This window comes from Pauljensenia sp. 20925_1_34 (assembly GCF_041432775.1).
In the GTDB taxonomy this organism is placed as follows: domain Bacteria; phylum Actinomycetota; class Actinomycetes; order Actinomycetales; family Actinomycetaceae; genus Pauljensenia.
This window is the reverse complement of the sequence record NZ_JAPWAG010000001.1, coordinates 173,015-223,693: the sequence shown is the minus strand read 5'-3', so window position 1 is coordinate 223,693 and position 50,679 is coordinate 173,015. Positions and strand designations below refer to the sequence as shown.

General features: G+C 67.1%; 44 protein-coding genes (1 of these 44 running past the window's edge). 40 read left to right on the top strand and 4 right to left on the bottom strand.

Features of this window, described 5'->3' with window-relative positions:
• The 3 genes from O3669_RS00990 to O3669_RS00980 all read left to right on the top strand — a co-directional run.
• Positions 1–1,627: PrsW family intramembrane metalloprotease (locus O3669_RS00990; protein ID WP_371523285.1), on the top strand; the 1,627-nt coding region annotated here is incomplete at its 5' end.
• An 88-nt stretch (positions 1,628–1,715) separates the two neighbouring features.
• The gene (locus tag O3669_RS00985) at positions 1,716–2,561 is read left to right on the top strand and encodes a PrsW family intramembrane metalloprotease (protein ID WP_371523284.1); all 846 of its coding nucleotides are present in this window, start codon (positions 1,716–1,718) and stop codon (positions 2,559–2,561) included.
• A complete protein-coding gene (locus tag O3669_RS00980; protein WP_295920552.1) occupies positions 2,558–3,085 on the top strand; it encodes an NUDIX hydrolase in 528 nt (175 codons plus the stop codon). Before O3669_RS00985 ends, O3669_RS00980 begins: the two co-directional genes overlap by 4 nt.
• Here the strand turns inward: O3669_RS00980 and serB are convergent.
• Both serB and O3669_RS00970 read right to left on the bottom strand, forming a co-directional pair.
• On the bottom strand, positions 3,082–3,789 hold the full coding sequence (gene serB / locus O3669_RS00975; protein WP_295920551.1) for a phosphoserine phosphatase SerB: 708 nt from the start codon (positions 3,787–3,789) through the stop codon (positions 3,082–3,084). The two genes, O3669_RS00980 and serB, sit on opposite strands and share 4 nt — an antisense overlap.
• On the bottom strand, positions 3,786–5,021 hold the full coding sequence (locus O3669_RS00970) for a glucose-1-phosphate adenylyltransferase (RefSeq protein WP_295967026.1): 1,236 nt from the start codon (positions 5,019–5,021) through the stop codon (positions 3,786–3,788). Before O3669_RS00970 ends, serB begins: the two co-directional genes overlap by 4 nt.
• Positions 5,022–5,192: 171 nt before the next feature.
• Here O3669_RS00970 and glgA point away from each other — a divergent pair, with 171 nt between their 5' ends.
• From glgA to O3669_RS00935, 7 genes are all read left to right on the top strand, one after another.
• The gene (glgA, locus tag O3669_RS00965; protein ID WP_295920547.1) at positions 5,193–6,416 is read left to right on the top strand and encodes a glycogen synthase; all 1,224 of its coding nucleotides are present in this window, start codon (positions 5,193–5,195) and stop codon (positions 6,414–6,416) included.
• A 36-nt stretch (positions 6,417–6,452) separates the two neighbouring features.
• Positions 6,453–7,241: an ATP-binding cassette domain-containing protein gene (locus tag O3669_RS00960; RefSeq protein ID WP_314769989.1), complete on the top strand. Its 789-nt coding sequence runs from the start codon at positions 6,453–6,455 to the stop codon at positions 7,239–7,241.
• A gap of 9 nt (positions 7,242–7,250) precedes the next feature.
• Complete coding sequence (locus O3669_RS00955; RefSeq protein ID WP_371523282.1) at positions 7,251–7,724, top strand: NfeD family protein; 474 nt, start codon at positions 7,251–7,253, stop codon at positions 7,722–7,724.
• Between the two features lie 42 nt (positions 7,725–7,766).
• Positions 7,767–8,726, top strand: a complete 960-nt coding sequence (locus O3669_RS00950; RefSeq protein WP_315281386.1) for an SPFH domain-containing protein — start codon at positions 7,767–7,769, stop codon at positions 8,724–8,726.
• Between the two features lie 69 nt (positions 8,727–8,795).
• Positions 8,796–10,136 carry a glutamine synthetase family protein gene (locus tag O3669_RS00945; protein ID WP_371523280.1) on the top strand — a complete coding sequence of 447 codons (1,341 nt, stop codon included), beginning with the start codon at positions 8,796–8,798 and terminating at the stop codon, positions 10,134–10,136.
• A complete protein-coding gene (locus tag O3669_RS00940) occupies positions 10,133–13,066 on the top strand; it encodes a bifunctional [glutamine synthetase] adenylyltransferase/[glutamine synthetase]-adenylyl-L-tyrosine phosphorylase (protein ID WP_371523279.1) in 2,934 nt (977 codons plus the stop codon). The genes O3669_RS00945 and O3669_RS00940 overlap by 4 nt, the downstream gene beginning before the upstream one ends.
• A complete protein-coding gene (locus tag O3669_RS00935; protein WP_371523276.1) occupies positions 13,063–13,734 on the top strand; it encodes a histidine phosphatase family protein in 672 nt (223 codons plus the stop codon). Before O3669_RS00940 ends, O3669_RS00935 begins: the two co-directional genes overlap by 4 nt.
• Here the strand turns inward: O3669_RS00935 and O3669_RS00930 are convergent.
• Entirely contained in the window at positions 13,722–13,979 is a 258-nt protein-coding gene (locus O3669_RS00930; protein WP_371523274.1) for a hypothetical protein, read from the bottom strand. The genes O3669_RS00935 and O3669_RS00930 overlap by 13 nt on opposite strands.
• 32 nt (positions 13,980–14,011) lie before the next feature.
• Between O3669_RS00930 and O3669_RS00925 the strand changes: the two genes are divergently transcribed.
• The 18 genes from O3669_RS00925 (at position 14,012) to O3669_RS00840 (ending at position 35,089) form a co-directional block, all read left to right on the top strand.
• Positions 14,012–14,494 (top strand): histidine phosphatase family protein, encoded by a 483-nt coding sequence (locus O3669_RS00925; protein WP_371523272.1) that lies wholly within the window; start codon positions 14,012–14,014, stop codon positions 14,492–14,494.
• Between the two features lie 148 nt (positions 14,495–14,642).
• Entirely contained in the window at positions 14,643–15,404 is a 762-nt protein-coding gene (locus O3669_RS00920) for a YebC/PmpR family DNA-binding transcriptional regulator (RefSeq protein ID WP_021611027.1), read from the top strand.
• A 2-nt stretch (positions 15,405–15,406) separates the two neighbouring features.
• Positions 15,407–16,309 carry a pyridoxal 5'-phosphate synthase lyase subunit PdxS gene (pdxS, locus tag O3669_RS00915; RefSeq protein ID WP_295917896.1) on the top strand — a complete coding sequence of 301 codons (903 nt, stop codon included), beginning with the start codon at positions 15,407–15,409 and terminating at the stop codon, positions 16,307–16,309.
• Positions 16,303–16,896 carry a pyridoxal 5'-phosphate synthase glutaminase subunit PdxT gene (pdxT, locus tag O3669_RS00910; RefSeq protein WP_371523270.1) on the top strand — a complete coding sequence of 198 codons (594 nt, stop codon included), beginning with the start codon at positions 16,303–16,305 and terminating at the stop codon, positions 16,894–16,896. The genes pdxS and pdxT overlap by 7 nt, the downstream gene beginning before the upstream one ends.
• On the top strand, positions 16,896–17,525 hold the full coding sequence (ruvC, locus tag O3669_RS00905; protein ID WP_371523268.1) for a crossover junction endodeoxyribonuclease RuvC: 630 nt from the start codon (positions 16,896–16,898) through the stop codon (positions 17,523–17,525). The genes pdxT and ruvC overlap by 1 nt, the downstream gene beginning before the upstream one ends.
• A 57-nt stretch (positions 17,526–17,582) precedes the next feature.
• Positions 17,583–18,188, top strand: coding sequence for a Holliday junction branch migration protein RuvA (ruvA, locus tag O3669_RS00900; protein WP_371523266.1), 606 nt, complete (start codon positions 17,583–17,585; stop codon positions 18,186–18,188).
• A gap of 19 nt (positions 18,189–18,207) precedes the next feature.
• Positions 18,208–19,221 (top strand): Holliday junction branch migration DNA helicase RuvB, encoded by a 1,014-nt coding sequence (gene ruvB / locus O3669_RS00895; RefSeq protein ID WP_295917913.1) that lies wholly within the window; start codon positions 18,208–18,210, stop codon positions 19,219–19,221.
• 177 nt (positions 19,222–19,398) lie between these two features.
• Entirely contained in the window at positions 19,399–19,803 is a 405-nt protein-coding gene (gene yajC, locus O3669_RS00890; protein WP_295917910.1) for a preprotein translocase subunit YajC, read from the top strand.
• Positions 19,804–19,832: 29 nt separating this feature from the next.
• Entirely contained in the window at positions 19,833–21,818 is a 1,986-nt protein-coding gene (gene secD / locus O3669_RS00885) for a protein translocase subunit SecD (RefSeq protein WP_371523265.1), read from the top strand.
• 1 nt (position 21,819) lies between these two features.
• On the top strand, positions 21,820–22,908 hold the full coding sequence (gene secF / locus O3669_RS00880) for a protein translocase subunit SecF (RefSeq protein WP_371523263.1): 1,089 nt from the start codon (positions 21,820–21,822) through the stop codon (positions 22,906–22,908).
• The gene (locus tag O3669_RS00875) at positions 22,905–23,444 is read left to right on the top strand and encodes an adenine phosphoribosyltransferase (RefSeq protein WP_295917880.1); all 540 of its coding nucleotides are present in this window, start codon (positions 22,905–22,907) and stop codon (positions 23,442–23,444) included. Before secF ends, O3669_RS00875 begins: the two co-directional genes overlap by 4 nt.
• A gap of 79 nt (positions 23,445–23,523) precedes the next feature.
• Positions 23,524–25,824, top strand: coding sequence for a bifunctional (p)ppGpp synthetase/guanosine-3',5'-bis(diphosphate) 3'-pyrophosphohydrolase (locus O3669_RS00870; RefSeq protein WP_371523261.1), 2,301 nt, complete (start codon positions 23,524–23,526; stop codon positions 25,822–25,824).
• Between the two features lie 166 nt (positions 25,825–25,990).
• Positions 25,991–27,322 carry a DUF349 domain-containing protein gene (locus tag O3669_RS00865; protein WP_371523258.1) on the top strand — a complete coding sequence of 444 codons (1,332 nt, stop codon included), beginning with the start codon at positions 25,991–25,993 and terminating at the stop codon, positions 27,320–27,322.
• Between the two features lies 1 nt (position 27,323).
• On the top strand, positions 27,324–28,043 hold the full coding sequence (locus O3669_RS00860) for an MBL fold metallo-hydrolase (protein WP_295966459.1): 720 nt from the start codon (positions 27,324–27,326) through the stop codon (positions 28,041–28,043).
• A gap of 33 nt (positions 28,044–28,076) precedes the next feature.
• Complete coding sequence (hisS, locus tag O3669_RS00855; protein ID WP_295917870.1) at positions 28,077–29,429, top strand: histidine--tRNA ligase; 1,353 nt, start codon at positions 28,077–28,079, stop codon at positions 29,427–29,429.
• Complete coding sequence (locus O3669_RS00850; protein ID WP_371523257.1) at positions 29,430–31,082, top strand: GTPase domain-containing protein; 1,653 nt, start codon at positions 29,430–29,432, stop codon at positions 31,080–31,082.
• A complete protein-coding gene (locus O3669_RS00845; RefSeq protein ID WP_371523256.1) occupies positions 31,079–32,680 on the top strand; it encodes a GTPase in 1,602 nt (533 codons plus the stop codon). Before O3669_RS00850 ends, O3669_RS00845 begins: the two co-directional genes overlap by 4 nt.
• A 222-nt stretch (positions 32,681–32,902) precedes the next feature.
• Positions 32,903–35,089 (top strand): DEAD/DEAH box helicase, encoded by a 2,187-nt coding sequence (locus O3669_RS00840; protein WP_371523255.1) that lies wholly within the window; start codon positions 32,903–32,905, stop codon positions 35,087–35,089.
• Here O3669_RS00840 and O3669_RS00835 read toward each other — a convergent pair.
• Positions 35,077–36,492 (bottom strand): MFS transporter, encoded by a 1,416-nt coding sequence (locus O3669_RS00835; RefSeq protein WP_371523253.1) that lies wholly within the window; start codon positions 36,490–36,492, stop codon positions 35,077–35,079. The two genes, O3669_RS00840 and O3669_RS00835, sit on opposite strands and share 13 nt — an antisense overlap.
• A gap of 102 nt (positions 36,493–36,594) precedes the next feature.
• Between O3669_RS00835 and aspS the strand changes: the two genes are divergently transcribed.
• From aspS to alaS, 12 genes are all read left to right on the top strand, one after another.
• On the top strand, positions 36,595–38,400 hold the full coding sequence (gene aspS, locus O3669_RS00830) for an aspartate--tRNA ligase (protein ID WP_371523252.1): 1,806 nt from the start codon (positions 36,595–36,597) through the stop codon (positions 38,398–38,400).
• A gap of 76 nt (positions 38,401–38,476) precedes the next feature.
• The gene (locus O3669_RS00825) at positions 38,477–39,094 is read left to right on the top strand and encodes an L-threonylcarbamoyladenylate synthase (RefSeq protein WP_295917851.1); all 618 of its coding nucleotides are present in this window, start codon (positions 38,477–38,479) and stop codon (positions 39,092–39,094) included.
• 3 nt (positions 39,095–39,097) lie between these two features.
• Positions 39,098–40,264: an enterochelin esterase domain-containing protein gene (locus O3669_RS00820; protein WP_371523250.1), complete on the top strand. Its 1,167-nt coding sequence runs from the start codon at positions 39,098–39,100 to the stop codon at positions 40,262–40,264.
• Positions 40,265–40,358: 94 nt separating this feature from the next.
• A complete protein-coding gene (locus tag O3669_RS00815) occupies positions 40,359–41,387 on the top strand; it encodes an iron-siderophore ABC transporter substrate-binding protein (protein ID WP_295917845.1) in 1,029 nt (342 codons plus the stop codon).
• 39 nt (positions 41,388–41,426) lie between these two features.
• Positions 41,427–42,425: a FecCD family ABC transporter permease gene (locus O3669_RS00810; RefSeq protein WP_371523249.1), complete on the top strand. Its 999-nt coding sequence runs from the start codon at positions 41,427–41,429 to the stop codon at positions 42,423–42,425.
• The gene (locus O3669_RS00805; RefSeq protein WP_371523247.1) at positions 42,422–43,468 is read left to right on the top strand and encodes a FecCD family ABC transporter permease; all 1,047 of its coding nucleotides are present in this window, start codon (positions 42,422–42,424) and stop codon (positions 43,466–43,468) included. Before O3669_RS00810 ends, O3669_RS00805 begins: the two co-directional genes overlap by 4 nt.
• Positions 43,469–43,472: 4 nt before the next feature.
• Positions 43,473–44,267 (top strand): ABC transporter ATP-binding protein, encoded by a 795-nt coding sequence (locus O3669_RS00800; protein WP_371523246.1) that lies wholly within the window; start codon positions 43,473–43,475, stop codon positions 44,265–44,267.
• 291 nt (positions 44,268–44,558) lie between these two features.
• On the top strand, positions 44,559–45,608 hold the full coding sequence (locus tag O3669_RS00795; protein ID WP_371523244.1) for a hypothetical protein: 1,050 nt from the start codon (positions 44,559–44,561) through the stop codon (positions 45,606–45,608).
• Between the two features lie 216 nt (positions 45,609–45,824).
• Complete coding sequence (locus O3669_RS00790) at positions 45,825–47,267, top strand: type IV secretion protein Rhs (protein WP_371523291.1); 1,443 nt, start codon at positions 45,825–45,827, stop codon at positions 47,265–47,267.
• A 10-nt stretch (positions 47,268–47,277) separates the two neighbouring features.
• Positions 47,278–48,621: a replication-associated recombination protein A gene (locus tag O3669_RS00785; protein ID WP_371523242.1), complete on the top strand. Its 1,344-nt coding sequence runs from the start codon at positions 47,278–47,280 to the stop codon at positions 48,619–48,621.
• A gap of 125 nt (positions 48,622–48,746) precedes the next feature.
• A complete protein-coding gene (gene rpsD / locus O3669_RS00780; protein ID WP_009056277.1) occupies positions 48,747–49,370 on the top strand; it encodes a 30S ribosomal protein S4 in 624 nt (207 codons plus the stop codon).
• 119 nt (positions 49,371–49,489) lie between these two features.
• On the top strand, positions 49,490–50,679 hold the beginning of the coding sequence (alaS, locus tag O3669_RS00775) for an alanine--tRNA ligase (protein ID WP_371523240.1). The gene runs 1,519 nt beyond the window's last position; the window shows 1,190 of its 2,709 coding nt (coding positions 1–1,190); it begins with the start codon at positions 49,490–49,492; its stop codon lies off the right edge, out of view.

Below are 50,679 nucleotides of genomic sequence, written 5' to 3'. Positions count from 1 at the left end.
GACGGCGGCTCCGGTCGCTTCCGCGCCAGCGCCCGCGGCGTCTGTTCCCGCTCCTTCCTCGGTGCCCGCTCAGACGGCGGCTCCGGTCGCTTCCGCGCCTGCGCCCGAGGTGGCCGTCCCCGCGTCTCCTGCGCCAGAGGCGGCCTCGGCTCCTGCTCCCTCCTCGGTGCCCGCTCCGGCGGCTGCTGTTGAGCCGACTGCGGCGGCTCCGGCTGCTTCCGCGCCTGCGCCCGAGGTGGCCGTCCCCGCGTCTGCTGCGCCTGAGCCGGCGGCGTCGGCTCCCGCGGCCTCCTCGGCCTCTACACCCCAGGGCCCGGTGACCAGCCCATCGACCGCGTCGCCCGCGCAACCAGCGCAGGGGCAGACGGCCTCGAACTCGGGGGGAGTCGGCCAATTCACGCCTCAGTTCGAGTCCTTTGTGCGCAGCGGCCCCACGATGCCGGGCCCCCTCACGGCGCAGTACCCGACGCTGGCTCCGCGCACGGCCCAGGTCTGGTCCGTGCCCAAGCCGAAGAAGAAGCCTCTTCCCATCTTCGAGTCGGTCGTTGCTGGTGCGGGAGCAGCGCTGATGATCGTCGGCGTGCTGGGTTTCCTCCAGGCAAGTGGCCCGGTTTTGACGGTCTTCCTGGCCATCTTGTGCATCGTGCCTCTCGCCATCGTCGTCTCGCTGCTTCTCTTCATCGACCGCTTTGAACCCGAACCCTTGGGGATGAAGCTTGCCGCGCTAGCGTGGGGCGGCGGTGTGTCAGTCTTCTTCGCGATCATGGGAAATGAATATGTTCAGTACTCCGTCACTGAACAAACGGGCGACGAAGTCCAAGGAATAGTATTCTCCGTCGTTGTCGGTGCACCGGTGGTCGAAGAACTGTTGAAGGGCCTTGGCGTTCTCGTTATCGTGTGGGCTCGCCGTACCCACATTTCATCTGCCATCGACGGACTTATCTACGCCGGCTTCGCAGCCTGCGGATTCCTAGTCGTCGAGGATTTCACCTACTTTGTGAGAGCAGTTTTGACGGACGGTGACCTCGGGCAGTTGTTCTTCCAACGTGTCGTCATGGGTGTCTTCGGTCACGTGATGTACACGAGCTGCATGGGCTGGGCGACAGGGTGGGCAGTCACCCGTGCCCGCTCGGCAGCCGCCGGATGCGGAGCTGTGGCCCTCGGCTGGTTCACGGGTATGCTCCTGCACGCCACGTGGAACGGCACTGCTGTCCTGTCTGGGGGCGACGAAGAACTGTTCTACACCTTCTACATGTTCATCCACATCCCGCTGTTCCTCTTGTGGTTCTTGTTCATCGCGCTGGCGATGAAGCGCGAACGACGCGACGCTGCCGCAGGCCTCATGCCCTACGTGGCGCAGGGGTGGATTATCCCCGCCGAGATTCAGATGGTGTGCGATCCTCGCTCACGCCGTGCCGCCCTGGCCTGGGCGTCCAACGGTGGGCCGTTGGCGAAGAAGGCAATGAAGCAGTTCATGTACGCGCTCGCCACACTCGGCCTGCACCAGGTTGTCATGAAGAATCGTGGTCCCGAGAAGGCGCGCATCACAGAATCGAGAGAGCTCGCGAAAGAAGCAACCTCACAACGCAAGATCTTCATGAAGCTCACACGTATGCGACGATTCTGACGTGTCGCTTCATGGCCGTTTCACCGGCTCCTCACAGGAACCGCACAGTATGAACGGCCATGATTGCGCCGACAGAAAGGAAACATACGTGACTAAAACTCTTTCGGCTCGCTCCTCGCGGGCTCTGACCGTGTGCTCGCTGCTGGTGATCATTGCGAGTATTCCCGCGCTGGGCTTCGAACTATATGACGCTCTGAGCGGTGTGCCAGCCGCCACGGCGGGAATCGCCGTGGGCGCGTCGTGCCTGAGCGCGCTTGTGGGGCTGGTGTTCCTGGCGGTTGTCGCCCGAGGTGGGCCTTCGTTCCTATCCTGGATCGCCGCCTTCGCATGGGGGACCGGCGGGGCACTAATCATGGCCGGCTTCGGCAACGACTACGTGGACGGCGTAGTCGAGGCCAGCGCTCTGAGAAGTGAGACCGTCTACTTCGTGACGTCGGTCGTGACGGGTCCCGTCGTCGAAGAGAGTGTGAAGGGCATCGGTGTGCTCATCCTGGTCCTGGCTGCGCGCGCGGTCTTGGAGCGCCCGTCTCAGGGCGCGGTCCTGGGTGCTCTCGTGGGCCTCGGGTTTGCCTGGGGTGAGGACATCGGCTACTACGTGGCGGCACTCAAGGACGGCATGAGCGGCCTGTGGGAGTCCTTCCTGGCCCGCGCCCTCCTCGGTGCCTTCGGGCACGCTATCTTCACGGGCGTCTTCGGATTCGCGCTGTGCTGGGCGATCCTGCGCGCGAAGAATGTCTTCGTCGGGATCGCCGCGGGCCTCGGCGGTTTCGCGGGAGCCGTGCTCCTGCACGCGCAGGCCAACGGAGTTGGCTTCCTTGCGCCGGAGGACTCGTGGAACCTGACCTACGGGTCGATTGAAATCCCGGTGTTCATCGTCAGTGTCGCCCTGCTCGTGTGGGGGCTGCGTCGTCGGCGGGCTACCCTGGAGGCATGAGCGCACTCGACTGGCCATTGGACGCGGACGGCTATCCCCACCGGGAGGCCGCCCGCGTCCTCCTTTTCGACGACGCGGGCAGAGTTCTGCTGGCGATGGGACACGACGAGGATCAGCCCGATCGCGCCTGGTGGTTCACGATCGGTGGCGGCATCGAGGAGGGGGAGGACCCCCGCGCCGCCGCCGTGCGCGAGGTATTCGAGGAGACCGGGCTGCGCCTCGACGCGCACGAGCTGGTCGGGCCCGTCCTGTATCGGACCGCCGAGTTCGACTTCCTGGCGGTCACCGCGCGCCAGGACGAGTGGTTCTTTATCGCCCGCGCCCCGTCAACTGACTTGAGCCGAGACGGATGGACGGACCTGGAGCGCTCCGTCATCGACGCGCAGCGCTGGTGGGACATCGACGAGGCCGCGGCCAGCATCGACGGCGAGATCTACCCCGCGCAGATCCTTGAGTTTGCGCGCGCATGGAAGGACGGCTGGGACGGTCACCTCATTGAGCTGACCGACACCCGCGAACCCTAGAGTGCTCCCTGAGCGGGGGCCAGGCCCAGGGGAGCGATCGCCAGCGACAGGTCGGCAACGTTGAGCTGGACCGACACCTGCTCGCGCACCGCCGGCTTTGCGCAAAACGCGATGCCAACCCCGGCCTCGTGCATCATCGGGATGTCGTTCGCGCCGTCGCCGATCGCGACCGTGCGCTCCATGGGCACACCCAGGGACGAGGCCCACTCACGCAGGCACTCCACCTTGACCTGGGAGGTCACGATCCTGCCCAGCACGCGGCCCGTCAGATAGCCGTCCACAACCTCCAGGCGGTTGGCCGCGTAGAAGTCGATGCCGAGGGAGGCCGCCAAGGGAGCGACCACCTCCTCGAAGCCACCCGACACGACGCCGAAGTGCCCGCCCGCGGCATGGACGGCGTCGATCAGCTCGCGGGCGCCCTTCGTCGGAGTGATGCGAGCCAGGACGTCGGCGAAGACGCTGTGCGGAACGCCCCTCAACGTCGCAACCCGCTCGCGCAACGACTCCGCGAAATCCAGCTCGCCGTTCATCGCGCGTGCGGTCACCGCGGCGACCTGCTCGCGAGTGCCAGCGGCCTCGGCCAGCTCCTCGATGACCTCTTGAGTGATCAGCGTCGAATCAACGTCGGTGACGACGAGGCCGGGTGCCCCGCTAGCAAACAGCAGCGGTGCACCCGGCTCATCGAGATGGTGAGGGGAACTCACTTGGTGACGACCGTGCCCTTGGGAACGACCGTGATGCCCGACTCGGTAACCGTGAAGCCGCGCTCGATATCGTACTCGTGATTGACGCCGACCTCGGCGCCTTCCTCAACGACGACGTTCTTATCCAGAATCGTCTTCACGACCCGCGCATGGCGACCGATGCGGCAGCCGTGCATAACGACCGAATCCTCGATCTTCGCCCACGAATGGACGTAGGTATTCGGGGACAGGACCGAGCGCACGACCTCACCGCCGGAGACAATCACGCCGGGCGACACGAAGGAGTCCACCGCGTGGCCCAGGCGATCCTGGTCGCCGTAGACGAACTTCGCGGGCGGCAGCGATCCGTCGATCATCGTCATCGTCGGCCACTCGCGGTTGTACAGGTTGAACACCGGGTGCACCGAGATGAGGTCCATGTTCGCCTCGTAGTAGGCGTCCAGCGTACCAACGTCGCGCCAGTAATCGCGGTCGCGGTCGGTCGAACCCGGCACGTCGTTGTCCTGGAAGTCGTAGACGCCGCACTCGCCGCGCTCGACGAACCACGGGATGATGTTGCCACCCATGTCGTGCTTCGAATCGGGGTTAGCAGCGTCCTCACGCAGAGCGTTGACCAGGTCCTTCGTGGTGAAGACGTAGTTGCCCATCGACGCCAGGACCTTGGTGGGATCGTCCGGCAGGCCCTCGGCGTGCTGAGGCTTCTCCAGGAAGTTCTTCACGACGCCGTCCTCACCGTCGATGACACCCAGGGCGGGAGCGAGCTCGATCGGCTGACGGATACCGGCGACCGTGGCCGGCAGGCCCGACTTGATGTGGTGGTCGACCATCTGCGAGAAGTCCATGCGGTAGATGTTGTCCGCACCGATGATGACGATGTACTCGGGCGCCTCGTCGTCGACGATGTTCAGCGACTGGTAGATGGCGTCCGCGCTGCCCAGGTACCAGTGGGGCCCGCGACGCTGCTGAGCCGGAACAGGCGCAATGAAGTTGCCGAGCAGGGGGGAGGTGTACCAGGTCTTCGTGACGTGGCGGTCAAGGGAGTGCGACTTGTACTGAGTCAGCACGACGATCTTGAGGTATCCGGAGTTCACGATATTCGACAGAGCGAAATCGATCAGACGGAAATGACCTCCAAACGGAACGGCAGGCTTCGCGCGATCCGCCGTCAGCGGCATCAGACGCTTACCTTCACCGCCCGCAAGAACAATCGCTAGAACGTGGTTCTTTGCCATACGGCACCTCTTCGTTGGTCGTTTTGGGCGCGCACCGGTGCAGGCCCGTGGGTGTAGTCACACTGTATTACAAATGTCCATCGATTGCTGCACCGTCTCGTTTCGGTTTCGATGCCCGTGATTTCGGATACTATGTGTTACACGCGTCGCCACTGTCGGAAGGACCACATCATGCGCGTTGATCTGCTCACCCGCGAATACCCGCCCCACGTCTACGGCGGAGCCGGTGTCCATGTTCTCGAGTTGGCCAAGGTGCTGCGCGGCCTCGTCGATGACCTGCGAGTGCAGGCCTTCGATGGCCCCCGCGAGCCCGGAACTGATGGAGCCGATCCGGGGGTGACCGGTCACTCGGACCTGCCCCAGCTTGAGGGAGCTAACGCAGCGCTGCGTACCCTCGGTGTCGACCTCGAGATTGCCGCCGCGTGTGAGGGCTCGGACCTGGTGCACTCGCACACCTGGTACGCCAACTTCGCCGGTCACGTCGCCTCGCTCCTCGGCGACATCCCCCACGTCATCTCCGCTCACTCGCTCGAGCCGCTGCGTCCCTGGAAGGCCGAGCAGCTCGGCGGCGGCTACCGCCTGTCCTCCTACGTGGAGAAGACTGCCTACGAGGCTGCCAGCGCCATCGTGGCCGTCTCCAATGGCATGCGCGACGACATCCTGCGCTGCTACCCGGGCGTGGACCCCGAGCGCGTCCACGTCATCCACAACGGCATCGACCTGAACAAGTGGCACGCACCCGTCGGCGAGGCCGGGGATGAGCTGCGCGCACGCGTCCTGGCGGAGCACGGCATCGATCCGTCGCGCCGCACGGTCGTCTTCGTTGGCCGCATTACCCGTCAGAAGGGCCTGCCCTACTTCCTGCGCGCCGCCCGCCTGCTGCCCGACGACGTCCAGCTCGTCCTGTGCGCCGGCGCCCCGGACACCCCGGAGATCGCCGCCGAGGTCGAGGGCCTGGTCGCCGAGCTTCGCGCCACCCGCTCCGGCGTCGTGCTCATCTCCGAGATGCTCCCGCAGCCCGAGGTCGCGGCCATCCTCTCCGCCGCGCAGGTCTTCATCACGCCCTCGGTGTACGAGCCCCTCGGCATCGTCAACCTGGAGGCCATGGCTCTCGGCCTGCCCGTCGTCGGCACGGCCACCGGCGGTATCCCCGACGTCATCGTCGATGGCGAGACCGGCTACCTGGTGCCGATCGATCAGATGCAGGACGGCACGGGCACGCCGCTCGATCCCGAGACGTTCCAACGTGACATGGCTGATCGCCTGATCCGCGTGCTGGATGACCCCGAGCTGGGCCGCCGCATGGGCGAGGCCGGGCTCGTGCGCGCTCGCGAGCATTTCTCCTGGGAAGCGATCGGCGTCAAGACCGCCGAGCTGTACCGCTCGCTCGTCTGAGACGCGCGCGGTGTCTAACACGACTAGGCTTGATGCATGACTTACGTCCTGAATCTTTCCCATGTGTCCCTCACGCGAGGAGACACGCAGGTCCTGTCCGACGTCTCGTGGTCGACGCGTCCGCGCCAGCACTGGGTCATCGTCGGCCCCAACGGCGCGGGCAAGACGACGCTCGCTCGAGTCGCCTCTGGGAGGGTCGCGCCTGATTCAGGCGACGTGACCCTGTCCGAGACTGACATTGCGCACGCCGATCCCGCTGAGGTCGCAACGCGCGTCGGCTTGGCCTCGGCTGCCGTGGCGGCGAAGATCGTCCCCACCCAGTCCGTGTTGGACACCGTGCGCAGCGCGGCCTGGGGCCTGGCTGTTGCCCATGACGAGGAGTACGAGGATGTCGACGACGCGCGCGCGGCCGCGCTCATGGAGATCTTCGGCGTTGACCATCTCGCCCAGCGAGAGTTTTCCACGCTCTCCGAGGGCGAGGCGCAGCGGGTCCTTCTCGCGCGAGCGCTCATGACCGACCCGGAAGTGCTGGTCCTCGACGAACCCACCTCCGGCCTCGACCTGGGTGCCCGCGAGTTGCTGATTGCTGCGCTTTCGGAGATAATGAAGGGTTCGAAATCTCCGCAGATCATCCTGGTGACCCACCAGATCGAGGAGATTCCTGACGGCGTGACGCACTGCGCGATCATGTCGCAGGGGCAGATTGCCCACCAGGGTCCCATCGAGGACGTGCTGACGGGCGTCAATCTGTCGCAGGTCTACGGAATGCCGCTGCTCGCCGGACGTGCCGACGGCCGCTGGTGGGCGCGCGGCGTCACCGACTAAGGGGGATATATGACTACCTGGTGGCTGTGGATTCTCGCCGCCCTCGTGTGCGGCATCATCGAGGTCATGAGCGTCAGCTTCGTGTTCCTCATGTTCGCGATTGGCGCCTTGGCGGCGGGTATCGCCGGTGCCTTCGGCGCCAATGAGGCAATTCAGGTGATCGTGTTCGTCGTCGTGACGGTGGCGCTTCTGGTCGGTTTGCGCCCCTTCCTGAAGGGACGCATCGAGAGGTCGGCCGGCGACGTGCGCACGAACACCGGCGCCCTGCTCGGCAAGACGGGGTATGTCACCGAGGTCGTGGGTGAGCGGCACGGTCGCATCCAGTTTTCTGGTGGCGAGTGGAGCGCGCGAACGCAAGGCCCTGAGCTTCCCGTTGGTGCCGAGGTGCGCGTCGATCGTATCGACGGAGCAACCGCTGTCGTGAGCGCCCTCAATCCGGCGGGGTCGGCACCTACCCAGCCGTCTGCGGGTTCGGCCTCCTGAAAGCCCCGCTTCCTGTCAGAGACGTAAGAAAGGAAATACGTTATGAGTTCCGGTCAAGTCATCGGCAACATCGCGGTGATCGTGGTCCTCACGCTCATTGTTTTCGTTGTCATTTCGCTGGTGCGTGCGGTGAGGATTGTCCCGCAGTCGCAGGCGTACGTTGTTGAACGCCTTGGTCGCTACCAGGCGGTCCTGGAGGGTGGCTTCCACCTGCTGGTTCCCTTCGTGGACCGCGTCGCCGCGCGCATCGACCTTCGTGAGCAGGTCGCGAACTTCCCGCCCCAGCCTGTCATCACCGCCGACCAGGCGATGGTGTCGATCGACTCCGTGATCTACTTCCAGATCACCGCTCCGCGCAGCGCGACCTACGAGGTCGCGAACTTCCTGCAGGCGATCGAGCAGCTCACCGCGACCACGCTGCGTAACCTGATCGGTTCCCTCGATCTGGAGCAGACGCAGACCTCGCGCGAGTCCATCAACAAGCAGCTGCGCGGCGTCCTCGATGAGGCGACGGGTCCGTGGGGCATCCGCGTGACCCGCGTCGAGCTCAAGTCGATCGAGCCGCCGCCGCGAGTCCTGGCTGCCATGGAGCAGCAGATCACCGCCGAGCGCACCAAGCGCGCCACGATTCTGACCGCCGAGGCCGAGCGTGAGGCGCAGATCAAGAAGGCCGAGGGTGCCAAGCAGGCTGCCGTTCTGGCCGCTTCCGCCCAGCAGGAGGCTCAGGTGCTGCAGGCTAAGGGCCAGAAGGAAGCCCTGATCCTGCAGGCCGAGGGCGCCCGCCAAGCGCAGATCCTGCGCGCTCAGGGTGAGTCCGAGGCCATTCAGACGGTCTTCGCCGCGATCAACGCGGGCAAGGCCACGCCGGAGCTGCTCTCCTACAAGTACCTGGAGATGCTGCCGAAGATCGCCGATGGACAGGCGTCCAAGCTGTGGATGGTTCCTTCCGATCTGACCGGCGCACTGGAATCCATCTCGAAGGGTTTCGGTCTGGGCAAGTAGACTGGAGCCTATGCCGGGCCGACCGCAGTCCCTGCGGTCGGCCCGTCGTCTATCTACGGGAGGACAACGGTGGATTCGCATCAGGAGCATGTGCTGCGCGAGGTCGCGCAGAAGAATATCCGTTTCATTCGGCTGTGGTTCACGGACGTCGCGGGCGTCTTAAAGTCGATCTCGATTGATCCGGGTGAGCTGGAGGACGCTTTCACCGAGGGTATTGGCTTCGACGGCTCGGCCGTCGAGGGCCTGACCCGCGTGTTTGAATCCGACATGCTGCTCATGCCCGATGCCTCGACCTTTCAGCTGTTGCCGTGGCGCTCCAACGAGGATCCCGTCGCCCGCATGTTCTGCGACGTGCTCATGCCCGACGGTCGCCCGGCGCCCTCGGATCCTCGCGGCGTCCTGGAGCGTGTCGTCGAGCGCGCCGCCGACGCGGGCTTCCGCGTCATGATGCATCCCGAGATCGAGTTCTATCTGCTGCGACAGCCCGTCACCCCTGAGCGCATGGTGCCCGTGGACCAGGCGGGCTATTTCGATCACGTGGCCCGAGGGGACTCCAACGACTTCCGCCGCCGTGCCGTGCGCATGCTGGAGGATATGGGGATCCCCGTCGAGTTCTCTCACCACGAGGGAGGCCCCGGCCAGAACGAGATCGACCTGCGGGCCGTTGACCCGGTCCGAGCGGCCGACAACATCATGACGGCCCGCACGGTCATCGAAGAGGTGGCCCTGCGCGAAGAGCTGGTCGCCACCTTCATGCCCAAGCCCTTTATCGAACACCCGGGGTCGGGCATGCACACGCACCTCTCGCTCTTCGAGGGTGAGGAGAACGCGTTCTTCTCCCCGTCGGGGCAGTACCGCCTCTCCACGACCGGGCGGCGTTTCATCGCGGGCCTGCTCGCGCACGCCGGGGACATCGCGGCGATCACGAACCAGCACGTCAACTCCTACAAGCGCCTGTGGGGCGGGGGAGAGGCCCCGTCCTACGTGTGCTGGGGGCACCTCAACCGCTCGGCTCTCGTGCGCGTGCCCCTCTACAAGCCGAAGAAGAGCGCGTCGGCGCGCATTGAGTACCGCGCCCCCGACCCGAGTGCGAACCCGTACTTGGCGTTCGCCGTCATGATCGCGGCCGGCCTGGACGGCATCGAGAAGAAGATGGAGCTCATGCCGGAGGCCGAGGATAACGTGTGGGATCTGTCCGATCGCGAGCGCCAGGTGATGGGTATCCACGCCCTGCCGACCTCCCTGTCGGACGCGGTGCGTGAGATGAAGAAGTCGGAGCTGGTCGCCTCCACGCTCGGAGAGCAGGTCTTCGACTACGTCATCCGTAACAAGCGCAAGGAATGGACGGAGTACCGCCAGCAGATCACGCGACAGGAACTTGAGCAATTCTTGAAGGTTGTTCCCCGGTGACCCCCGACGATCTGCGGGTCGCGGGCTTCCTGGACGCGCGCCGGGCCCTGTCGTTCCTCGAGGAGCTGCCTGCGGGGCAGTCGTGGGTGGGTGACCTGAGCGCGTCGGCCGATCCCGACCAGGCCCTGCTGCAGGCGGTGCGTTTGCGCGAGGCCGACCCCGGCCTCGTCGATGCCCTGAGCGCGGACGAGCGCGCCCGTCGGCGCGTGTGCGCGATCCTGGGGGGGAGCCAGTGGTTGGGTGACTACGTCATCGCCGAGCCCGAGCGCGCCGCCGCCATCAATGAGGATCCGGGTGATCCTCGGGATGTCCTGTTCGAGGCCGTGGGAGCTCGCGCGCTCAGCTCCGGTGCGTGGGTGGCCGCGCAGGAGGCCACCGCCGACGACCTGCGCGCCGCCTACCGCCGGGTGCTGCTGCACCTGGCCGCCGACGACCTGACGAGCGCAAGCCCCGAGGAGGCCATGCCGAGCGTGGGCGCGCGCATCGCGGACCTGGTGGACGCCACGATGGACGCGGGCCTGGCCCTGGCACGCCGCGACGTCGACCCCGAGGGCACGGTTCCCTTCGCGATCATCGCGATGGGCAAGACCGGCGCGCGCGAGCTCAACTACATCTCCGACGTGGATGTTATCTACGTCGCCAAGGCCGGGGCGGACGGGGACGAACGAAGCGCCCTGGAGAAAGCAACCCGCCTGGCCTCAGCCACGGCCTCGGCCTGCTCGGGGCCGGGCACGCAGGCGCCGCTGTGGACCGTGGACGCGAACCTGCGACCCGAGGGGCGCAACGGCGTGCTCGTGCGCACGATCGAGTCCTACCGCCAGTACTGGGACAAATGGGCGCAAACCTGGGAGTTCCAGGCGCTGCTCAAGGCGCGTGCGTGCGCGGGCGACCTGCAGCTCGGCCGCGCCTTCGAGGAAGCCGCCCAGCCCTACGTGTGGGCCGCTTCGGCGCGTGAGGGCTTCGTGGAGGCGGCGCGCGCGATGCGCCGGCGCGTCGAAGACAACATTTCTCGCTCCCACGCCTCGCGTGAGCTCAAGCTCGGCCGCGGCGGCCTGCGCGACGTCGAGTTCACCGTGCAACTCCTCCAGCTGGTTCACGGGCGCACCGACGCGTTCTTGCGGGTGCGCTCGACCCTGGAGGCGATCGAGGCGCTGCGCGAGGGCGGCTATATCGCCCGATCCGACGCGGACCAACTCGCCTCGTGCTACCGATTCTTGCGCGCCGTGGAGCATCGCACGCAGTTGCCGCGCATGCGCCGCAATCACCTGATCCCCGATAAGGACCGCGACCTGCGGGTTCTGGGACGGGCCATGGACCCGGCGCGGTTTCCCGACGCTGACGCGATCCGCACGGCCATCGACGAGGTGCGCGCCAGCGTGCGCGCCCTGCACGAGGACGTGTTCTACCGGCCGATCATCGCGGCCACCGCATCCCTGCGTGAAGACGAGGTTTCCCTGCATGCCGAGGGTGCGCGCGACCGGTTGGCGGCCATCGGCTACCGCGATCCCGCCGGCGCCCTCACACACATCGCAGCCCTCACGCAGGGGACCAGTCGGCGCGCCGCGATCCAGCGCCACCTGCTTCCCGTGTTCATTTCGTGGCTTGCGGGCGGCGCGGACCCCGACATGGGCCTGCTCAACTTCCGCATCCTGTCCGAGGACATCGGCGAGTCCCACTGGTACCTGGCGCTCCTACGCGACTCGGGGGTCGCCGCGCGCAGGCTCACGACGATGCTGCCGAACTCGCGCTGGATCGCCGACGCGCTGGCCAAGCGGCCCGAGGCCGTGGCGTGGCTGGACGACGACGCCGAGCTGGCCCCGCGAGAGCCGCAGCGCCTCGCCCGCGAGGTGGCCGCCCTTATCGACCGGCACGACGACCCGACGGAGGCGGCGGCGCGCGTGCGGGCCGTGCGCACCCGCGAGCTGACGCGCGCCGCGATGAGCGACCTCCTGGGCGGCGTCAACCCGCGCGGTCACGCGATCGCCGACGCGACGGACGCGGCCCTGCTCGGTGCGCTGGCGATTGCGGGGCGCGAGGATGCCGAGCGGTGGGGGGCCGAGCGCGCCCGCGTCACCTTCGTGGCGATGGGACGCTACGGCGGGCGTGAGTGCTCCTACGCCTCCGACGCCGACGTCATCGCCCTGCACGAGGCGGTGGGCGGTGCCTCCGATTCCGAGGCGGCGGCCAGCGCGACGGCGATTGTCAACCGGGTCAAGAAGCTCCTGGGGTCGGCGACCAGCCAGCTCGGCATCGTCGTCGACCTCGACCTGCGCCCCGAGGGCAAGAACGGCCCGATGAGCCGAACGATCGCCTCGCACGAGGAGTACGCGCAGCGTTGGGCCTCCACATGGGAGCGCCAGGCGGCCGTGCGCGCCCGGCCCATCGGAGACGGTGAGCTGGCGCAGGCTGCCAGGTCTCTTTTTGAGTCCATGGCCTACCGGGACGTGAGCGAGGCAGAGGTGCGCGACATCCGCCTGCTCAAGGCCCGCATGGAAAACGAGCGCCTGCCGCGCGGCACGGAGCCCGCCCGCCACGTCAAGCTCGGCCCCGGTGGGCTCAGCGACGTCGAGTGGACGATCCAGCTCATCCAGATGCGCCACGGGCGCGAGGTTGAGGCCCTGCGCACGTCGTCGACGACCGACGCGATTGCGGCCGCCCGCGACGCAGGGCTGTTGGAAGCGCCCGACGCCGAGATTCTCTTGAATGCCTGGGATCTGGCCACGCGCATCCGCGCCGGCAACACCCTGGCGACTGGGCGCATGAGCGGTGTGAAGCTTGACGTTGTGCCTCGTGACAGCGCCGAGCTGGGGGCGCTTGCCGCTATCCTCGGGTACGGGAGCGGCGGGCTGACCGCCCTCGAAGAAGACTGGTTGCGCGCGGCACGACAGGCGCGCGACGTGATGGAACGAGCTTTCTGGGAGCAGCAGTGAAAATTGTGCTGGTACGGCATGGACAGACCCCCGCCAACCGTCTGGGGGCTCTGGACACGGTCCGCCCCGGCCTCGGCCTGACCGACGAGGGCCTGGCTCAAGCGACCCGCCTGGCGGAGCGCTGGGAGTCCGAGGTCGCGGCCCCGCCCACGGTCATCGCGCTGTCCGGCCTGTACCGCACGCGCCTGACGGCCGCGCCGCTGGCCGCCCGCTTCGGGCTCACGCCGCTGGTGTGCCCGGGGATTCGCGAGCTGCGCTCGGGCGACCTGGAGATGGCGGCCGATCCCGCCTCCCAGATGCAATACGTGTGCACGACCCTGTCGTGGTGCGCGGGGGATCTCGATAACCGGATGCCGGGTGGGGAGAGTGGGCGCGAGGCCCTGGCCCGCTCCCTGGAGACCGTGCGCCGCGTGGGACTGGCCGCGCGCGAACAAGCGGGGGAGGACGCCGTCGCGGTGTTCGTCATCCACGGCGCGCTCACGCGCCTGCTGGCCACCTGGCTGTCGGCCGACATTGACGAGGCCCTCGTGTCGAAGCACTTCATGTCGAACACGGGCACGACCACCTTCGAGTGGGCGCCGGGCTTCGCCCCGGCCTCGGCCTCCGAGCTGGCCAAGGGCCTGCACGCCCTGACCTGGAACGACCGTCCCCTCGATCAGTGGGACTGAGCGGCCTCGGCGCCTGATTCCTCGCCGCCAGGGGAGGAGGGGGCGACGAACTCTGAGACCTCGTAGGGGAACGAGCGATACGCGAAGTACCCCTCCAGGTAGGACAGGTGCTCCTCGCACGCGAGCCACGTTTTCGTGCGGGCGCGGTGGATCGCCGGATTACGCCAGTCGATCCGGTAGATCGCGGCGTTCGTGCATTCGCGCGCCGAGCAGATGCCCGAGGTGCTTTCGACTCCCAGAGCCATGGTGTCCTCCCGATGCGGTTACGCTTGGAAGTATGCCAACCCTCGTTCTCGTTCGCCACGCGCAGGCCGCCTACAACTACCCCGACCGTTCCCGCCCGCTCACCGACGCCGGACGCGACCAGGCCGCGCGCCTCGGGGCGACCCTCGCCCGCGAGATCGGCGCATTCAGCGTCGCCGTCTCCTCCGACGCCCAGCGCGCCCGCGAGACCTTCGCGGCGATCCTCACGCGCGCGGGCGCCGACGAAGCCTGGCACGACCGCTCCATCTACGATGGCGGTGAGGAGGAGATCATCGAGCTGGCCCGCACCTTCACCGGGCAGGCAGGCCTCATCGTCGGCCACGAACCCGTCATCTCCTACGCCGGGTACATCCTCGCCCGCCAGGAGGACCGAGGGGCCGCCGACAGGGGAGTTCCCACCGCCACCGCGCTCGTCCTCTCCTTCGACGGCGCGTGGGAGGACCTCGCGCCCGAAACATGCGCCATGAGGGTCTTCTACACCCCACCCACCCGCTAGCTTGCGTGCCCCGGGGAGGCGGCCACGGCCTCGTCCCTGATCCTGTGACGGTGTTTACGTTTGTCCACGAGGACGCCACACACATAGGGAAGGCGCCCCTCAACGCGATAGAATGTGCCGGTATCTATCCACCCAACAGGGAGAAGTGATGTCGGGACACTCTAAGTGGGCGACCACTAAGCACAAGAAGGCCGCCATTGACGCCAAGCGCGGCAAGCTCTTCGCGCGCCTCATCAAGAACATTGAGGTTGCGGCTCGCACGGGCGGCGGCGACCCCGCTGGCAACCCGACGCTGTACGACGCCATCCAGAAGGCGAAGAAGAACTCCGTCCCCGCCGACAACATCGACCGCGCCGTCAAGCGTGGCTCCGGTGCCGAGGCCGGCGGCGCCAACTACGAGACGATCATGTACGAGGGCTACGGCCCCAACGGTGTCGCCTTCCTGGTGGAATGTCTGACGGATAACCGCAACCGCGCCGCCTCCGACGTGCGCCTGGGCTTCACCCGCCACGGCGGCTCCCTGGCCGACCCGGGTTCGGTCTCCTACTTGTTCTCGCGTCGCGGCGTCGTCGAGGTGCCCGCCGCCGACGGTGTGGATGAGGAATCCATCATGATGGCCGTCCTGGACGCCGGAGCCGAAGAGGTCGAGGACGCCGGCGAGCTCTTCGTCATCGAATCCGACCCCAAGGACGTCGTCGCCGTGCGCACCGCCCTGCAGGAGGCCGGCATCGACTACGACTCCGCCGAAGTCCAGTTCGTCGCCTCCACCGAGGTCGAGCTCGATCTCGAGGGCGCCCTGAAGGTCAACAAGCTCATCGACGTTCTCGAGGACTCCGATGACGTGCAGAACATCTACACGAACATGTCGCTGAGCGACGAGGTTCGTGCCCAGCTGGAAGAGCAGGAGTAACCATGAGCGAGAGCACCGCGAAGCGCGAGGTCGGCACCCCGCAGGTCAAGCGCGGTATGGCCCAGATGCTCAAGGGCGGCGTCATCATGGACGTCGTCACCCCCGAGCAGGCCAAGATCGCCGAGGACGCGGGCGCCGTGGCCGTCATGGCCCTCGAGCGCGTCCCCGCCGACATCCGCGCCCAGGGCGGCGTGGCCCGCATGTCCGACCCCGACCTGATCGAAGGCATCATCGAGGCCGTGTCCATCCCCGTGATGGCGAAGGCCCGCATTGGTCACTTCGTCGAGGCCCAGGTCCTGCAGTCCCTCGGCGTCGACTACATCGATGAGTCCGAGGTCCTCACCCCCGCGGACTACAGCCACCACATCGACAAGTGGAACTTCACCGTTCCCTTCGTCTGCGGCGCCACCAACCTCGGTGAGGCGCTGCGCCGCATCAACGAGGGCGCTGCCATGATCCGCTCTAAGGGCGAGGCCGGCACCGGCGACGTCTCGAACGCGACGACGCACATGCGTAAGATCCGCGACGAGATCCGCCACCTGACCTCCCTGCCCGAGGACGAGCTCTACGTCGCGGCCAAGGAACTCCAGGCCCCCTACGAGCTCGTCGCCGAGGTCGCCCGCGAGGGTCGCCTCCCCGTCGTGCTCTTCACGGCCGGTGGCATCGCCACCCCCGCCGACGCTGCCATGATGATGCAGCTGGGTGCCGAGGGCGTCTTCGTGGGTTCGGGCATCTTCAAGTCCGGCGACCCCGCCAAGCGCGCGGCCGCGATCGTCAAGGCCACGACCTTCTACGACGATCCGTCCGTCATCGCCGAGGTCTCCCGTGGTCTCGGCGAGGCCATGGTCGGCATTAACGTTGACGACCTGCCGGTCGATCACCGCCTCGCGGAGCGCGGATGGTGACCATCGGCGTTCTCGCCCTGCAGGGCGACGTCGCAGAGCACGTGCGGGCGCTGGAAAACTCCGGCGCCCGCGCGCTGCTTGTGCGCAGGGTTTCTGAGCTCGACCAGGTCGACGGCCTGGTCATCCCGGGCGGCGAGTCGACCACCATGTCGAACCTGCTGCTCTCCTTCGGACTGTTTGATGAGCTGCACGACCGCATCGCGTCCGGCCTGCCGGTCTACGGCACGTGCGCGGGCATGATCATGCTCGCCTCGTCCATTCTCGATGGACGTGAGGATCAGCGTTCCTTCGGCGCGCTCGACATGGTCGTGCGCCGTAACGCCTTCGGACGCCAGGTCGACTCCTACGAGGAGGACCTGGACGTCGAGGGCCTTGAAGGCGGTCCCTTCCACGCCGTGTTCATCCGCGCCCCCTGGGTCGAATCGGTGGGCGAGGGCGTCGAGGTTATCGCGCGTGCCGGCAACAGCGCCGACGGCCCAATTGTCGCGGTGCGCCGCGGCAACGTCATGGCGACGTCCTTCCACCCCGAGGTCGGCGGAGACGACCGCATTCACGCCATGTTCGTCGACATGGTGACCCGCGCCTGATGCGCGTCATGGGCATCGACCCGGGCCTGACGCGCTGCGGCCTGGGCGTCGTCGACGTGGACCCCTCGCGTCGAGCGAGCCTCGTCTACGTCGGCGTCGCCCGCACCGACAAGGACCTGGCGACGCACTTCCGGCTGCGCACGATCGCGGACGCGATCGACTCCGTCATCGAGCAGTACCGGCCCGAGGTCGTCGCCATCGAGCGCGTTTTCGCCCAGGACAACCTGCAGTCGGTGACGGCCACGATGCAGGTGATGGGGGCGGCCATGACCTGCGTGGGACGGGCGGGCCTTCCCATGGCGGTCCACACGCCCTCGGAGGTCAAGTCCGCCGTGTCCGGCAACGGCAATGCGGACAAAGCGCAGGTGCAGACGATGGTCGCGCGCATCCTCGGCCTCGCTAAGGCACCGAAACCCGCGGACGCTGCCGACGCGCTCGCAATCGCGATCACGCACGCGTGGCGGGGGACCGGCCTGCTTGGTGCCCCCGAGGACTCGTCGGTCGCAGTCTCCATCTCGGGCCGCCTGACCTCGCGCGGCTCGATGACTCCCGCGCAGCGGGCGTGGGCCGAGGCCCAGGCCGCGCAACGCCGGACGGGTGCCGTCGATCCTCGGCGCCGACGCGGCTAGAATCGTACATATGTTCGCTCACCGCTCGGTGGGCCTCGTGCCAGGGAAAGGACAGCAGTGATCTCGCTTCTGCGCGGCATCGTCGCAAGCGTCGGACTCGACCACATGGACATCGTGGTCGGGGGCATCGGCTTTCGCGTCCACGTGACGCCCGCCTTCGCGCAGGCGGCCCCGCGCGATCAGGAGATCACCGTGTATACCTCGATGATCGTGCGCGAAGATTCGATGACCCTCTACGGCTTCGAGTCGGCCGACGAGCGTGACGTCTTCACCAAGCTCCTGTCGGTGTCGGGCATCGGCCCGAAGATCGCGCTGGCAGCCCTGGCCGTCCTGCGCCCCGACGACCTGCGCCGCGCCGTGCGCGACCAGGATCTGGCTACGCTCCAGCGCATCCCCGGCGTGGGCAAGAAGTCCGCTCAGCGCATGGCCCTGGAAATCGGGGACAAGCTGGGCACACCCGCGGCGCTGCCCGGCGTCGACGCCGCCCCCGCCCCCGCGCCCTCCGAGGATGCGGTCGCCTCCGAGGTCAGCGCCGCACTGGTGGGTCTGGGCTGGTCCGAGGCACAGGCCGCCAAGGCCATCGAGAAACTCGCGGGCAGCGGTTTGGGCGCCTCCGACATGCTGCGCGCCGCTCTGGTGAGCCTGGGAGGCGGCCGTGGCTGAACAGCCCGACATCGAGACGATGCGCATTGTCGCCCCGGATGCGGGCGAGCTGGAACGCGCGGCCGAGGCCGCCCTGCGTCCCAAGAAGCTATCGGAGTTTGTGGGCCAGCGCGTCGTGCGAGGCCAGTTGCAGCTGGTCCTCGACGCCGCTCGCATGCGCGCCGCCACCCCCGACCACGTCCTGCTCGCCGGCCCTCCTGGCCTGGGCAAGACGACCCTCGCCATGATTATCGCCGCAGAGATGGGAACATCCCTGCGCCTGACCTCAGGTCCCGCGATCCAGCACGCGGGCGACCTTGCCGCGATTCTGTCGGGCCTGCAGGAAGGCGACATCCTCTTCATCGATGAGATTCACCGCCTCGCGCGCACCGCCGAGGAGATGCTCTATCTCGCGATGGAGGACTTCCGCGTCGACGTCGTCGTCGGTAAGGGCCCCGGCGCGACCTCCATCCCCCTGACGCTGCCGCCGTTCACGGTCGTGGGTGCGACCACGCGCTCCGGCCTGCTCCCGGCCCCACTGCGCGACCGCTTCGGCTTCACCGCGCACCTCGAGTTCTATGAGACCGACGAACTACAGTCGGTCGTCACTCGCTCGGCATCCCTGCTCGGTTCGCCCATCGACGCGCGCGCCGCCCACGAGATCGCCTCGCGTTCGCGAGGCACGCCACGCATCGCCAATCGCCTGCTGCGCCGCGTCGTCGACTACGCGCAGGTCCATGGTGACGGAACACTCACCCTGGACGCCGCGCGCGGAGCCCTCGAGCTCTTCGAGGTGGACCCCTCCGGCCTGGACCGCCTGGACCGAGCGGTTCTCGAGGCCGTGTGCCGTCGCTTCGCCGGCGGACCCGTGGGCTTGACAACCCTGTCCGTCACCATCGGTGAGGAAGCGGAAACCGTCGAGACTGTCGCAGAACCGTACCTGGTGCGCGAGGGTTTCCTCGTGCGCACCAACCGCGGACGCATGGCAACCCCGAAAGCCTGGGCACACCTCGGCCTGAACCCGCCCGCCCCCGACGGCGCCCTTTTCGACTAGGGGAGCGGGCCTCGTCGATCGAGCCCCGCCGTTCGTCGTGCGACGATGACAAGGACCGACGAGTGGCGGCCGGCGCCGCGCCGCACGGATATCACTTAGGCTAAAACCCTCCTGCGGCATTAAACTGTCACAGTGCGCTTCAAGCGCCCGACCGTCATCGAAAGTGAACCAGCCATTATGAACAACTACGCCCTCATGGGCCTGCTCGTCGTCATGATCGCCTTCATGTGGTGGAGCTCGCGCTCGCGCAAGAAGCAGATGGAGAAGATGGAGGAGGAGAAGCGTGAGCAGCTCGCTGCCGTGACCCCCGGCAAGTGGGTTCGCACCCGCGTCGGCTTCTGGGGCCGTTTCGTCGACCTGGATGGTGACATCGTCGTCCTGGAGACGACCGATGGTCACGAAATGTACTGGGAGCGCGAGATGATCGCCGAGATCGGCGGCCAGCCGCCCCTCGCCCGTGCAGAAGAAGATGAGGCGTCCGAGAGCGCCGACGTCGAGGACGCCAGCGACGAGGGCGAGGCCATCCTGGGTCTCGACGACACCACCTCCTCGTCCAAGGACACCGACGAGCAGCAGAAGTAAGTCATCAAGGCTGAACGGAAAGTAGAACCGTGGCATCTCATAAGCGACGCCCTGTGCGCGCGCTCGTGACGCTGATCGTCGCCATCGTGGCGGCGTGCGCGGCGCTTGCGCTTGGGCATTTCACCAAGGGGGTATCGCCATACCCCGACCTGGCCCTCGATCTCAAGGGCGGCACCCAGCTCATCCTGACCCCGACCGTGACGGCCGAGGGACAGCGCGAGATCACCGACGAGGACATCACTCAGGCAATCTCGATTATTCGTAACCGAATCGATGCCTCGGGTGTGTCCGAGTCCGAGATCTCCTCTCTGGGCAACTCGAACATCATGGTGTCGATCCCTGGCACCCCCTCCCAGGAGCAGCTGGACCTGATCCGCGCCTCCTCGCAGATGAACTTCCGCCCGGTGCTGCGCATGGGCCTGGCCCAGAACTTGATGCCGACTGCACAGGGACAGACGCAGATCGGGACGGCTGACCAGACCGCGCAGTCCGGTCAGGCTGCGCAGTCCGGTGAGGCCACCCAGTCCGGTGAGGCTGCCCAGTCCGGTGAGGCCACGCAGTCGGGTGAGGCTGCCCAGTCGGCTGAGGCTGCCCAGTCGGCTGACGCCGCACAGTCCGGCCAGAGCGAGGTGCGTTCGACCGCCCTCGACGAGGCCACTGCGATGAGTATCGCCGATAAGAACGGCGACGGCGTCCTGTCGGACACCCCCGCTTCCGAGCCGGCCAACGCCTCGGACATGGCATGGGAGACCGAGCAGGTCCAGTACGACTTCCTGACCCTGGACTGCTCGGCCGCCGCCGACGTTAAGCGCGTAGAGGGCCCGGCCGACAAGCCTTACGCAGCCTGCGATGACTCCGGTCAGATCAAGTACATCCTCGGTCCCGTCGCCGTCCCCGGCTCCGACCTCTCGTCGGCCACCGCGGGCCTCGTGCGCACGCAGACCGGCGGCTCGACCGGCCAGTGGTCCGTCTCCCTGCAGTTCAACGCCGCGGGATCGGAGAAGTTCAAGGAAACCTCCACGATTCTGTACGGCTACCACAACTCCGATCCGCAGGGTTCCACGTCCGGCCAGGGCACCCCGGACCGTAACCACTTCGCCGTCGTTCTCGATGGAACGGTCATCACCGCCCCCTCGATGAACGCGATTATTCCCAACGGCCAGGCCGAGATCACGGGTAACTTCACGGCAGTGTCGTCACGAACGCTCGCCAACCAGCTGAGCTTTGGCTCACTGCCCCTGAACTTCGAGGTCGAGTCCGAGCAGCAGATCTCCGCGACCATCGGCACCGACCACCTGACGGTGGGCCTGTGGGCGGCCCTCATCGGCTTCCTCCTGGTCATCCTCTACCTGATCTGGCAGTACCGCGGCCTGGCGATCATCTCCGCTGGCTCGCTCATCGTCGCCTCGATCATCACCTACCTGGTCATCGCACTGCTGTCCTGGTGGATGGGCTATCGCCTGTCCTTGGCCGGCGTCGCTGGCCTGATCATGGCGATCGGTGTGACGACGGACTCGTTCATCGTGTACTTCGAGCGCGTCCGTGACGAGGTCCGAGACGGACGTCCGCTGCGCGCCGCCGTCGAAGAGGGCTGGGACCGCGCCAAGCGCACGATTCTGGTCTCCGACGCGGTCAACCTCGTCGCAGCCGTTGTCCTGTACCTGCTGGCCGTGGGTGGCGTTCAGGGCTTCGCCTTTACGCTCGGCGTCACGACCGTCATCGACATCGCCGTGATCTTCCTGTTCACGCACCCGATGATGGAGCTGCTTATCCGCACGCGCTTCTTCGGTCAGGGCCACAAGCTCTCGGGCCTGGATCCGGAGCACCTGGGTGCCAAGAACGCCCTCGTGTACGCGGGCCGCGGTCGCGTCGTCGCGCGCGGCGAGTCGACCTCGGCGCCCAACAAGGACGAGGCCGGGGACGGCATGTCGATCGCCGAGCGTCGCCGCGCGGCGCGCCTGGCAGCGCAAAAGTCCGAGGCCAACGCTGGCGTGACCGAGGAAGGGGAGAACTGACATGATGAGTTTCGCTCAGTGGGGCAACGCCCTGTACTCCGGCGAGAAGTCCTACGCCGTCGTTCCCAACCGCAAGAAGTTCGTGGGCCTGGCGGCTGCCGTCCTCGTCATCGGCTTCGCGCTCGTTGCGATCATGGGCCTGAACCGTTCGATCGAGTTCACGGGTGGCTCCCAGTTCGACGTGACTCGTGTCAGCGACCAGAGCGAGTCCTTCGCCTCGCGCGTCGTTGCCGACACCGGCCTCGTTGAGGGCGCTCCGAAGGTCACGCGAGTCGGCTCCGACTCCGTGCGTATCCAGACCTCGTCGCTGGATTCTGCCACCACCGCCCAGATGCGCGACGCCCTGGCGGCCGCGTACGGCGTTGACACGACCTCGGTTCAGTCCTCCTCGATTGGCCCCTCGTGGGGCTCGTCGGTGACCACCAAGGCCGCGCAGTCCCTCGTCATCTTCATGGCCCTCGTGGCCCTGCTGATGACCGTGTACTTCCGCTCGTGGCGCATGGCCGCTTCGGCCCTGCTGGCCCTCGTCCACGACATCGCCGTGACGGTCGGTGTCTTCGCGATCCTGCAGGTCGAGGTCTCGCCCGCCACCGTCATCGGCTTCCTGACGATTCTGGGCTACTCGCTCTACGACACCGTGGTTGTCTTCGACAAGGTGCGTGAGCTCACGACGGACGTGTACGACCAGAAGCACTTCACCTTCGCCGAATACGTCAACCTCGCCGTCAACCAGACGATGGTCCGCTCCATTAACACCTCGGTTGTGGCCCTTCTCCCTGTCGGTGCGATTCTTATCATCGGCTCCGTGGCCCTGGGCCCGGGTACCCTGGTGGATATCTCGCTGGCGCTGTTCATCGGCATGATCGCGGGTACCTACTCGTCGATCTTCATCGCCTCGCCGCTCCTGGTGTCCTTCCAGGAGATGTCGAACAAGACCCGCGAGCACGACGCGGCGGTCGCGCACGAGCGCGAGCACCGCCACACCACCGATGAGTCTTCGCCCGCGAAGGCCGTGAAGGTGGCTCCGATAAAGCCCGGCAAGCGTCTGGGCAACGAGAATCAGCCTCAGAGGAAGAAGACTCATCGATGATCGGTGAACTCGGTGATCGCGTCGCCATACTGGTGCGCGACAACCTGGTGGAGATCCCGGACTTTCCCGAGCCGGGCGTCCTGTTCCGTGATATCACGGGCCTGTTTGCCAACGGTCCGGCGTTCAAGGAACTCGTGGAGTTGATCGGCGCGCGCTACGCGGGCCGCATCGACGCCGTGGCCGGCCTGGAATCGCGCGGCTTCATTCTCGGCGCCCCCGTGGCCGCCGAGCTTGGGCTGGGCATGCTGACGATCCGCAAGGCGGGCAAACTGCCCGGCGAGGTCATCGGCGTCGACTACTCGCTCGAGTACGGCAGCGCCCGCATGGAGATTCGCCCCCAGTCGGTCCGTGAGGGCCAGCGCGTCCTCATCATCGACGACGTCCTGGCCACGGGCGGCACGGCGCGCGCCGCCGTGGACCTGCTCAACCAGTGCGGCGCTTCGGTCGAGGCCCTGGCCGTGCTGATGGAGCTGGACGCCCTCAACGGGCGGGCCAAGCTCGACGACGTCACGGTGGAGACCGCCCTGCACGTCTGAGTGACCAGTTGTGAGAGACGAGCGGGTCCGGGGATCGACTTGATCCCCGGACCCGCTCGTTCGTCGCTATTATTGGTTCATGAGCAGCGATGACACGACGTCAGGGGCCGCACTGCCTGCGGCCGTGTCCCGAGTGCGCTCCGGCCTCGTGTGGTTCGGTTCTCGCGGACGCGCCACAATTCCCGAGATTGAGCCGCTTGTGCGGGCTTTGCGCGCCAATCATCCCAAGGCCGACATCAGTGTCGTTGAGCGCGCCTACCGCAAGGCCGAAGAATGTCACCGGGGGCAAATGCGCAAGTCCGGTGAACCGTATATCACCCACCCGGTAGCGGTCGCGACCATTCTCGCTGAGATGGGTATGACGACGCCGACGCTGGTCGCCGCGCTGCTTCACGACACGGTCGAGGATACCGACTACACCCTGGAAGAACTCGCCGCGGACTTCGGAGAACCGATCGCGAACCTGGTCGACGGCGTGACCAAGCTCGACAAGGTGCGCTACGGTGCCGCCGCTCAATCCGAGACCCTGCGTAAGATGCTCGTCGCGATGAGCCGTGACATCCGCGTGCTGCTCATCAAACTGGGCGACCGTATCCATAACGCCCGCACGTGGCGTTTCGTGCCCGCTCAGTCGGCCGCGAAGAAGGCCCAGGAGACCCTGGAGATCTACGCGCCGCTGGCCCACCGCCTCGGCATGAACATGGTCAAGTGGGAACTCGAGGAGCTGTCGTTTAAGACCCTGTACCCGGAGATTTACGAGGAGATCGACCGCCTTGTCGCCGAGCGCGCCCCGCAGCGTGAGGAGTACCTGCGTGACGTCATCGACCAGATCGAGGAGGATCTGCGTCGCTCGGGCACCAAGGGCACGGTGAGTGGCCGACCGAAGAGCCACTACTCGATCTACCAGAAGATGATCGTGCGCGGCAAGGCATTCGACGAGGTCTTCGACCTGGTGGCCGTGCGTGTCCTCGTGGAGTCGATCAAGGACTGCTACGGCGTCCTGGGCGCGCTGCACGGGCGGTGGAACCCGATTCCGGGCCGCTTCAAGGACTACATCGCGATGCCCAAGTTCAACCTCTACCAATCGCTGCACACGACGGTCATCGGTCCGGGTGGCAAGCCGGTGGAGATCCAGATCCGCACCTTTGACATGCACGAGCGCGCCGAGCACGGCGTCGCCGCTCACTGGAAGTACAAGCAGAACCCGAATGCGACGAGCGGTGACTCGGACCGCATGAGCTCGGAGGAACAGGCCAACTGGCTGCGCGCCCTGGTTGAGATGGAGCGCGAGACCGGGGACCCGGAGGAGTTCCTGGATTCGCTGCGCTACGAAATCGCCGGCGACGAGGTGTACGTTTTTACGCCCAAGGGCGAGGTCATTGTCCTGCCCGCGCGTGCAACCCCCGTCGACTTTGCTTACGCGGTGCACACCGAGGTCGGCCACCGCACGGTCGGCGCGAAGGTCAACGGGCGCCTCGTGTCCCTCGACACGCGCCTGGAGTCCGGCGAGACGGTCGAGGTCGTGACCTCGAAGTCCGACAAGGCCGGCCCGTCGCGCGACTGGCTGGCGTTCGTGGCATCTCCGCGTGCCCGCTCGAAGATCAAGGCCTGGTTCTCGAAGGAACGCCGCGAGGAGGCCATCGAGTCCGGTAAGGAGGCGCTGGCGCGCGCGTTGCGCAAGCAGAACCTGCCGCTCCAGCGCCTCATGAACCACGAGTCGATCATGTCGGTCGCGACGTCGTTTGGATATCCCGATGTGTCGGGCCTGTACGCGGCGGTGGGCGAGGGGCACGTCTCGGCCCAGAGCGTCGTCAACCGGCTCATGGACAACCTGGGTGGGGGAGACGGCACCGAGGAGACGCTGTCCGAGGGCGTGACCCCGGGATACGCGAAGCCTCGTTCGGAGGTATCGGGCGACGCAGCCATCACGGTGGCGGGCCTGAGTCCGAACGAGATCTGGGTCAAGCTCGCGAAGTGCTGCACACCCGTTCCAGGCGATGAGATCGTCGGTTTCATTACCCGAGGCCAGGGGGTGTCCGTGCATCGTAAGACCTGCGCGAACGCGGAGCGCCTGGCTCAGCTTCAGCCCGAGCGTTTCGTCGACGTGTCGTGGAACTCTGAGGGTATGACGGCCCCGTTCCGTGTCCAGATCGAGGTGCGTGCGCTCGACCGCGGCGGGCTGCTGTCGGACCTGACAAGGGTGCTGTCGGATTACCGCGTCAATATCTTGGCCGCGGCCCTCAAGACGGACGGGGACCAGGTGGCATCCGGCAATTTCTCCTTCGAGCTGGCCGATCTGGGCCACCTCAATGCGGTGCTCTCGGCGTTGCGCCGGGTGGACGGGGTCTTCGAGGCGGTGCGTATCGGCTCGGATTCATAGACGAGGCCGTGGTGCCGACGCGCTCGGGCAGGAAGTTAGGTGTTACATCCGTCCCCTTTTGCGGCGTTTTTCGCTCATTTTGCCGTTAGATGTGACACACTAGCCCTGTGTGTCACATCGGCACGCGACCGCGCCGGGCGTCAGCCCTCGTCCTAGAAGGAATATCGTGACCGAGACGTCGATTCCGACCAACGAAACCACCCCCGAAGCCGTCACGGCTGCTCCCGAGGAGGCCACGGCCTCGACGATTCCCGCGTCGGAGGTGCCCGAACACCCCTTCGCCCGCATCGGTGAGGATGGGACTGTCTATGTCAAGGATGGAGACGAGGAGCGCGTTATCGGCGGCTTCCCCGAGGGGATTCCCGCGTCGCCGTACGCCCTCTACGAGCGTCGCTTCGCCGACCTTGAGGCCACCATCAAGCTGTTCGAGGACCGCCTGGCCTCGCTGAGCCCGCGCGACATCGATCAGACGCTGGCCACGCTGCGCGAGCAGGTCGCCTCCCCGAACGTCGTCGGCGACATCCCGGCCTTGCGCGCGCGCGTCGAGGCCGCCGCGAAGGCCGCCGAGGAGCGCAAGGAGATCGCTCGCGAGGAACGCAAGGCCGCCAAGGCGCAGGCCCTGGCCGACCGCACGGCCGTCGTTGAGCGCGCCGAGGAGATCGTCGCCCAGGATCCCGCCAAGACCCACTGGAAGCAGTCGGGCCAGACCCTGCGCGACCTGCTGGAAGAGTGGAAGACCCTCCAGCGTCGCGGCCCGCGCCTGGAAAAGGCTGTCGAGGACGAGCTGTGGAAGCGCTTCTCTTCCGCGCGCACCCAGTTCGACCGTCACCGCCGCCAGTTCTTCTCGCAGCTCGACCAGGCCCAGTCCGAGGCCAAGCGCGTCAAGGAAGCCCTCATCGCTGAGGCCGAGGCCCTGTCCTCCTCCGTGGACTGGTCGCGCACCTCGAGCGCCTACCGCGAGCTGATGAACCGCTGGAAGGCCGCCCCGCGCGCCTCGCGCAAGGAAGACGACGCCCTGTGGGCGCGCTTCCGCGCTGCACAGCAGGTGTTCTTCGACGCCCGCCGTGCCAAGGACGAGGCCACGGACGCCGAGTACCGCGAGAACCTGGTCGCCAAGGAGACCATCCTGGTCGACGCCGAGGCGATTTTGCCCGTGACCGACATCGAGCGCGCCAAGGCTCAGCTGCGCCTGATTCAGGACCGCTGGGAAGAGGTCGGCCGCGTGCCTTCCTCCGACCTGCACCGCATCGAGGGCCGTCTGCGCGCCGTCGAGGCGGCCGTGCGTGAGGCCGAAGAGAAGGAATGGCGCCGCACCAACCCCGAGACGCGCGCCCGCGCGGCCGGCATGGTGGGCCAGCTTGAGGAGCAGATCGCTCAGCTCGAGCGTTCCCTCGCCGATGCTGAGGCCAAGGGAGACAACAAGGCTGCCTCCGCCGTTCGTGAAACCCTCGAGACCAAGCGCGCCTGGCTCGCGCAGATCTCCTCGTCCATGGAGTGACATGCGTCTTCACGTTATTCCGTCGCCTTTCTACGCGGCGAATGGGCTTGTGCTCGTCCCTTCCGGGGCGGGCACAGCCCTTGTTGTCGACCCTTCTGCCGGCATCCAGCACTTGATCCGCGAGGTCCTTGAGGCCGAGGGCGTGAGCGTTGGAGCCGTGCTGCTCACTCACGGTCACCCCGACCACGTGTGGGACGCCGCCGAGGTGTCCACGTGGGGGGCCGATGGTGCCACCGTCCCGGTGTACCTGCCCGGACCGGACATGTACCGCATGGATGACCCGGCCTCGTTCCTGCCGATGCCGCCGCCCGACTTCGTCGGCGAGTGGGTCAAGCCCGCCGACCTGCGCGAGATGCCCGCGGATTCAGTCGAGCTGACTCCGGGCGTGTGGCTGCGCATGGTGCCCGCCCCCGGTCACACGGAGGGGTCTGCGGTGTTCCTGGGGCACAGCCCCCTCGATATTCGCGTCAACAACCAGTCCTTCTACGCCAGCGAGGAGCAGGTGCCGTGGGCACTGAGTGCCGACGTGCTCTTTAAGGACAGCGTGGGGCGCACGGACATGCCCGGTGGTAACGAAACGCAAATGCGTCACTCGCTGCGTACTATTTCCAACGCGTTGGACCCGCGTACCATCCTCATCCCCGGCCACGGTCCGGCAACCACGATGGCGGATGAGATACGCTCCAACCAATACTTGATCCGCGCTCGCCGCATTGGCTAGCGTCGGCACCGTTTGTTTTCAAAGGATTACGTTATGGCTCGCACGTCTTTGTCAGGTTTCCCCGAATGGCTCCCCGAGGGCCGCATCATCGAGATGCATGTCCTCGACGAGTTGCGCCGTGTCTTTGAGCTGCACGGATTCGCGGGCATCGAGACGCGCGCGGTCGAGACGCTGGCTCAGCTCGAGGCCAAGGGCGAGACCTCGAAGGAGATCTACGTTCTGGATCGCCTCCAGGCCCTCAAGGCCGCCGCTTCCGGGGCGCGTGCGCCTAAGGACAAGGGCATGGGCCTGCACTTTGACCTGACGGTGCCCTTCGCCCGCTACGTCGTGGAGAACGCGAACGAGCTGGATTTCCCTTTCAAGCGCTACCAGATCCAGAAGGTGTGGCGCGGCGAGCGTCCCCAGGAGGGCCGTTTCCGCGAGTTCACGCAGGCCGATATCGACGTTGTCGGTAACGGCGAGCTGCCCTTCCACTTCGAGGTGGATCTGCCCCTCGTCATGGCCGAGGCTCTCAACAACCTGCCGATCCCGCCGGTGCGCGTGCTCGTGAACAACCGCAAGGTCGTCCAGGGCGTGTGCGAGTCGCTGGGTGTTACCGACGTCGAGGCGGCCCTGCGCGGGCTGGACAAGATCGACAAGATCGGCCCCGAGGGCGTTGCCAAGGAACTCGCCGAGTCCGGCATCGACGCCGAGCAGGCCTCGGTGCTGCTCGAGATGGCCCAGATCCGCACCGCGGATTCGGGCGAGGTGCGCGAGCGTCTCGCCTCCCTGGGCGTGGGCGGCGAGCTGCTCGAGCAGGGCCTGAGCGAGCTGACTGCGTTGCTCGACACCGCGAACAAGCGTATGCCGGGCGCCGTCGTCGCGGACCTGAAGATCGCTCGCGGCCTGGATTACTACACGGGCAGCGTCTACGAGTCTGAGATTGAGGGCCACGAGGACCTCGGCTCGATCTGTTCGGGCGGACGCTACGACTCGCTGGCGAAGGACGGCAAGCGCACCTATCCGGGCGTGGGCCTGTCCATCGGTGTCTCACGTCTGGTTTCCCGCATGATTTCGGCGCCGCTGGCGCGCGCCTCGCGCAAGGTGCCCACCGCCGTCGTCGTGGCGGTGACGAACGAGGAGCGTCGCGAGCGCTCCGAGGAGATCGCGGCCGCCCTGCGCGCCCGAGGCATCTCGACGGATGTCGCCCCCAGCGCCGCCAAGTTCGGCAAGCAGATCAAGTTCGCCGACAAGCGCGGCATCCCCTTCGTCTGGTTCCCGGGCGAGGACGGCGCGAGCGATACTGTCAAGGACATTCGCACCGGCGAGCAGGTGGACGCCGACGCCGCCACGTGGATGCTTCCAGACGCGGACGCGGCCCCCTCGGTTGAGAGGGTGATGCCCTGAGTGTCGGTCACCGCGGTTGAGGCGTCCCGCGCTCTGGCGGGCGCGCTCGAGCAGGCGTGCGAGGCGATGCCTCCGGGCAGCCGCGCGCAGGCGCAGCGCGCGCTTCGCCGCCTCCAGGACGTGGTACTGCCGCGCCTGGAGGACGCTGATGCACCGCTGCTCGTCGTGGTTGGTGGGTCGACCGGGTCGGGTAAGTCGACGCTGGTCAACTCTCTTCTTGACCGTAACGTGAGCCGTGCGGGTGCCGTGCGCCCGACGACGCGCCGTCCGGTCCTGGTGTGCGCGCCTCGTGCCCGCTCGTGGTTCCTATCGGATCGTGTGCTGCCGCGCCTGGCCAAGCATGAGGGCGGGGAGGGCACAAGTCTGGACGCCGTGACGGTTGCGGTCGACGACGTGATGTGGCCGAGCGTGGGTATTCTGGACGCCCCCGACATCGACTCGGTCGAGGAAGGCAACCGCCGCCTGGCGTCGGAGCTGCTTGACGGCGCGGACCTGTGGGTCTTTGTCACGAGCGCCGCGCGCTACGCCGACGCCGTTGCGTGGACTCACCTGGAGGAGGCGGCCGGGCGGGGTTTGCGCGTTGCCATTGTGCTGAATCGAGTGCCCGTCGGCGCGCAGGACGAGGTGCGCGCGGACTTGGCTGCTCTCGCCCGTCGACGAGGCCTGGGTGACGTTCCGATCATCACGATCGCCGAGCAGGAGCTGACGGATGGCCGCCTGCCCATCACGGCGATCTCTCCTCTCGGCTCTTTCCTGGAGAGCATCGGTCACGATGCGTCGGAGCGCGCGGCCATTGTGAGGCGCTCCCTCACGGGTGCAATTTCCTCGTCTCTTGCGGAGGCGACGCGTGCACTGGACGGTGCCCGCGAGAGCTACCGGCGCCTGGAAGCGGCGCGTGAGGGCATTGAGTCGCTCGTGGCCACGGGCGCGCGCGAGGTTGCCTCAGCCTCGAGCAACGACGTGCTGCGCGGAGAAGTGAGCGCTCGCATTGCCGAGGTCCTGGGGTCGTGGGACATGACCCGGACCTTTGCGCGCGTCGTTGGTGGCCTGCGTGAGCGTATCTGGGGTGCCGTGCGCGGCACCGCGGCGCCGGAGGTGCAGGTGCGCCGCGACCTGACCGGCGGCCTCGCCCAACGCCTGGCGGATACGTACCACCGTGCGTGGGACCAGTCCCTGCGGCTGGCCCAGTCCGTGGGCGAAGCGCACGACCTGGAGGCGATGATCGACGCGGACCAGGCTCTGGAGCGCGCCCGCCTGACAGCCCAGGAGTGGACGGCGGAGATCACCGAGATCGTGCGCGGGCAGGCGGAGTCCTCGCGGGTGACGGGCCGCCTACTGGCTGGCGGAATCAACATTGTGACCGTCTCGCTCATGGTCAGCGCCTTCGCGATGACAGGTGGCGTGACGGGCGTGGAGGTCGGCGTCGCCGGCGCGTCCGCAGCCCTGTCGCAGACGATTCTCGAATCCTATTTCGGCGAGCGCACTGTGCGTTCACTGACGAAGCAGGCACGTCAGGCCCTTGAACGCCTCGCGGCGTCCTCGCTGACCGAGGTGGTCGCGCCGATTTCTGGGCGCCTGGAGCGCCTCGATGAACGCTCTCGCCTTGAGGCGCTCGAGGCGGCGCTCGGCCAGGCCAGGGAGGTGCTGGCATGAGGCGCGCCTCGACACCGATCGCCTCAGCGGCCGCAGATCTGGACCAGATCGCCACTGCCGCCGCCTCCGACATCGCTCCCCAGACTTTGGAGCGCATCCGGGAGCTCATCGACGTGACCTCGGATCGCTCCGAGATCGATCCGACGTGGTGCGTGATCGGCATGCTCGGCGGCACCGGCGCGGGCAAGTCGTCGCTGGTCAATGCCTTGGCCGGGGGTGAGGTCGTGCGCGCGGGAGTCCTGCGGCCCACGACCAACGAGCCATGCGCGGTTTTGCCCCGCGGCCGTGCGCCCAAGGAACTGCTCGGCTGGCTGGGCGTCAGCCGTCGCGTGGACGCGCCGGGGGACCTGGCTGGTGAGACGGCCATCATCGACTTTCCCGACATCGATTCGGTTGAGGTCTCGCACGGCGAGGTCGCCGGGCGCCTGGCTTCGCGCGTGGACGCCCTGGTCGTCGTGGTCAATCCGCAGAAGTATGCGGATGCGCGCCTGCACGACGAATGGCTCGCGCGCCTGCGCTCCTCGCACGCGTCCGTGACGGTCGTGCTCACCCACATCGACACACTCGGGCAGGATGAGCGCGCGTCCATCGAGGCTGACCTGCGCCGTCTCCTCGATGCGCGCGGCCTGGCCGGGGCGTCGATCGTGGCGGTCTCGCCGGTCACGGGCGAGGGGATTGACATTCTCGCCGCTCACCTGGCCCGGGAGAGTGCGCGGGTGTCGGGTCAGGCGATCCGGGCCCGCGCCGCGCTGGCCGAGGCCGCACGGCTCGTGCGCGACGCCGTCGGCGTGTCTGGCACGATCCGCGGCGTGGAGACTGAGGGGATGGCGTCCGACCTGGCGGTTGAGGCCGCCGACCTGGCCGGGGCGCCCGTTATCGCCGAGGCCGTGGCCGCCTCTACGCTGCGAGCCGGAAGGCGTGTGGGCGGCTGGCTCCCGCTGCGTTGGCTTGCGCGCGTTGGGGTCGATCCGCTGCGACGGTTGCACCTGGGCGAGGAGAGCAGTCAGGAGAGCGCGACGACCCCGACGTTGCCCACGCGCTGTGCTTCCGACGACGCCGCTTTTGCCAATGCTGTGCGCCGTGAGGTCGCAGCGCGCTCTGCGGGGCGTCCCGACCGCTGGCGCGGCCTCCTCATCGAGCGGGCACTGTCGGGCGCTAACGACGTGCCGGCGGCAGCCCACCGCGAGCTCTCGGCGAATCTGCGCGTGAGCGCAGCCCCGCCCCTGGCCGCGCGTGTTTTCGGTGCCGCTCAGCTGGTTGCCTGGCTGTGTGTTCTCATCGGCGCTGCCTGGATCGTCCTCGTCCACCTGGGTCGAGCGGTCCTCATCGACGCGGTCGTTCCCGCCATCGGTCCGATTCCCGTTCCGACCGCGGTGATTGCTTGTGCTGTGGCGGTGAGCCTCCTGTGTGCCGGGCTCAGTCGGGCCTTCTGCGCGTGGGTGGCCTCGCGTCGTAAGCGCGCCGTCATGGAGGATATCCGCTCAATGTGCCGCGATGAGGTCGAACGCTGCGTTATTGTGCCGCTGCGCGCGGAGGACAACCGGCAGGTGAGCATTGCTTCCTTCGTGGCGCGCTTGCACCTTGATGAAAGGGTGTGAAGCGGCACTCACCAGTATGGTTGAACAGTGAGTTCGCCGACCACGCGCGCCTTGTGCACCAACGCCCGCGCTATGCTGGTGGCAGCGATGAGGCGCAGCCCCTTGTTATGGTGCCCCGCGGGATGCGGGATTTGTTGTTATGGGTGAGGCCGCGCTGAGGAGCCCAGATGGCCCGCCCCGATGGTTTTGCTACCCCAACACATGCAACAGCAAGGAATAACTATGCCCTCTGAGGACTACATGGACCTCGACGAGCGCGATGAGCGCGACGACATCATGGACGAGGACAACGATCTGGTCGACGACGTCAACGATAATGACACGGGCGATAATGACACGGGCGATACCGAGGACGCAGAAGACACCGTGACCTTCGCCAGCCTCGGACTGCCCGAGGAGATCCTCGCGGCCGTTACCGACATGGGCTTCCGCGTGCCCACCCCGATCCAGGCCGCTGCGATCCCTCCGCTGCTGGAGCTGCGCGACGTCGTCGGCATCGCCCAGACGGGCACCGGCAAGACGGCAGCCTTCGGCCTGCCGCTGCTGGCCATCGTCGACGCCGATGAGCGTGACGTCCAGGCTCTGGTCCTGGCCCCCACCCGTGAGCTCGCCATGCAGAGCGCCCAGGCGATCGAGGATTTCGCGGCCCGCACCGCTCGCCTTGACGTCGTCCCCGTCTATGGCGGTTCGCCGTACGGCCCGCAGATTGGCGCCCTCAAGCGCGGCGCCCAGGTCGTCGTCGGCACCCCGGGCCGCGTCATCGACCTCATCGAGAAGGGTGCGCTGGACCTGTCGAACGTGCGCATGCTGGTCCTCGACGAGGCCGACGAAATGCTGCGCATGGGCTTTGCTGAGGACGTCGAGACGATCGCGTCGAGCGCCCCGGATGATCGCCTGACGGCCCTGTTCAGCGCGACGATGCCTGCCGCCATCGAAAAGGTCGCCCGCGAGCACCTGAAGGATCCCGTCAAGGTCGCCGTCTCCACGGAGTCTTCGACGGTCGACACGATTCACCAGACCTACGCGGTCGTGCCCTACAAGCACAAGATCGGTGCCCTGTCCCGCGTCCTGGCTACCCGCGCCCAGCACATCGCGGCCGGCCAGGAGGAGGCCGACGCGGCCATCGTGTTCGTGCGTACCCGCGCCGACGTCGAAGAGGTGTCCCTCGAGCTGTCCGGCCGCGGCTTCCGTGCCGCTGGCATTTCCGGCGACGTCGCCCAGACCGAGCGTGAGCGCATGGTTGAGCGCCTGAAGAACGGCTCGCTCGACGTGCTGGTCGCCACCGACGTGGCCGCGCGCGGCCTGGACGTGGAGCGCATTTCGCTGGTCGTTAATTTCGACGTTCCCCGCGAGCCCGAGGCCTACGTGCACCGTATCGGCCGCACCGGCCGCGCCGGGCGCGAGGGTCGCGCGCTGACCTTCTTCACCCCGCGCGAGCACGGCCGCCTGCGCCGCATCGAGAAGCTGACGGGCACCGAGATGGAAGAGGTCGAGATTCCCTCGCCCGCCGCCGTCTCCGAATTCCGTGCCCGCCGACTCCTCGAGGGCCTGTCCGCCCGCATCGAGCGCGGCCGCCTCGACATGTACAAGGGCCTGCTGGCCGACATGGGTGAGGACGTGAGCGTCGAGGACATCGCCGCGGCCCTGATGGCCACGGCCGTGGGCGACGAGGGCCCTGCGCCCCGCCACGAGAAGGATCGCCGCGGAAACGGCAAGATCCGCCGTGAGGAGCAGCTGGACGAGTCCGGCGAGTTCGTGGGCGCCACCTTCGAGGCGGGCCGCGACAAGGACCGCCCGATCAAGGGCGGGGCGAACGGCGCGCGCCGCCGCGGTGGCGGTCGTCCGGCCCCCGGCTCCGGTACGCGCTACCGCGTCGAGGTTGGCAAGAAGGACCGCGTCAAGCCCGGTTCTATCGTCGGCGCTATCGCTGGCGAGGGCGGTATCGACGGCCGCGACATCGGCCACATCGAGATCTACCCGACGTTCTCCCTGGTGGACATCACCGCCGACCTGTCCGGCGAGCAGCTGTCCCGCATCTCCAAGGGATACGTCTCGGGCCGCCAGCTGCGCATCCGCGTGGACGAGGGTCCGGGCGCGCGCGGTGATCGCGATGGTTTCGAGCGCCGTGAGCGCCGCGACTTCGACCGCGATTCACGAGGCCGTGGCGGCTTCGGCGGGGACCGTGACGGACGCGACGGACGCTACGGTGAGCGCGACGAGAAGCGCCCGCACCGCTTCGAGAAGGGCGACGGATCGCGTCCGCGCCGCAGCGTGCGCACCGAGCGCTGGGAGAAGGACATCAAGCGCGCTCGTCGCGAGCGTGAGGGTGGCCGCGATGGCGGCTGGGAGCGCGACGGAGGCCGTGAGGGCGGACGCCGCCAGTTCGGCAAGCGTCGCTACGACGACTGAGTGCTCGCGCCGTCCGCCGTGGTTGCCTCCTGAGCGGGACGCAGTCGCCGCACGGCGACCACGGTGACGATGGCGAGCGCGCAAGCAATCACCCAATAGGGAGCGTAGGCCGCCCCGCCCGCCTGGGCGGTGGCCGCCCACGCGCTCATGGCCACCGACACGAGGGCGAGTTCGAGGGCCGGGCCCGCTGAGTCGGCGACCTGCAGCCACGAGGCCACGCGTCCGTGCTTGGCCTCGGGCGTGACCTCGAGGGCCATGACGGACAGGGGAGCGTGGACGAGGCCCATGCCGAGGCCGACCAGCAGCCAGCCGATGAAGGCCACCCACACGGGAATAGCAGGAACCAGAAGCGCGCCGACCGGGATCGCGCCGATTGCCATGAGTGCGCCCCCAGCGACGGGAAGGCGGCGCCGCCAGATCGGATCGTGCACGCGCGCCTGGGCAACTGCTCCCACCGACCACGTGAGCGACCCCAGCGTGACCCACCAAGCGGAGGAGGCCTCGGACCAGGAATGTACCCGCTGAAGGACCAGGGGAATCATGACGGCCAGACCGACCTGTGATGCCATGGCGCACAAGCGCGAGAGGATTGCGGACGGCATTCCCGCGCGCGATCGGAACGTGCCGCGCGGCAGCAGGCGGGGCAGAGCCCACGCTGTGAGTGCCGCGCCAAGGGCGAAGATACCGAGCTGAGACAGCGGCGAGGCCAGCGCGCCCGCGAGCTGCAGGAGCACGACGCCCAGGCCCGCCAGGAGTGCGTCGCGTGCCAGCGAGGCCAGACGCACGGCCTTTCTGGCCTCACTCGCGGGTACCGTGCGCAGCACGTAGACCACCGGCACGGCGGCGATCACGACGAAGAGAGGCACGACGCCGAACACGTAGTGCCACCCCCACACCTCAGTGACGTGGCCGGCAATCGCAGGACCCACGAGCGAGGGCAGCACCCACGCGAGCGAGAAGGCTGCGAAAAAGACGGGTCGATGGCCAGGAGACGCCACGGCGCCGATAAGGACGTAGAGAGGGACGACGAGAAGGCCACCGCCCAGGCCCTGCAACGCGCGGCCAACGACGAAGATAATGATCGTCGGCGCCACGGCTGAAATGACGAGGCCCACCGCGAACAACACCATGCCGCCGAACAGAACGAGGCGCGGACCCTTCCAGTCGGCCAACGCACCAGCGACCACCGTGGCGCTCAGCTGCGTCGCCAACGCCGCGCCCGAGGCGACCGGATACCAGGCGGCCGCATCGAACGATGCGACGACAGCAGGCATGATCGTCGTGGCTGCCAGCTCCTCAAAAGCGACGAGCGTGATGAGGAGGACGGAACTGATCGCCAACCCGATTTCGGCAGGAGTCCACGAGGCGCGTGCGTGCGAGGAAGAAGTAGCGTCAGCGGGCATGTTGACTATCCTACTCGCGGCGAGCGTGCTCCCAGACCGAGCGCGCGTACAATAACACTGCCGCCGCCTGTCTCGCGGATGGTAACAACGAAAGGAATAACAGTGCTTCGCACTCACAACATTGGAACCCTCGGCACCGACCTGGTTGGCCAGACTGTGACGCTCACCGGTTGGGTGGACCGTCGCCGTGACCACGGCGGTGTCGCCTTCATTGACCTGCGTGACGCCTCCGGCATCGCCCAGGTGGTCGTGCGCGACGAGCGCGTGGCCCACGAGCTGCGCTCCGAGTTCGTTCTGAAGGTTACCGGCGAGGTCTGCGCTCGCCCCGAAGGCAACGAAAACCCGCACCTGGCCACCGGCGCCATCGAGGTCATGGGTGACGACATCGAAATCCTGAACACCAGCGCGCCCCTGCCGTTCCAGGTGTCCTCCAATGCTGAAGATTCCGGCAACGTGGGTGAGGAAACCCGCCTGAAGTACCGTTACCTGGACCTGCGCCGCGAGCCCGAGCAGTACGCGATCCGCCTGCGTTCCAAGGTCTCCCGCGCTGCCCGCGAGGCGCTCTACGCCCGCGACTTCGTCGAGATCGAGACCCCGACGCTGACCCGTTCGACCCCCGAGGGCGCGCGCGACTTCATCGTCCCCGCACGCCTCTCGCCCGGTTCCTGGTACGCCCTGCCCCAGTCGCCCCAGCTCTTCAAGCAGCTGCTCATGGTCGCCGGCATGGAGCGCTACTTCCAGATCGCGCGCTGCTACCGCGACGAGGACTTCCGCGCCGACCGCCAGCCCGAGTTCACCCAGCTCGACATCGAGATGAGCTTCGTGGACCAGGACGACGTCATTGAGGTCGCCGAGGACGTCCTGAAGAACGTGTGGGCGCTCATTGGCTACGACCTGTCCACCCCGATCCCGCGCATGACCTACAAGGACGCCATGGAGCGCTTCGGCTCGGACAAGCCCGACCTGCGCTTCGGCCTCGAGCTGACCGAGCTCACCGAGTACTTCAAGGACACGACCTTCCGCGTGTTCCAGGCACCCTACGTGGGCGCCGTCGTGATGCCCGGCGGCGGCTCGCAGCCGCGTCGCACCTTCGACAAGTGGCAGGAATGGGCCAAGGCGCGTGGCGCCAAGGGCCTGGCCTACGTCACGATCGCCGAGGACGGCACGCTGGGCGGTCCCGTCGCCAAGAACATCACCGAGGCCGAGCGTGAGGGCCTGGCCGCCGCGACCGGCGCCAACCCCGGCGACTGCATCTTCTTCGCCGCCGGCAAGCCCACCCCCTCGCGCGAGCTGCTGGGCGCCGCCCGCCTGGAGATCGGCAAGCGCTGCGACCTCATCGACCCCGACGCCTGGGCATTCACCTGGGTTGTCGACGCGCCCCTGTTCAAGCCCACCGGCGACGCCGAGGCCGAGGGCGACGTCGCGCTGGGCCACAGCGCGTGGACGGCCGTTCACCACGCCTTCACCTCGCCGAAGCCCGAGTGGGTCGACTCCTTCGACAAGGACCCGGGCAACGCGCTGGCCTACGCCTACGACATCGTCTGCAACGGCAACGAGATCGGCGGCGGCTCCATCCGTATCCATCGCCGTGACGTCCAGAACCGCGTGTTCAACGTGATGGGCATCGGCGAGGAGGAAGCCCAGACGCAGTTCGGCTTCCTGCTGGATGCCTTCAAGTACGGCGCCCCGCCGCACGGTGGTGTCGCTTTCGGTTGGGACCGCATCGTCTCCCTGCTGACGAAGTCCGACTCGATCCGCGACGTCATCGCCTTCCCGAAGTCCGGCGGCGGTTTCGACCCGCTGACCGAGGCCCCGGCCCCGATTACGCCCGCGCAGCGTAAGGAAGCTGGCGTCGACGCGAAGCCGAAGAAGCGCGGCGAGGAAGCCCCCGACGAGGACAAGAAGTGATCTAGGTCGCGCAAGTCGTGTCCACGAAACCCCCATCCGGCCCCCGGCCGGTGGGGGTTTCGTGCACAATAGATGCATGTCGTACGTTGAGATGCATCCGGAAAATCCTCAAGCACGTCTGGTTAACACGGTCGTTGACCTGCTGGAGCGCGGCGGTACGATTGCGCTGCCCACGGACTCCGGCTACGCGATCGCGACCAAGATCGGCAACAAGTCGGGCATGGACACGATTCGCACGGTCCGTAAGCTCGACGACAAGCACAACTTCTCGCTGCTGTGCCACTCCTTCGCCCAGCTCGGCGAGCTGGTCATCGTGGACAACCACGAGTTCCGCACGATGAAGGCGCTCACCCCCGGACCCTACACGTTCATCCTGCGTGGCACCAAGGAGGTCCCGCGCATCATGCTGAACAAGAAGAAGCACACGGTGGGCGTGCGCATCCCGGACCACGTCATCACGCAGGCGATCGTCGAGGCCCTCGGTGAGCCGCTGGCCTGCTCGACACTGATTATGCCGGGCGAGACCGAGCCGCTGACGGACGGCTTCGAGGTGGACGAGCGCATCGGCCACCAGGTCGACCTGGTCGTGGTGGGGCCGGTCGGCGTTGCTGAGCCGACGACGGTCATCAACTTCGCGGGCGGGGATGCCGTCGTGGCGCGCGTGGGCGCGGGCGACATTTCGCTCTTCGACTGATCTGTGGCCTTCGAGGAATCGTCTTTTTCACAGACGGGCTTTTGTCGGCTGACGCCCGGTGCGATGGCGCGTCGGCGCGTCGGTACGAGCGGGCTTCCCCTTGTGGGGGAGCGCCTGCTCATCGACGGCGTTGACGCCGTTCACGTCACGTTCCGGTGTGAGGCGCCGCAGCGCGCGCAGTGCTACCTCCTGCTCAATACGGTGACGGATCGTTCGCGTGAGCATATCGAGGCCTTCCGCATGGATTGGCGCGACGGTGCCCGCGAGCTGGAGTGTGCCCTCCCCGCCGATGTGATCCTCAGCTATCAATTTGCCCTGTGCGGGCCGGGTGGGATTGATCCGCGCGTGCGTGTCGACATGGGGAGCTGGGTTCGCCTCGTCGAGGAAGCGCGTCCCGACGCCTGTAACCCGCTCAGGCTCGTCAACGGGCGCGGGCACGCCGCGTCGATTTTTGTTGGACCTGATGCACAGATGTCCTGGCCGGGCGGTGACGTCGAAGCCCCGTCGATGCGTGCCACGCGCGAAGAAGATATCGGGGCCAGGGTCCGTGCCCGGATCGGAGGCGGGCTCTCCCGATGCGTCGTCGTGCACGACGGGGAGCAGGCGCCCACGCGTACGCTCGTCGTCTTCGATGGCGACGTGTGGCGTGCCAACGGCGTGGGCTGGTTGACGCGGCGCTACCCGGGCTTGCGCGTCGTGACGATCGGCGCGGGTGATGTGGAGGCCAGGCGCCGAGAGCTGACGGACGCCGATGCGGTGAGCGCGCTGCTGGGCGCGGTGTGTGACGTGGCTGGGGTCGGTCCCGTGGCCGTGGCCGGTCAGTCTTTTGGTGGCCTCGCGGTGCTTCAGGCCGCGCTCGGCGGCTCCGTCCCCGTCGAGTGTTTTATCGCACAGTCTCCGTCCCTGTGGTGGGGTGGGGACGTACGAGGCCGGGGCGAGGGCGCGCTGATGGGTGACCTCGGCAGGGGTGCATGTCGGTCGCTGTCCGGCTTGACAATCTGGTGTCAGGTGGGTGCACGCGAGGTGGCGATGGCCCCCGTCGTTGAACGTTGCGCCGCCCTGCTGGGGGAGTGCGGTGCGCTTGTCAGGCTGGAGCGTTATTCGGGTGGGCATGATGTTGCCTGGTGGAGAGAGGGACTACTGGCTGCACTCGACGAGTGGTGTGTGTGAGCCTGTCCGACTGGGGAACTTGTCAGGATATGCAGTCATTACCAGGTTAGGCTTGCCTATGTCCTAATCGTGACCTAGACGAAACGAGGAACACGTGCACACGTCGATACGAGTTCGCGCCATCGTGGCCGTGGCCCTGGCGGCCCTGACCCTGGGAGCTTGCTCCTCCACCTCGCCCACCCCGGCCTCGTCCTCCGATCCGGCTGACGCTGCCCAGACCCGCATCGTCACCGACGCGTCCGGGCAGGAGGTGACCCTCCCGGCCCATCCGACTCGCGTTGTGACGCTGTCTGAGCCGACGACCGATAACGCGCTCGCTCTCGGTGTGACTCCCGTCGGTGTCGTCTCGGGTCGCGGCCAGACCACCGTCCCCAACTACCTGGCCGATCGCGCGGGTGACATCCCGATCCTCGGCTCGATTGGCGCGCCGAACCTGGAGGCGATCGGGGCGGCCCGCCCCGACCTGATCCTCGTCGACGGCACGTCGGTGAAGGACAACGACAGCGAAACCCTGAGCGCTCTGGGCCAGATTGCCCCCGTCTTCTTCACCACGCAAAAGGGCGGCGACTGGCGCGAGACCTTCACCCTGACGGCCGACGCGCTCGGCGTTGCCGACCAGGCTGAGACCAAGCTCGCGGAATTCGACAAGCACGTTGCCTCCGTCAGCGCCCGTCTGAAGGACGCTGGATACCTCGACCAGACCTACTCCGTCGTGCGCTGGCAGGGTGACAGCGCGGGCCTGATCCTCAAGGAGCTGCCCGCCGGCCAGGCGCTGACCGCGCTCGGCATGAAGCGCCCCGCGAACCAGGACCGCGACGGTGAGGGCCATTCCGAGCCGGTCTCGCTGGAAAATATCGACCAGATCGACGCGGACTGGATTTTCTTCGGCACGCTGGGCAAGTCCTCGGTCAACAACCCCTCTGCGGGCGGCGGCACGGGCGTTGAGGCGTCGGCGGCTGCCCTCGAGGAAGCCAAGTCGACCGTCGGCTTTGATTCGCTTCGTGCCGTTCAGGCCGACCACGTCATCCCCGTCGACGGCTCCCTGTGGACCTCCACCGGCGGCTACCTCCTGATGGACGGCATCGTTTCCTCCATCGAAGCCCAGTTTGTCCCGGCGTCCTGACGCTGGAGATGAGCGCGCCCGATCAGGCGCGGGCCTGACATGAGAGCCCGCAGCGTGACCAGCGCCGCCACCGCTTGCGCCGTGGCGGCGCTGGTCCTTGCCCTCATCATCGTTGCTTCGCTGGCGCTGGGGTCGCGGCACATTGAACCTGCCCTCGTGTGGGACGCGCTTCGCTACGGCGGCCAGACCCAGGACGCGCGGGTGGTGCTCTCGCTGCGCGTACCCCGCACGCTTGCCGCGCTCGTGATCGGTGCTGCCCTCGGGCTCGCTGGATCGATCATGCAGGCCGTGACTCGCAACCCGCTGGCTGATCCCGGCGTGCTCGGCGTCAACGCCGGGGCGGCATTCCTCGTCGTCGTGGCAACCGCAGTGGCGGGTGTATCGACGCGCGCGGTGACGATGGGTGCAGCGCTCGTCGGAGCGGGCGTGGCGGCCGCGCTCGTCTTTATGCTGTCCGGTCGCGGCGGGGCGGGCTCGCGGGCACGCCTGGCATTGGCCGGCATCGCCGTCTCCGCTGCGCTCGCGTCCCTGACGCAGGCTGTCCTGGCCGGTCATCAATTCGCGTTCAATGAGTTTCGTTACTGGGTCTCGGGATCCCTCGAAGGCGTGGACATGGCCTCGCTGATCTGGGCGGGCACCATCATCGCCTGCGGGGCGGTGCTGGGCGCGCTGCTGACCTCCGCGCTCGGCGTTCTGACCCTCGGCGACGATGCGGCGCTCGGACTGGGGGTCCGCGTGCGCCTGATCCGATGTTTGGCAACCTTGGCTGTCACGGCTCTGGCGGGCGGGGCAACCGCGCTGGGTGGGCCCCTGACCTTCGTCGGTCTCGCTGTGCCCCTCCTCGTGCGTCGCGTGGTCGGTGCTCGCCAGGGTGCTATTGCCGTGTGGTCTGCGGTGGTTGGTGCCGCGTGGGTGTGCGCCGCCGATGTTGCCTCGCGGCTGGTGCTGGCCCCGCAGGAGGTTCCCGTCGGCGTCGTCGTCGCCCTGTTTGGCGCCCCCTTCTTTGTCCTGGGTGCGCGCGGGAAGGGAATGTCATGAGGGAATCCTCCAGCCGCTACGCGCTCCTGTCGAACGCGTCATTCTCCGTGCGCCTGCACCGGCGCAGTGCGCTCGTCGTGAGCCTCGGACTTCTGTCTCTTCTCGCGCTTGCCCTGTATTCGCTGACGCTCGGAGACTACGGGCTCAGCGTCGAGCAGTCGCTGCGACGCCTCGTGGGAGACGGCGGCCCCACGGATGACTTCCTGGGCGTGTACTTCGTCCAATCTGTCCGTCTTCCCCGCGTTATCGCGGCGGTGGCGGTGGGATGCTCGCTCGGTGTGGCGGGTGCAATCTTCCAGACCCTGTCGGGCAACCCGCTCGGCAGTCCCGACATCGTCGGGCTGTCGACGGGCTGTGCGACCGGTGCGCTCGTCGCGATCATCGTGCTGGGCGCCAACCCGGCGACCACCTCCGCGGGCGCGCTGATCGGTGGCCTGGCCTCGGGGGCTCTCATCGTGGCGTGTGCGGGCGGCGTGCGTGTCACGGGTGTGCGCGTCGTGCTCGTCGGTATCGGCTGCTCGGCCGCGCTGCGCGCCCTTAATTCCCTGCTCATCGTCAAGGCCCCGCTGGAGGCTGCCCAGCGCGCCCAGCTGTGGAGCGCCGGCTCCTTCGCGGGGGTGACGATGCCTCGCGTCAGCGTGCTCGTCGTTGTCCTCCTCGCTGTCTCGTTACCGCTCGCGGCCTGCACGGCGCCGCTTGGCTTGCTCGCGATGGGAGACGATGTCGCGACTGGCCTGGGCGTTCGCGTGCGCAGGCTTCGAGTGTTGCTCATTGCCACGGCGATGGTCTTGGTGTCGCTTGCGACGGCGGTTGCGGGTCCGGTGGCCTTCGTTGCTCTGTCTGCCCCTCACGTGGCCCGTCGCCTGTGCGGAGGTGGGGGAGTGGGGCTCGCGTCATCGGCAGTCCTGGGAGGCCTCCTCGTGCTCGTGTCTGACGTGGTCGCGCAAAGACTCTTAGCGCCCCACGAGCTGCCGGTTGGCGTGGTCACCGGCGTCGTGGGAGGCGTGTATCTCCTGTTCTTGTTGGTTCGTGAGGTGAGGTGAGGTCATGGGACGTGACAGTGGTGCGAGCGGGCTGTCGGCCCGCGAGATTACGGTCGGCTACGGGAAGGATGCGCCGATCTTGGAGGGGTTGTCCCTCGACGTCTTAGAGGGGGAGTTGACCGTCATTGTCGGCCCAAACGCGTGCGGTAAGTCGACGCTCCTGCGCTGCCTCGCCCGCGTCCTGGGCGCGCGCTCGGGCGTCGTCGAGTTGGATGGGGTCGAGCTGGGCACGATGAATCAGAAGGCTCTGGCGCGTCGGCTTGGCCTCCTTGCTCAGTCGTCGGTCGCTCCTGGCGACATGCTCGTGGAGGACCTGGTGGCGCGTGGCCGCTACCCTCACCATGGCCTCGTGCGCCAGTGGAGCGCGGTCGACGACGAGGCCGTGGCTGGGGCGATGCGCGACGCCGGGGTGAGTGCGTTGGCGGGGCGAAGGGTCGGGGAGCTTTCCGGTGGGCAGCGCCAGCGCGTATGGATTGCGATGGCTCTGGCGCAGTCGACGGATATTTTGCTGCTGGACGAGCCGACGACCTACTTGGACCTCAATCACCAGCTGGAGGTGCTGCGCCTTGCGCAACGGCTGCAACGCCAGGGGCGAACGATCGTCGCGGTGTTGCACGACTTGAACCTTGCGTTCCGCTACGCCACGCACCTGGTGTGTATGAGGCAAGGCAGAATTATCGCCCAGGGGGCGCCGGGCACGGTTGTGACTCCTGAGCTCATCGAGAGTGTGTTCGACGTGCCCTGCGTCGTCATCCCTGATCCTGAGACAGGTGCGCCTCTGGTGGTGCCCCGTCGTTAGCGGGGTGGGGAATGTCTTTCATAGTCTCAAATGCTGACCAAGAGGTTATGTCCGACAACAGTTGTCCGATAATATACCTCACAATTTTAGGTGAAAGGGCTTGCTTTTCCCGGTAAAATGGCCTTTTAATGCAGTGGTCCATGAATTTGCTTGTTGCTCGCAATTGCGTTGCGGACGCGAGGTAATACTATTGTGCGTACAGTCGTTAGTTACCCGAACACTGACATAAAGGATCTGTTCCCAATTGGGCAGATTTGCTAAAATTATCCACAAGAGAAGGAAGCAACACGCATGACGACACGGTCGCATTCGCGCAACAGGGGACTGCATATGTCCCTGCTTGCGCTGACCGCATCAGCGTCGATCGTCGTCGGCATGTTCGCGACCGCGGTACCGGCTTACAGTGATGACACTCCAGAGGTTCCCGCCGCTTCGTGCCTGGTTGAATCGGAGGGTGAGGCCAGCGTCTTCGTTTCCTCGGTTGTGCATGCGGGTGAGTCCCTGTACCTAGAAGGTCGCGGATGGACCGCGGGGACGGACCAATCGCGCGGGTTCGTCGTCGTCACGCTCGATGATGGCGCGGTCGAGCGCGGTGCTGACATGGAGCTGCCCGAATGGGTCCCGACCGGCGTGGCGCGCAACAGGAGTGCGTGGGCCGTTCTCGAGGTCAACTCAGAGGGCGCCTTCTCCGGTGATATCCCCGTCCCCTCTGCCTGGGCCGTGGGCGAGAGCCATCAGGTCGCCATCGGCGATGGTGTGAGCGGAACCTATGTCAGCGTCCAGGTCAGCGTCGTCGACGCCGCCGCGGGTGTACAGGCGTGCTCGCTGTCGGTCAATGAGCCCGATCCGGCCGATCCGGTTGCTCCGGCCGAACCGGCTCCCGACGTCCCGGGCGAACCGGCGTTTCCGAACGCCCCCGTTGCTCCTGCCCCCGAGGAGGTTAATGCGTCAACACAGCAGGATGGTCCTTCCGTGCCCGCTCAGCCCGCGGCCGATTCGGCGAGCAATGCCCCGGCCTCGTCCTCTGCGCCCGGCGCCGCGCCCTCCCCTTCGTCATCCGCCGCCCCGTCGCGCCGCGCGGGATCCTCGGGCAGTGGCTTCGGCTCCAATAGTTCCGACGATCCCACCCCCGAGGCGTCCACCTCTACCTCTCCGCAGGTCGTGTCCGCCTCCGAGATTCGACCGAAGGCTCATCAGGATCAGCAGGCCACCCAGCAGGCCGCCCGCGAAGAGGAGGGGCGTCTGAGCGGGTGGATTCTCGCAGGTGGGGGCCTGCTTGCTCTGCTCGGGGCCATCGTCACGGTCAGTATTGTGCGCAAGCCGCACGGCGGCCTCCAGTAGACTGGCCCATCTTCCTGTCATGCCAATGCGGTCACGATTAACCGCATGGTGCGTGTTCGCGCTTCCCATACAGGCATCACACCTGTTACTCTGGTTATCAGACAATATCTTCTGAGTATTAAGTTCCTAAGGAGAACCGTTATGCAGCACGGACGGCCCACATCCGCCCTCGCCGCACGAGGGTTTATCGGCCGCAGCCGGGTAATGAGCGTGCTCATGGCCCTGTGCCTCTTCGGCGCGGTCGCGTTTGCCATTCCCGGTTTCACCGCGCGTGCACACGCAGATGACAGTATCTACGTCATCCCGAACACTACGTTCCTCGTCACTCTCGAGGATGCCTTCGACTTCGAAGCGAAGTACGGCAAGACCGGGTACTGGGGAGTCATCCTGGACAACGGCCGCGTGACACCGAACGATCCGCCGTCGTTTGAACGTCACGGCGAGATCGTGACCCCGACCGCGAACGACCTGTGGAAGGCGGTTCCCCTCAATAGCTACACGATGATTGTTCCCGTGCCCAACGGCACCAACAATATCGAGGGCGTCACCTGGGAACCCGGCACGAATCACCGCATCACGATCGTCACCTATAAGGACGACGAGACCCTTGCTGAGAACGTGAGCTACTCCGTCACGGTGTACAAGCCGTACACCCCGGAGCCGACTCCCGACCCAACCGTTGATCCGGCGCCTGAGCCGACCGTTGACCCGGCGCCCGAGCCGCAGCCTGAGCCGACCGTTGATCCGGCGCCTGAGCCGCAGCCTGTGCCGACCGTTGATCCGGCGCCTGAGCCGCAGCCTGAGCCGACCGTTGATCCGGCGCCCGAGCCGCAGCCTGTGCCCACCGTTGATCCGACGCCTGAGCCGCAGCCTGTGCCCACCGTTGATCCGGCGCCCGAGCCGCAGCCTGTGCCCACCGTTGATCCGGCGCCTGAGCCGCAGCCTGAGCCGACCGTTGATCCGGCGCCCGAGCCGCAGCCTGTGCCCACCGCGGATCCCCAGCCTGCCCCGAGCGTGATCCCCGTTCCCGCTCCGCAGCCTGACGACCCGCAGCTCCCGCCCGTTCAGCCCTCGCCGTCGGCGTCGGCGACTCCTTCGCCGACCCCCTCCGCTTCGGCCAACGCGACCCAGCCCTCGGACACCCCCGTGTCTCCGATCTCGGACGAGTCTCAGCTCACCGATGCCAACAAGGGTGGCGTGAGCGCCGCCTTCACGGGCGGCCAGCTGACGATCAACGTCCCCGCAGACAAGGCGGTTGCCGGTGAGTGGGTGAGCGCCAACATCATGCAGACGGGTGAGGCTCGCTGGCTCCAGGTTGAAAACGGCAACCAGGTGACGATGGATGTGACGGGCTTGCCGATGGGCGACTACAAGGTCGTCGTCGCGAACCGCTCGCACCAGCTCGTCGGCTGGGCCGAGTTCAAGGTCGCGTCGACTGTCGCGGCAGCTGGCGCGGGTGCGCCGGTGGATGCCTCCGGTTCGTTCAAGCTCCACGCGGAGGTTCTGTCGGCCTCGAACGGCGTTGATGAGTCTGAAGGGCTCAACGGGTATCTGCTGGGCGCCGGCGCGTGCATGCTGATTCTCGGTGGCCTCGTCGTCCTGCAGGTTCTGTCCGGACCGAAGATTGGGTCTACCTCGGATGGAGTCACCCTGACGTAAGCTAGGTTTCATGGATCTGTTCGATTCTGAATCTTTCGACGAGTTGGGCGTGCCCGCGTTTTCCGCGGGTGCGCCCCTCGCCGTTCGTATGAGGCCTTCGCGCTTGGAGGAGGTCGTTGGTCAGGCGCACCTCCTGGGTGAGGGAGCGCCGCTGCGTCGGCTCCTGTCTCCCGAGTCACGCGACGGGGTCGCCGTGTCCTCGGTGGTCTTGTGGGGGCCACCCGGGACTGGCAAGACGACTCTCGCCTACCTGATCGCGCGCGCGTCGGGCCGCCGCTTTGTCGAGCTGTCGGCGGTGTCCTCGGGCGTGAGCGACGTTCGCCGTGTGGTCGATGCGGCCCGTCGAACGCTCGCAAACGGAGGCGAGGAAACCATCCTCTTTGTTGATGAGGTGCATCGCTTCTCGAAGTCGCAGCAGGATTCTCTTCTGCCCGCGGTCGAAAATCGCTGGGTGGTTCTGGTGGCCGCGACGACGGAGAACCCATCGTTTTCGGTCATCGCGCCCCTGTTGTCACGATCGCTGCTGTTGACGCTGCATCCTCTGGGGCCCGAGGATCTTGAGGGTCTTATCCGGCGAGCGCTGAGCGATGAGCGTGGCCTGGCCGGTCGGCTTTCGATCACCGACGAGGCCGTGGCTGGCCTCGTGCGGCTGGCTGGGTCGGACGCGCGTAAGTCCCTGACGCTTCTCGAGGCGGCTGCCGGGGCGGCCAGTGATGATGGTTCCGGCGAGATCACGGTGGCCAGTGTTGAGGCCGCCGCGAACCAGGCGCTCGTGCGGTGGGGACGCGATCAGCACTACGACGTGACCAGTGCCTTCATCAAATCGATGCGCGGCTCTGACGTGGACGCGTCCCTCCATTACCTCGCGCGGATGATTGAGGCGGGGGAAGACCCCCGCTTCATTGCGCGGCGCATCATGATCGCGGCCTCTGAGGAGATCGGCATGGCGGCGCCGGAGGTGCTGTCGACGTGCGTTGCGGTCGCGCAGGGTGTGGCTCTCATCGGCATGCCCGAGGCGCGCCTGCTCCTCGCCCAGGCGGTCGTGGCTGTGGCGACTGCGCCCAAGTCCAACGCGACGTACCTGGCGGTCGATCGCGCCCTCGCGGACGTTCGAAAGGGGCGTGGGGGAGCGGTGCCCGAGCACCTGCGTGACGCTCACTATGCCGGAGCGCAGGCGCTGGGGCACGGGGAGGGCTACCTGTACGCCCACGATTATCCCCATCACGTGGCCCCCCAGCAGTACCTTCCCGACGACCTGGAGGGGACGCACTACTACGAACCGACCGAGAACGGGCATGAGGCGATGCTCACGAAGCGACTCGGTGCCATTCGCAATCTGCTGAAAAGACGCTAGGATGGAACAGTTGTCCGCTCACGCGGGCACCTGGGGCCTTAGCCGATGAACCCACTCGGGTACTGGAGTTGGCCCCATGTCGGGGATCCGCCCCGACATGACATGAGAAACAGGAAGAAGATTTCATGGCAACGAATCGTTCCCGTAAGCAGGTGCGCGAGTCCCGCGCCCTGGGCCTGGCCCTGACCCCCAAGGCCGTCCGCTACTTCGAGAAGCGCCCCTACGGCCCCGGTGAGCACGGCCGCACCCGCCGCCGCCAGGACTCCGACTACGCCGTCCGCCTGAAGGAAAAGCAGCGTCTGCGCGCTCAGTACGGTATCCGTGAGTCGCAGCTGCGCCGCGCCTTCGAAGAGGCCCGCCGCACCGCCGGCCTGACCGGTGAGAACCTGGTCGAGCTGCTCGAGATGCGTCTGGACGCCCTGGTCCTGCGCGCCGGCTTCGCACGCACGATCCAGCAGGCCCGCCAGGTGGTCGTCCACCGTCACATCCTCGTCGACGGCAAGATCGTCGACCGTCCCTCCTTCCGCGTCAAGCCCGGCCAGACCATCCAGGTCAAGCCCAAGTCGCAGACCACGGTTCCCTTTGAGATCGCCGCTGAGGGTATTCACCGCGACGTGCTGCCCGCCGTCCCCGAGTACCTGGACGTCGAGCTGTCCCGCCTCAAGGCGACCCTGGTTCGTCGCCCCAAGCGCGCCGAGGTCCCCGTGACCGTCGACGTGCAGATGGTCGTCGAGCACTACTCGCGCTGACGTTTGTCAATTCCGTGCCCCCGAGCTCCTTGCTCGGGGGCACGGTTTTCTTTATCCCACAGTTCGCATATGCGTGCCGATGTGCCTCAACGGGTGGGTACCGACTAACATGGGGCACTATGCGTACGTCTGAAATCCGCACCCGTTGGCTCGATTACTTCGAGAAGCAGGGTCATGAGATCTGTCCTTCCGTTTCTCTGGTCTCCCCTGAGCCCTCGATCCTTTTCACGATCGCGGGCATGGTTCCGTTCATTCCCTACATCATGGGCGTTGAACCTGCCCCGTGGCCTCGGGCCGCTTCGGTGCAGAAGTGCATTCGTACGAACGACATTGACAACGTTGGCAAGACCACACGCCACGGCACGTTCTTTCAGATGAACGGTAACTTCTCGTTCGGCGATTATTTCAAGGAAGGTGCCATCAACTTCGCGTGGGACCTGCTGACGGGTTCGCGCGACGAGGGCAAGTACGGCCTCGACGGTGATCGTTTCTGGGTGACGATCTGGGATCAGGACGAGGAAGCCTTCAACGTGCTGACCAAGCAGGTCGGCATGGACCCCAAGCACATCGTGCGCCTGCCGCGCGTGGAGAACTTCTGGGACACCGGCCAGCCCGGCCCCGCCGGCCCCTGCGCGGAGTGGCACTACGACCGTGGCCCCGCCTACGGCCCCGAGGCCGTGGGTGGCGCGGTGGACCCGGGCGGCGACCGATACCTCGAGGTCTGGAACCTCGTGTTCGACCAGTACATGCGCGGCGAGGGCGTCGGCAAGGACTATCCGCTGCTGGGCGAACTGGACAAGAAGGCCATTGATACGGGCGCGGGCCTGGAGCGCCTGGCGTTCGTCATGCAGGACAAGCCCAACATGTACGAGATCGACGAGGTCTTCCCCGTCATCGACGCCGCGATGCAGATGAGCGGCAAGCGCTACGGCCTGGGCGCCGCCGGTCCTGAGGCCGGGGCCGCCTACGACGACGACGTGCGCATGCGCGTCGTGGCCGACCACGTGCGTTCCTCCCTCATGCTTATCGGCGACGGCGTGCGCCCGGGCAACGACGGCCGCGGCTACGTGCTGCGCCGCCTGATCCGTCGCGCGGTCCGCTCCATGCGCCTGCTCGGTGTTGATGAGGCGACCATGCCGACGCTGCTGACCGCGTCCAAGGACGCCATGAAGGCCTCGTACCCGGAGCTGGAGACCAACTGGAAGACGATCTCTGAGGTCGCCTACGCGGAGGAAGAGGCCTTCCGTCGCACTCTGAGCACCGGCACCACGATCCTGGACGCCGCCGTGGCCACCGCGAAGGAGTCGAA

Coding starts and splice junctions, on each gene's coding strand:
- O3669_RS00950 (WP_315281386.1), top strand. CDS start 7,767: ATGAGTTCCGGTCAAGTCATCGGCAACATCGCGGTGATCGTGGTCCTC.
- hisS (WP_295917870.1), top strand. CDS start 28,077: ATGGCTCGCACGTCTTTGTCAGGTTTCCCCGAATGGCTCCCCGAGGGC.
- O3669_RS00840 (WP_371523255.1), top strand. CDS start 32,903: ATGCCCTCTGAGGACTACATGGACCTCGACGAGCGCGATGAGCGCGAC.
- O3669_RS00860 (WP_295966459.1), top strand. CDS start 27,324: ATGCGTCTTCACGTTATTCCGTCGCCTTTCTACGCGGCGAATGGGCTT.
- O3669_RS00795 (WP_371523244.1), top strand. CDS start 44,559: ATGACGACACGGTCGCATTCGCGCAACAGGGGACTGCATATGTCCCTG.
- ruvB (WP_295917913.1), top strand. CDS start 18,208: ATGCGCATTGTCGCCCCGGATGCGGGCGAGCTGGAACGCGCGGCCGAG.
- O3669_RS00785 (WP_371523242.1), top strand. CDS start 47,278: ATGGATCTGTTCGATTCTGAATCTTTCGACGAGTTGGGCGTGCCCGCG.
- O3669_RS00845 (WP_371523256.1), top strand. CDS start 31,079: ATGAGGCGCGCCTCGACACCGATCGCCTCAGCGGCCGCAGATCTGGAC.
- glgA (WP_295920547.1), top strand. CDS start 5,193: ATGCGCGTTGATCTGCTCACCCGCGAATACCCGCCCCACGTCTACGGC.
- O3669_RS00920 (WP_021611027.1), top strand. CDS start 14,643: ATGTCGGGACACTCTAAGTGGGCGACCACTAAGCACAAGAAGGCCGCC.
- O3669_RS00960 (WP_314769989.1), top strand. CDS start 6,453: ATGACTTACGTCCTGAATCTTTCCCATGTGTCCCTCACGCGAGGAGAC.
- O3669_RS00875 (WP_295917880.1), top strand. CDS start 22,905: ATGATCGGTGAACTCGGTGATCGCGTCGCCATACTGGTGCGCGACAAC.
- O3669_RS00925 (WP_371523272.1), top strand. CDS start 14,012: ATGCCAACCCTCGTTCTCGTTCGCCACGCGCAGGCCGCCTACAACTAC.
- O3669_RS00800 (WP_371523246.1), top strand. CDS start 43,473: ATGGGACGTGACAGTGGTGCGAGCGGGCTGTCGGCCCGCGAGATTACG.
- ruvC (WP_371523268.1), top strand. CDS start 16,896: ATGCGCGTCATGGGCATCGACCCGGGCCTGACGCGCTGCGGCCTGGGC.
- O3669_RS00955 (WP_371523282.1), top strand. CDS start 7,251: ATGACTACCTGGTGGCTGTGGATTCTCGCCGCCCTCGTGTGCGGCATC.
- pdxT (WP_371523270.1), top strand. CDS start 16,303: ATGGTGACCATCGGCGTTCTCGCCCTGCAGGGCGACGTCGCAGAGCAC.
- secF (WP_371523263.1), top strand. CDS start 21,820: ATGATGAGTTTCGCTCAGTGGGGCAACGCCCTGTACTCCGGCGAGAAG.
- O3669_RS00810 (WP_371523249.1), top strand. CDS start 41,427: ATGAGAGCCCGCAGCGTGACCAGCGCCGCCACCGCTTGCGCCGTGGCG.
- pdxS (WP_295917896.1), top strand. CDS start 15,407: ATGAGCGAGAGCACCGCGAAGCGCGAGGTCGGCACCCCGCAGGTCAAG.
- O3669_RS00825 (WP_295917851.1), top strand. CDS start 38,477: ATGTCGTACGTTGAGATGCATCCGGAAAATCCTCAAGCACGTCTGGTT.
- O3669_RS00835 (WP_371523253.1), bottom strand. CDS start 36,492: ATGCCCGCTGACGCTACTTCTTCCTCGCACGCACGCGCCTCGTGGACT.
- O3669_RS00870 (WP_371523261.1), top strand. CDS start 23,524: ATGAGCAGCGATGACACGACGTCAGGGGCCGCACTGCCTGCGGCCGTG.
- yajC (WP_295917910.1), top strand. CDS start 19,399: ATGAACAACTACGCCCTCATGGGCCTGCTCGTCGTCATGATCGCCTTC.
- O3669_RS00790 (WP_371523291.1), top strand. CDS start 45,825: ATGGCCCTGTGCCTCTTCGGCGCGGTCGCGTTTGCCATTCCCGGTTTC.
- O3669_RS00930 (WP_371523274.1), bottom strand. CDS start 13,979: ATGGCTCTGGGAGTCGAAAGCACCTCGGGCATCTGCTCGGCGCGCGAA.
- O3669_RS00805 (WP_371523247.1), top strand. CDS start 42,422: ATGAGGGAATCCTCCAGCCGCTACGCGCTCCTGTCGAACGCGTCATTC.
- O3669_RS00970 (WP_295967026.1), bottom strand. CDS start 5,021: ATGGCAAAGAACCACGTTCTAGCGATTGTTCTTGCGGGCGGTGAAGGT.
- O3669_RS00980 (WP_295920552.1), top strand. CDS start 2,558: ATGAGCGCACTCGACTGGCCATTGGACGCGGACGGCTATCCCCACCGG.
- rpsD (WP_009056277.1), top strand. CDS start 48,747: ATGGCAACGAATCGTTCCCGTAAGCAGGTGCGCGAGTCCCGCGCCCTG.